56 protein-coding genes and 1 riboswitch (2 of these 57 cut by a window edge) are annotated in these 56587 nt (G+C 71.1%); of the genes, 31 read left to right on the top strand and 25 right to left on the bottom strand.

Going from position 1 to position 56587, the window contains the following annotated elements; translation table 11 throughout:
• On the bottom strand, positions 1–1212 hold the 5' portion of the coding sequence (gene aroA, locus HC031_RS14590; RefSeq protein WP_167925823.1) for a 3-phosphoshikimate 1-carboxyvinyltransferase. The gene continues 114 nt to the left of window position 1, outside the view; 1212 of the gene's 1326 nt are visible here — the first part of the coding sequence; the start codon lies at positions 1210–1212; the stop codon falls past the left edge of the window.
• A gap of 135 nt (positions 1213–1347) precedes the next feature.
• Between aroA and HC031_RS14585 the strand changes: the two genes are divergently transcribed.
• The 8 genes from HC031_RS14585 to HC031_RS14550 all read left to right on the top strand — a co-directional run bounded on the left by HC031_RS14585 (position 1348) and on the right by HC031_RS14550 (position 6567).
• Positions 1348–2070 carry an SOS response-associated peptidase gene (locus HC031_RS14585; RefSeq protein ID WP_167925822.1) on the top strand — a complete coding sequence of 241 codons (723 nt, stop codon included), beginning with the start codon at positions 1348–1350 and terminating at the stop codon, positions 2068–2070.
• Between the two features lie 155 nt (positions 2071–2225).
• Positions 2226–2627, top strand: a complete 402-nt coding sequence (locus HC031_RS14580) for a WhiB family transcriptional regulator (protein ID WP_338090658.1) — start codon at positions 2226–2228, stop codon at positions 2625–2627.
• A 25-nt stretch (positions 2628–2652) separates the two neighbouring features.
• On the top strand, positions 2653–3261 hold the full coding sequence (locus HC031_RS14575; RefSeq protein ID WP_167925821.1) for an alpha/beta hydrolase family protein: 609 nt from the start codon (positions 2653–2655) through the stop codon (positions 3259–3261).
• A gap of 119 nt (positions 3262–3380) precedes the next feature.
• Positions 3381–4220: a sigma-70 family RNA polymerase sigma factor gene (locus HC031_RS14570; protein WP_167925820.1), complete on the top strand. Its 840-nt coding sequence runs from the start codon at positions 3381–3383 to the stop codon at positions 4218–4220.
• Positions 4217–4501 carry a mycothiol system anti-sigma-R factor gene (rsrA, locus tag HC031_RS14565; protein ID WP_167925819.1) on the top strand — a complete coding sequence of 95 codons (285 nt, stop codon included), beginning with the start codon at positions 4217–4219 and terminating at the stop codon, positions 4499–4501. The genes HC031_RS14570 and rsrA overlap by 4 nt, the downstream gene beginning before the upstream one ends.
• Before the next feature lie 102 nt (positions 4502–4603).
• Positions 4604–4819: a biotin/lipoyl-binding carrier protein gene (locus tag HC031_RS14560; protein ID WP_167925818.1), complete on the top strand. Its 216-nt coding sequence runs from the start codon at positions 4604–4606 to the stop codon at positions 4817–4819.
• Positions 4816–5319, top strand: a complete 504-nt coding sequence (locus HC031_RS14555; RefSeq protein ID WP_167925817.1) for a GNAT family N-acetyltransferase — start codon at positions 4816–4818, stop codon at positions 5317–5319. The genes HC031_RS14560 and HC031_RS14555 overlap by 4 nt, the downstream gene beginning before the upstream one ends.
• A 216-nt stretch (positions 5320–5535) precedes the next feature.
• Positions 5536–6567, top strand: a complete 1032-nt coding sequence (locus tag HC031_RS14550) for an SIS domain-containing protein (protein WP_167925858.1) — start codon at positions 5536–5538, stop codon at positions 6565–6567.
• 51 nt (positions 6568–6618) lie between these two features.
• Here HC031_RS14550 and HC031_RS14545 read toward each other — a convergent pair whose 3' ends face one another.
• Entirely contained in the window at positions 6619–7050 is a 432-nt protein-coding gene (locus HC031_RS14545) for a hypothetical protein (RefSeq protein ID WP_167925816.1), read from the bottom strand.
• Between the two features lie 42 nt (positions 7051–7092).
• Here HC031_RS14545 and HC031_RS14540 point away from each other — a divergent pair, with 42 nt between their 5' ends.
• From HC031_RS14540 to HC031_RS14525, 4 genes are all read left to right on the top strand, one after another.
• Positions 7093–8571 (top strand): histidine kinase N-terminal domain-containing protein, encoded by a 1479-nt coding sequence (locus HC031_RS14540; protein WP_167925815.1) that lies wholly within the window; start codon positions 7093–7095, stop codon positions 8569–8571.
• Between the two features lie 389 nt (positions 8572–8960).
• On the top strand, positions 8961–10658 hold the full coding sequence (locus HC031_RS14535; RefSeq protein ID WP_167925814.1) for a nitrite/sulfite reductase: 1698 nt from the start codon (positions 8961–8963) through the stop codon (positions 10656–10658).
• Between the two features lie 166 nt (positions 10659–10824).
• Positions 10825–11526, top strand: a complete 702-nt coding sequence (locus HC031_RS14530) for a phosphoadenylyl-sulfate reductase (RefSeq protein WP_167925813.1) — start codon at positions 10825–10827, stop codon at positions 11524–11526.
• Positions 11527–11594: 68 nt separating this feature from the next.
• Entirely contained in the window at positions 11595–12383 is a 789-nt protein-coding gene (locus HC031_RS14525) for a sirohydrochlorin chelatase (protein WP_420813636.1), read from the top strand.
• 596 nt (positions 12384–12979) lie between these two features.
• Here HC031_RS14525 and HC031_RS14520 read toward each other — a convergent pair.
• Together HC031_RS14520 and HC031_RS14515 are read right to left on the bottom strand one after the other, a co-directional pair.
• On the bottom strand, positions 12980–13237 hold the full coding sequence (locus HC031_RS14520) for a WhiB family transcriptional regulator (RefSeq protein ID WP_167925811.1): 258 nt from the start codon (positions 13235–13237) through the stop codon (positions 12980–12982).
• A 362-nt stretch (positions 13238–13599) separates the two neighbouring features.
• A complete protein-coding gene (locus HC031_RS14515; RefSeq protein ID WP_167925810.1) occupies positions 13600–14526 on the bottom strand; it encodes a diacylglycerol/lipid kinase family protein in 927 nt (308 codons plus the stop codon).
• A 62-nt stretch (positions 14527–14588) separates the two neighbouring features.
• Here HC031_RS14515 and HC031_RS14510 point away from each other — a divergent pair, with 62 nt between their 5' ends.
• The gene (locus tag HC031_RS14510) at positions 14589–15026 is read left to right on the top strand and encodes a hypothetical protein (protein ID WP_338090657.1); all 438 of its coding nucleotides are present in this window, start codon (positions 14589–14591) and stop codon (positions 15024–15026) included.
• A 54-nt stretch (positions 15027–15080) separates the two neighbouring features.
• Here HC031_RS14510 and HC031_RS14505 read toward each other — a convergent pair whose 3' ends face one another.
• The 3 genes from HC031_RS14505 to sodN form a co-directional block, all read right to left on the bottom strand.
• On the bottom strand, positions 15081–15506 hold the full coding sequence (locus tag HC031_RS14505) for an anti-sigma regulatory factor (protein WP_338090656.1): 426 nt from the start codon (positions 15504–15506) through the stop codon (positions 15081–15083).
• Entirely contained in the window at positions 15503–16033 is a 531-nt protein-coding gene (locus HC031_RS14500) for a GNAT family N-acetyltransferase (protein ID WP_167925809.1), read from the bottom strand. The genes HC031_RS14505 and HC031_RS14500 overlap by 4 nt, the downstream gene beginning before the upstream one ends.
• A gap of 180 nt (positions 16034–16213) precedes the next feature.
• Positions 16214–16618 carry a superoxide dismutase, Ni gene (gene sodN / locus HC031_RS14495; RefSeq protein WP_167925808.1) on the bottom strand — a complete coding sequence of 135 codons (405 nt, stop codon included), beginning with the start codon at positions 16616–16618 and terminating at the stop codon, positions 16214–16216.
• Between the two features lie 90 nt (positions 16619–16708).
• Here sodN and HC031_RS14490 point away from each other — a divergent pair, with 90 nt between their 5' ends.
• The 4 genes from HC031_RS14490 (at position 16709) to HC031_RS14475 (ending at position 19710) form a co-directional block, all read left to right on the top strand.
• Complete coding sequence (locus HC031_RS14490; protein ID WP_167925807.1) at positions 16709–17011, top strand: S26 family signal peptidase; 303 nt, start codon at positions 16709–16711, stop codon at positions 17009–17011.
• Between the two features lie 232 nt (positions 17012–17243).
• Positions 17244–18410, top strand: a complete 1167-nt coding sequence (locus HC031_RS14485) for a malic enzyme-like NAD(P)-binding protein (RefSeq protein WP_167925806.1) — start codon at positions 17244–17246, stop codon at positions 18408–18410.
• A gap of 78 nt (positions 18411–18488) precedes the next feature.
• Positions 18489–19430 (top strand): zinc-binding dehydrogenase, encoded by a 942-nt coding sequence (locus HC031_RS14480; protein WP_167925805.1) that lies wholly within the window; start codon positions 18489–18491, stop codon positions 19428–19430.
• A 118-nt stretch (positions 19431–19548) separates the two neighbouring features.
• Complete coding sequence (locus HC031_RS14475) at positions 19549–19710, top strand: hypothetical protein (RefSeq protein WP_167925804.1); 162 nt, start codon at positions 19549–19551, stop codon at positions 19708–19710.
• A 12-nt stretch (positions 19711–19722) separates the two neighbouring features.
• On the opposite strand, the gene HC031_RS14470 is transcribed toward HC031_RS14475, so the two are convergent.
• From HC031_RS14470 to HC031_RS14445, 6 genes are all read right to left on the bottom strand, one after another.
• Positions 19723–20706 (bottom strand): poly(ethylene terephthalate) hydrolase family protein, encoded by a 984-nt coding sequence (locus HC031_RS14470; protein ID WP_167925803.1) that lies wholly within the window; start codon positions 20704–20706, stop codon positions 19723–19725.
• A gap of 46 nt (positions 20707–20752) precedes the next feature.
• Complete coding sequence (locus HC031_RS14465) at positions 20753–20899, bottom strand: hypothetical protein (RefSeq protein ID WP_167925802.1); 147 nt, start codon at positions 20897–20899, stop codon at positions 20753–20755.
• Positions 20900–20950: 51 nt separating this feature from the next.
• Complete coding sequence (locus HC031_RS14460) at positions 20951–21130, bottom strand: DUF6104 family protein (RefSeq protein ID WP_167925801.1); 180 nt, start codon at positions 21128–21130, stop codon at positions 20951–20953.
• Positions 21131–21202: 72 nt separating this feature from the next.
• Entirely contained in the window at positions 21203–24928 is a 3726-nt protein-coding gene (locus HC031_RS14455; RefSeq protein ID WP_167925800.1) for a multifunctional oxoglutarate decarboxylase/oxoglutarate dehydrogenase thiamine pyrophosphate-binding subunit/dihydrolipoyllysine-residue succinyltransferase subunit, read from the bottom strand.
• A gap of 136 nt (positions 24929–25064) precedes the next feature.
• The gene (locus tag HC031_RS14450; RefSeq protein ID WP_167925799.1) at positions 25065–25919 is read right to left on the bottom strand and encodes an ABC transporter permease subunit; all 855 of its coding nucleotides are present in this window, start codon (positions 25917–25919) and stop codon (positions 25065–25067) included.
• Positions 25916–26827, bottom strand: coding sequence for an ABC transporter ATP-binding protein (locus tag HC031_RS14445; protein WP_167925798.1), 912 nt, complete (start codon positions 26825–26827; stop codon positions 25916–25918). The genes HC031_RS14450 and HC031_RS14445 overlap by 4 nt, the downstream gene beginning before the upstream one ends.
• A gap of 117 nt (positions 26828–26944) precedes the next feature.
• Here HC031_RS14445 and HC031_RS14440 point away from each other — a divergent pair, with 117 nt between their 5' ends.
• A complete protein-coding gene (locus HC031_RS14440; RefSeq protein WP_167925797.1) occupies positions 26945–27772 on the top strand; it encodes an LLM class flavin-dependent oxidoreductase in 828 nt (275 codons plus the stop codon).
• On the opposite strand, the gene HC031_RS14435 is transcribed toward HC031_RS14440, so the two are convergent.
• Positions 27769–28461, bottom strand: coding sequence for a hypothetical protein (locus HC031_RS14435; protein WP_167925796.1), 693 nt, complete (start codon positions 28459–28461; stop codon positions 27769–27771). The genes HC031_RS14440 and HC031_RS14435 overlap by 4 nt on opposite strands.
• Positions 28458–28877, bottom strand: coding sequence for a DUF3052 domain-containing protein (locus tag HC031_RS14430; RefSeq protein ID WP_167925795.1), 420 nt, complete (start codon positions 28875–28877; stop codon positions 28458–28460). The genes HC031_RS14435 and HC031_RS14430 overlap by 4 nt, the downstream gene beginning before the upstream one ends.
• 105 nt (positions 28878–28982) lie before the next feature.
• Between HC031_RS14430 and HC031_RS14425 the strand changes: the two genes are divergently transcribed.
• The 5 genes from HC031_RS14425 to HC031_RS14405 all read left to right on the top strand — a co-directional run bounded on the left by HC031_RS14425 (position 28983) and on the right by HC031_RS14405 (position 34570).
• On the top strand, positions 28983–29708 hold the full coding sequence (locus HC031_RS14425; RefSeq protein ID WP_167925794.1) for a GNAT family N-acetyltransferase: 726 nt from the start codon (positions 28983–28985) through the stop codon (positions 29706–29708).
• Positions 29709–30575, top strand: coding sequence for a lysophospholipid acyltransferase family protein (locus HC031_RS14420; RefSeq protein ID WP_167925793.1), 867 nt, complete (start codon positions 29709–29711; stop codon positions 30573–30575).
• A gap of 97 nt (positions 30576–30672) precedes the next feature.
• On the top strand, positions 30673–31413 hold the full coding sequence (locus HC031_RS14415) for a response regulator transcription factor (protein ID WP_167925792.1): 741 nt from the start codon (positions 30673–30675) through the stop codon (positions 31411–31413).
• Positions 31413–33062 carry a sensor histidine kinase gene (locus tag HC031_RS14410; protein WP_167925791.1) on the top strand — a complete coding sequence of 550 codons (1650 nt, stop codon included), beginning with the start codon at positions 31413–31415 and terminating at the stop codon, positions 33060–33062. The genes HC031_RS14415 and HC031_RS14410 overlap by 1 nt, the downstream gene beginning before the upstream one ends.
• Entirely contained in the window at positions 33059–34570 is a 1512-nt protein-coding gene (locus HC031_RS14405) for a trypsin-like peptidase domain-containing protein (RefSeq protein ID WP_240942489.1), read from the top strand. Before HC031_RS14410 ends, HC031_RS14405 begins: the two co-directional genes overlap by 4 nt.
• A 146-nt stretch (positions 34571–34716) precedes the next feature.
• Here the strand turns inward: HC031_RS14405 and glpK are convergent, their stop codons facing one another.
• The gene (gene glpK, locus HC031_RS14400) at positions 34717–36198 is read right to left on the bottom strand and encodes a glycerol kinase GlpK (RefSeq protein ID WP_167925790.1); all 1482 of its coding nucleotides are present in this window, start codon (positions 36196–36198) and stop codon (positions 34717–34719) included.
• Positions 36199–36340: 142 nt separating this feature from the next.
• Between glpK and HC031_RS14395 the strand changes: the two genes are divergently transcribed.
• Positions 36341–37243 carry an ABC transporter ATP-binding protein gene (locus HC031_RS14395; RefSeq protein ID WP_167925789.1) on the top strand — a complete coding sequence of 301 codons (903 nt, stop codon included), beginning with the start codon at positions 36341–36343 and terminating at the stop codon, positions 37241–37243.
• Positions 37240–38307 (top strand): ABC transporter permease, encoded by a 1068-nt coding sequence (locus HC031_RS14390; protein WP_338090655.1) that lies wholly within the window; start codon positions 37240–37242, stop codon positions 38305–38307. The genes HC031_RS14395 and HC031_RS14390 overlap by 4 nt, the downstream gene beginning before the upstream one ends.
• Before the next feature lie 58 nt (positions 38308–38365).
• Here HC031_RS14390 and HC031_RS14385 read toward each other — a convergent pair whose 3' ends face one another.
• The 3 genes from HC031_RS14385 to HC031_RS14375 all read right to left on the bottom strand — a co-directional run bounded on the left by HC031_RS14385 (position 38366) and on the right by HC031_RS14375 (position 43657).
• Positions 38366–40498 carry a putative bifunctional diguanylate cyclase/phosphodiesterase gene (locus HC031_RS14385; protein WP_338090661.1) on the bottom strand — a complete coding sequence of 711 codons (2133 nt, stop codon included), beginning with the start codon at positions 40496–40498 and terminating at the stop codon, positions 38366–38368.
• A 373-nt stretch (positions 40499–40871) separates the two neighbouring features.
• Positions 40872–41672 (bottom strand): SAM-dependent methyltransferase, encoded by an 801-nt coding sequence (locus HC031_RS14380; RefSeq protein WP_167925787.1) that lies wholly within the window; start codon positions 41670–41672, stop codon positions 40872–40874.
• 131 nt (positions 41673–41803) lie between these two features.
• A complete protein-coding gene (locus HC031_RS14375) occupies positions 41804–43657 on the bottom strand; it encodes a bifunctional metallophosphatase/5'-nucleotidase (protein WP_167925786.1) in 1854 nt (617 codons plus the stop codon).
• 208 nt (positions 43658–43865) lie between these two features.
• Here HC031_RS14375 and HC031_RS14370 point away from each other — a divergent pair, with 208 nt between their 5' ends.
• From HC031_RS14370 to HC031_RS14360, 3 genes are all read left to right on the top strand, one after another.
• Positions 43866–44195: a YrdB family protein gene (locus HC031_RS14370; protein ID WP_167925785.1), complete on the top strand. Its 330-nt coding sequence runs from the start codon at positions 43866–43868 to the stop codon at positions 44193–44195.
• Positions 44196–44255: 60 nt separating this feature from the next.
• Positions 44256–45260, top strand: a complete 1005-nt coding sequence (locus tag HC031_RS14365) for an NAD-dependent epimerase/dehydratase family protein (RefSeq protein WP_167925784.1) — start codon at positions 44256–44258, stop codon at positions 45258–45260.
• A gap of 343 nt (positions 45261–45603) precedes the next feature.
• Positions 45604–46536: a sigma-70 family RNA polymerase sigma factor gene (locus HC031_RS14360; protein WP_167925854.1), complete on the top strand. Its 933-nt coding sequence runs from the start codon at positions 45604–45606 to the stop codon at positions 46534–46536.
• Between the two features lie 207 nt (positions 46537–46743).
• On the opposite strand, the gene HC031_RS14355 is transcribed toward HC031_RS14360, so the two are convergent.
• From HC031_RS14355 to HC031_RS14345, 3 genes are all read right to left on the bottom strand, one after another.
• The gene (locus HC031_RS14355) at positions 46744–47544 is read right to left on the bottom strand and encodes a methyltransferase domain-containing protein (protein ID WP_167925783.1); all 801 of its coding nucleotides are present in this window, start codon (positions 47542–47544) and stop codon (positions 46744–46746) included.
• Between the two features lie 58 nt (positions 47545–47602).
• Entirely contained in the window at positions 47603–48562 is a 960-nt protein-coding gene (locus HC031_RS14350; RefSeq protein WP_167925782.1) for an NlpC/P60 family protein, read from the bottom strand.
• Positions 48563–48567: 5 nt separating this feature from the next.
• A riboswitch (cyclic di-AMP (ydaO/yuaA leader) is annotated at positions 48568–48751 on the bottom strand.
• 334 nt (positions 48752–49085) lie between these two features.
• Positions 49086–50381 carry a sensor domain-containing phosphodiesterase gene (locus tag HC031_RS14345; RefSeq protein ID WP_240942488.1) on the bottom strand — a complete coding sequence of 432 codons (1296 nt, stop codon included), beginning with the start codon at positions 50379–50381 and terminating at the stop codon, positions 49086–49088.
• A gap of 63 nt (positions 50382–50444) precedes the next feature.
• Here HC031_RS14345 and HC031_RS14340 point away from each other — a divergent pair, with 63 nt between their 5' ends.
• Entirely contained in the window at positions 50445–52049 is a 1605-nt protein-coding gene (locus HC031_RS14340) for a PAS domain-containing sensor histidine kinase (RefSeq protein WP_167925781.1), read from the top strand.
• A 57-nt stretch (positions 52050–52106) separates the two neighbouring features.
• Here the strand turns inward: HC031_RS14340 and HC031_RS14335 are convergent, their stop codons facing one another.
• Together HC031_RS14335 and HC031_RS14330 are read right to left on the bottom strand one after the other, a co-directional pair.
• Positions 52107–52586, bottom strand: a complete 480-nt coding sequence (locus HC031_RS14335; protein WP_167925780.1) for a response regulator — start codon at positions 52584–52586, stop codon at positions 52107–52109.
• A gap of 149 nt (positions 52587–52735) precedes the next feature.
• Positions 52736–54139 (bottom strand): diguanylate cyclase domain-containing protein, encoded by a 1404-nt coding sequence (locus HC031_RS14330; protein ID WP_167925779.1) that lies wholly within the window; start codon positions 54137–54139, stop codon positions 52736–52738.
• Positions 54140–54331: 192 nt separating this feature from the next.
• On the opposite strand from HC031_RS14330, the gene HC031_RS14325 reads away from it, so the two are divergent.
• Positions 54332–54796 carry a TraR/DksA family transcriptional regulator gene (locus tag HC031_RS14325; protein WP_240942487.1) on the top strand — a complete coding sequence of 155 codons (465 nt, stop codon included), beginning with the start codon at positions 54332–54334 and terminating at the stop codon, positions 54794–54796.
• 321 nt (positions 54797–55117) lie between these two features.
• Positions 55118–56167, top strand: coding sequence for an alpha-lytic protease prodomain-containing protein (locus tag HC031_RS14320; protein ID WP_167925778.1), 1050 nt, complete (start codon positions 55118–55120; stop codon positions 56165–56167).
• Positions 56168–56254: 87 nt separating this feature from the next.
• On the opposite strand, the gene HC031_RS14315 is transcribed toward HC031_RS14320, so the two are convergent.
• On the bottom strand, positions 56255–56587 hold the end of the coding sequence (locus HC031_RS14315) for an alpha-amylase family protein (RefSeq protein WP_167925777.1). Its footprint extends 1314 nt past the window's final position; the window shows 333 of its 1647 coding nt (coding positions 1315–1647); its start codon lies off the right edge, out of view; it ends in the stop codon at positions 56255–56257.

Genomic DNA, 56587 nt, shown 5'->3' with positions numbered 1-56587 from the left:
GATGACCGCGCCGGCGTGCGCCATGCGGTGGTCGTCGTAGGTCTCGAACGCCCCGCCGGTCAGCGGCCGGGGGCGGATCTCCAACGCGTCCGGGTGCTCCACCACGTCGGCGCCGAGCCTGGTCAGTTCGCGGGCGAGCGCCGCGATCCGGTCGGTCTCGTGGCCGCGGATGTGCCCGATGCCGCGCAGCCGCGACGGGGAGTCGGCCAGGGCGGCGAGGCCGGCGAGGACGGGCGTCAGCTCGCTCACGTCCGACAGGTCCGCGTCGAGGCCGTGCACGGCGCCGGTGCCCCGCATCGTGAGGCCCTCGGTCGACAGGGTCGGTTCGCCGCCCATCTCCGACAGCAGTTCGCGCAGCCGGTCGCCGGCCTGGGTGGTGGTGCGCGGCCAGCCGGGCACGGTCACGGCGCCCCCGGTGACCAGCGCGGCGGCCAGGAACGGCGCGGCTCCGGACAGGTCGGGCTCGATGTCCCAGGCGCGCCCGGCCAGGCGACCCGGCTGGACGGCCCAGACGTCCGGGGTGCTGTTGTCGACGCCGGCGCCGACGGCCCGCAGCATCTGGACGGTCATCTCCAGGTGCGGGGCGCTGGGCACCGGCGGGCCGACGTGCCGGACGACCACGCCCCGGTCGAAGGTGGCGGCGGCGAGCAGCAGGCCGCTGACGAGCTGGCTGGAGCTGGATGCGTCGATGGTCACCTCGCCGCCGGTGACCCGGCCGGCGCCCCGTACGGTCATCGGCAGCCGGCCGCCCGGTGCGGCGTCGATGTCCACCCCGAGCCGGCCGAGCGCGTCGATCAGCGGCGCCATCGGCCGCAGGCGGGCGCGCGGATCGCCGTCGAACGTCACCGGTCCGTCGGCGAGCGCGGCCACCGGCGGCAGGAAGCGCATCACGGTGCCGGCCAGCCCGACGTCGACGGACGCGGGGCCGCGCAGCGGCTGGGGGCGTATCACCCACAGGTCGTCGTCGCCGGTGCTCACGGTCGCGCCCATGGCCTGCAGTCCGGCGGCCATGAGCATCGTGTCGCGGGCGCGCAGCGGGGCGCGCAGCGTGCTCGAACCGGCCGACACGGCGGCGAGGACGAGCGCCCGCGCGGTCATCGACTTGGAGCCGGGCAGCCGGACCGTCGCCGTGACGGGGCCGGCGGCGGTCGGCGCCGTCCACGGCTGGGCCTGTCTGCTCGACCGGGTTGCGGTGGAATTGCTGTCTGCCACCCGTACAGTCTGCCGAACGCCGATGTGCCGGGCCACGGCGCGTACCGGTTGCTCCTGTTGGGTGGGACATCCGTTGTCGGCCGAGATGGCGCGAAGGGACCACGCGGCGTCGCGGCCGCGGGTACCGTGTTCGCCATGTGCGGCCGGTACGCCACGACCCGTAGTGCCACCGATCTCAGCGCGCTGTTCGACGCGAGCGATGAGACCGGTGACGGTCTGGCCGCCGACTACAACGTGGCGCCGACCGACGCCGTGCCGATCGTGCGGCGATCGCGGAGCGCGGAGGCGACCGTGCTGTCCACGGCCCGGTGGGGTCTCGTGCCGTCGTGGGCCAAGGACACGAGCGGCGCCGCTCGCATGATCAATGCGCGGGCGGAGACGGTGGCGACCACCCGGGCGTACGCGCCGTCGTTCGCGACCCGTCGCTGCCTGGTCCCCGCCGACGGGTGGTACGAGTGGGTCCGCCACTCGCCCAGGCAGCGCCAGCCCTACTTCATGACCCGCTCCGACGGCGGCGTGCTCGCCTTCGCCGGCCTGTGGTCGGTGTGGGGCGACAAGCTTCTCACCTGCACGATCGTGACCACGGCGGCCGTAGGGGAGTTGTCGCTGGTGCACGAGCGGATGCCGCTCGCGCTGCCGCCGGACCGCTGGCGGCGGTGGCTCGAGGGGGACGCCGCGGCCGCCGTCGCCCTGCTGGAGCCGGCACCCGCGGACTACCTGGAGTCGATCGAGATCCGTCCGGTCGGCGCGGCGGTCGGTGACGTCCGTAACGACGGTCCGGGGTTGGTGGAGCGGGTTCCGGCGGCGCCTCTCGGGGTGGTTGCCGAGCAGCCACAGGACCTGACGCTTTTCGACTGATACGGCGGGATTGGGGGGAGGGCTTTTCTGCAATTTTCCTTAAGAGCCTTGTCGCGAGATATCGACGTGCGATAGAACAACGCGCCGGTGGGCGTGCTGTTCTGTCGTCTGTTCGCGCCTGCCGAAATGTCGTAACCCACGGGGGAGGTGGGTGCATGACCCGGGCGCGAATGCCACGTCCGCACGAGGTTGCTGCAGCCAGGAAAGATCCACGACTGCTACGCGCGCTGAGTGAACGCGACCTCGATCCGGCCTGGCGTACCAGGGGACTGTGCCAGAGTGTTGATCCGGAAACCTTCTTTCCGGCGCCCAGCGAGCCCGCGGATGCCGCGGTCGCGCTCTGCCGTACCTGCGATGTCCAGGGCTCCTGCCTGGCCTGGGCGCTCGACGTCGGCGACTGCCACGGTGTCTGGGGCGCCACGACGCCCCGCGAGCGGCGGGCGATGCTCGTCGCGTGGCGCGCCGAGGCGCCGGCTGTCGAGGCGCCGGCTACCGAGACGCTCGCCGGTGTGAACGTCTTCCGGGTGCTCGAACAGGTGGGTGCCGGCAGCCGGTAGCCAGGTCGGCTGCGATCATTCAACAATGATCGAGGTCGCCACCGCGTACGGGCCGGCCCGGCTCGACATCGACCACCCCGCCAGCGGCCCCTCGGCCCTGCTCGTGCTCGGGCACGGCGCCGGTGGCGGGGTGGACGCCGTCGATCTTGTCGCCGTCCGTGCCGCCGCGGTCGCGGCCGGCCTGACGGTGGCCCGTCTCACGCAGCCCTACCGGGTGGCGGGGCGACGGGCGCCGGCGCCGGCCAGTCAGCTCGACCGTGCGTACGTCACGGCCGTGAGCGCACTGCGCGATCTGGTGCCGCCGGGGCTGCCGCTGATCGTCGGCGGCCGGTCGAGCGGGGCACGCGTGGCCTGCCGCACCGCGGATGAGCTCGGCGCCGTCGCGGTGCTCGCGCTGGCGTTCCCGCTGCACCCACCCGGCAAGCCGGACCGCAGCCGGGCCGGCGAACTGCCCACCGGGCTGCCGACCCTCGTCCTCAACGGCGACCGGGACCCGTTCGGCGTGCCGCCGGCCACCGGCGCGGTCGAGGTACGTGTCCTTCCGGGTGAGACGCACGACCTGCGCCGTGATCCGGCGGCCGTGGCGGCCCTGGCCGTGGCCTGGCTGGCCGACCATGGCTGGACGGCCGGCTGATCCGACCCGGACGCGGCTGTGTCCGCCAGACTCGGAATGATCCGCGGGTGGACGGGGTTTCATCTCGCTGGAGGGCCGGCGCCTCGGGCGCCTGGGCACTGGCGAAGGGGGAGTTCCGGATGGGCGTCACCACCCGAAAGCCCGACAGGCATGAGACGAGACGATGGCAGCGCGTGCTGACCGGCCCGACCTGGCCGGCGTCGGCGGAGGCGGCGCGGGTCGCGTCCGATCCGGCATGGCCCGCGATCGCGGTCGAGCAGGCGGAGACCGACCTCTCCCACGAGCGTGGTCAGCGCCTCGGCGTAAGCTCGTCGTCTGGACGGTCGAAGGAAGAGGGGCGCGTGTCAATCGACGAGAAGCCCGATCAGCGGCGTGACCGTTTCGTCCGGGACGCGATGCCGTTCCTGGACCAGCTCTACGCGGCCGCACTGCGGATGACGCGTAACCCGGCCGACGCCGAGGACCTGCTCCAGGAGACCTTCCTCAAGGCTTACGCGGCGTTCCACCAGTTCGAAGAGGGCACCAACCTCAAGGCCTGGCTGTACCGCATCCTCACGAACACCTACATCAACTCCTATCGGAAGCGGCAGCGCCAGCCGGTGCAGGCACCGACCGAGGAGATCCACGACTGGCAGCTCGCGGAGGTGGAGTCGCACTCCTCGACCGGGCTGAGGTCGGCGGAGACGGAGGCGCTCGACCGCCTGCCCGACTCCGACATCAAGGAGGCGCTGCAGTCGCTGCCGGAGGATTTCCGGTTGGCGGTCTACCTCGCCGACGTCGAGGGCTTCTCTTACAAGGAGATCGCCGACATCATGGGTACGCCGATCGGCACGGTGATGTCGCGCCTGCACCGGGGGCGGCGCAATCTGCGTCGACTCCTCGAGCACTACGCCGCTGAACGGGGCATCGCCGGGGTCGCGAGCCAGAACGAGCGCGCTGGGCAGGAGGTGTCACGGTGAGCTGCGGCGAACCACATGAGACCGACTGCCGTGAGGTGCTGGCCGAGGTCTACCTGTACCTCGATCTGGAGTGCTCCGAGGACCGGCGGCTGCTCATCCGCGAGCACCTCGACGAATGCTCGCCGTGCCTGCGGGAGTACGGCATCGAGCAGGAGGTGAAGGTGCTGGTGGCGCGCTGCTGCGGCGCCGAGACCGCGCCGGCCGAGCTCAAGGAGCGCCTGCGTAGCAAGCTGACGGAGCTGGTCCTCGAAGCCGACACCCGCGAGTTCCTCGCCGAGTGACCTGAGCTCCGGCGTCGACGCGCGCGACCTCGGAGACTCCACTGCCCGTTCGTGTCCGCATCGTGGTTGGATACCGATGCGACAACACGAGAGGACGGGCAGATGGCCGACGAGATCCGCGCCGAGATGGTGGCGAACGTCTGGAAGGTGGTCAAGGCCACCGGGGAGACGGTCGAGGAGGGCGACACCCTCGTGATCCTTGAGTCGATGAAGATGGAGATCCCGGTCGTGGCCGAGTCCGACGGGGTGCTCAAGGAGCTGGTCGTCTCCGAGGGTGACGTCGTCCAGGAGGGTGACCTCATCGCGGTGATCGAGTGACGGTGGTCGTGCGGGTCGCCCGTCCGGATGAATATGACGAGATCGGGCGCCTCACCGTCCTCGCGTACGACAAGGCGGGGCAGCTCGGCGGGGAGATCGGGTACGAGCGGACGCTCGCCGACGTGGCGGGCCGCGCGGACGAGGGCGACGTGCTGGTGGCGGTCGACGAGTCGACCGGGCGCCTGCTCGGGTCGGTGACGTTCGTGCTCCCCGGCAGCCGGTACTCCGAACTGGCGCGGGCGGACGAGGCGGAGTTCCGGATGCTCGCGGTCGATCCGGAGGAGCAGGGCCGCGGGGTGGGTCGGCTGCTGGTCGGCGAGTGCCTGCGGCGCGCCGCCGGGGCGGGCTGCGCCGCGGTCGTCATCTGCTACCGCGACTTCGTGGCGGCGGCCGAGGGGCTGTATAGCGGTCTGGGCTTCCAGCGGCTCCCCGAGCGGGACTGGTCGCCGATGCCCGGCGTGAACCTCCTCGCGCTGCGGAGGACGTTGCCCGCGCGCTAGCACCGTGAAAACCAGGCAGGAGGGCCCTGCCCGCGTCGAACGCGCGGGCAGGGCCCTCCTGCTTTTCGCGTATGTGAAGCAGATCATTCTTGCGCGAAGCTGCTCGTTCATTGCGCGCTACTGATCGGTTGTGCGACGATTTTGGCGTCAAACGCGCACATCATGTCAGTGCGCATGATCGGAGGAGGTGCCGTGACAAGCCAGCCGGGCAGTGGGATGGCCGCCGACATCGCCGAGCAGCCGGAGGTGTACGCGCGGCTGCTCGACGAGCAGGCGCCGGCGATCGCCGAGGTCGCCGCGCAGATCGCGCGGTGGGCGCCGCGCCACGTCGTCTTCACCGCCCGCGGCACCTCCGACCACGCCGCCCTCTACGCGGCGTACCTGACCGAGATCCGGCTCGGCGTCTCCGCCGGGCTCGCCTCGCCGTCGGCCATCACCGTCTTCGGCGCGCGCCCGGACCTGCGCGACGCACTGGTCGTCGGCGTCTCCCAGAGCGGTGGCTCACCCGACCTGTGCGAGGTCGTCCGGGTCGCGCGTGAGCAGGGCGCACACACCCTCGCGGTGACCAACAATCCCGGGTCGCCGCTCGCCGCCGCAGCCGAGCTGTCCGTCGACATCGCGGCCGGGCACGAGCGGGCCGTCGCCGCGACCAAGACCTACTCGGCCGAGCTGCTGGCCCTGCTGATGCTGATCGAGGGGGTGCGTGCGGGGGACGGCGCGCTGCCCGCGGAGCAGCGCGCCGAGCTGGGCGAGCTGCCCGGGTACGCGCAGCGCCTGCTCGACGATCCGACCGCAGGCCAGCTCGCCCCGCGCTACCGCTTCGCCGCGCGCGTGGTCACCACCGGCCGGGGGTACGCGTACCCCACGGCCCGGGAGACCGCCCTCAAACTGATGGAGACGTCCTACCTGCCGGCGCTGGCGTTCTCCGGTGCCGACCTGCTGCACGGCCCGCTCGCGATGGCCGACCCGGACGTGCCGGTGCTCGCCGTGGTCGGATCGGGCCCGGGCGGGGCGGCGATGCGTGAGGTGCTGGCCCGGCTGGACGAGCGCCGCGCCGACGTGGTGGCGGTCGGGCCGGCCGACGTGGCGGGGGCGGCGCTGCGGATCCCGACCCCCGACGTCGACGAGCGGTACGCGCCGCTGCTGGACATCCTGCCGCTGCAGCGGCTCGCGCTCGAACTGGCCCGGCACCGGGGCGAGGACCCGGACGCGCCCCGCGGCCTGAAGAAGGTCACCACGACCCTCTAACTCATGATCGCGGAAGGTTTTCCGGGGCGGGGCACGGAGAAAATTCCGTGATCATGGGATGGGGATGACCGCGGGCTTGTCCTGGCGCAGTTCCTCGGCGGGGAAGCTCACCGGCGGCCGGTCGTTCACCGAGATCTCGTACGTGGTGTGGCCGCCCGGCACGCCGTAGATCTCGAAGGCGAAGTTGCAGCGGTACCCGGTGCCGTCCGTCGCCAGCACGCCGTCCCGCAGGGTGCCGGTCGCGAGGGCATGGCCGGGCGGGTCGGCGACGTGTACCGGGGCGTTCGGGCCGATTCCGCTGGCCGGCACCTCGCACGCCGCGCCCGGCTGGCCGGCCGGCGCGCCCGCCACGCTGGCGTACCCGCGCAGCACGAAGGCGGTCGGCTTGTTGGGGCTTCTGTTGCCGGCGCGTACCCACCCGCAGCCGGACAGTGCCGCGCACAGTGTCACGACAGCGATGACGGTGGAGAGGAAGCGCCGCACGCCTGAAGAGGCTACAGGGTGGGACGTGGCAGGCTGTGAGGCGTGTCCACGCTGCGTGACCTCGTCGAGGAGCACACCAACCTCGAATCCGCCGACATCGAGCATCTGCACCGGCTGGCCGGTGACTGGCAGCTCGTGTCCGACCTGTCCTTCGCCGACCTGCTCATGTGGGTGGCGCTGCCCGACGGCCAGTTCCTCTGCGTGGCCCAGGTGCGCCCCACCACCGGCCCGACGGCCTACCAGGACGACCAGGTGGGGCGCATCTTCAGCGGCCCGGAGGTGGCGCACCTGGCGGTCGCCGTGGAGCAGGGCCGGATCTGGCGCGAGGGCGACCCGGTCTGGTACGGCGACACCCCGGCCCGCCATGAGGCGATCCCGGTCCGGCGCGCCGGCCGGGACGAGGTGATCGCGGTGATCGGCCGCGACACCAACCTGTCGACCGCGCGGACCCCCAGCCACCTGGAGCTCAACTACCTCACCACCGCCGACGACCTCGCCCAGATGATCGCCGACGGGGTCTTCCCGCAGCCCCGGCACCCCGGCGAGACGACGAGCGCGCCCCGGGTCGGTGACGGGCTGATCCGCATCGACGGCGGGGGCAAGGTCACGTACGCGAGCCCGAACGCGCAGTCGGCGTACCGGCGGCTCGGCCTGTCGACCCACCTCGTGGGGGAGGACCTGGCGGCGATCACCGGACGGCTCGCCGACGACCCGCTCGAAGGCGGCGAGACCTCGGAGGTCGTGCTGGCCGCGCTGCGCGGCGAGGCGCCGCCGCGCCGGGAGATCGAGGCGCGCGGCGCGACGGTCCTGATGCGCGCGCTGCCGCTGATGCCGGCCGGTACCCCGATCGGCGCGCTGGTGCTCGTGCGGGACGTCACCGAGGTGCGCCGCCGGGACCGCCAGCTGATCACGAAGGACGCCACGATCCGCGAGATCCACCACCGGGTGAAGAACAACCTGCAGACGGTCGCGGCGCTGCTGCGGCTGCAGGCCCGGCGGGTCGGGGTACCCGAGGCCCGGGCCGCGCTGGAGGAGTCGGTGCGCCGGGTCGCGTCGATCGCGATCGTGCACGAGACCCTGTCGATGTCGTCGGACGAGGCGGTGGAGTTCGACGGCATCGTCGACCGGGTGGCGTCGGCCGCGAAGGAGGTCGCGGCGGCCGAGACGCGCGTGACGATCCGGCGCTCCGGCACGTTCGGCGTGCTCCCGGCAGAGGTCGCCACCCCGCTGGTCATGGTGCTCAACGAGCTGCTGCAGAACGCGGTCGAGCACGCGTACGGGCCGGGCGCCGAAGGTGAGGTGGTCATCAGCGCGCACCGGTTCCGCCGGCAGTTGCACGTCACGGTCGCCGACTCCGGCCAGGGCCTGCCGCCCGACTTCGATCTCGACGCCAGCGAGCGGCTCGGGTTGCAGATCGTGCGAACCCTCGCCACCGGTGAGCTGCGCGGGTCGCTCGAGCTGCGCCGACGGGCGGAAGGCGGTACGGAAGCGGTGCTGGTGGTGCCGCTGTCCAAGAGGTGACCTCATCGTCCCGGATGGCGGGACGAGGGTGCGCTCGTCCGTCCCCGGCCCCGGTCAGCGCCTGGTAAATTCCCTACCGAGTCGGTGTGTTAATGGGAGTATTGGCTGGTCGGACGGCATATGCGGGTGAGACGGGTCTCACGCACCCATGGCGCGGCGGTCGCGATCGTGGCACGATCGACGCTATGACCGCTGCTTCCCTGCGGCTTACCAGCCGCCGACACGTCGACTTCGGTCGCGTTCGCAGCGCCATCTGTCCGGCTGCCTGACGCGGCCCGTTTTTCGTTTTCGGGCGCGCGATCGCGCCGGATTTCTTTTGACATCGACGTCAACCGCTGTACCCGCGGTCCACCGGCGCGCGCTCCCACCATCAGCAGGAGGACGCTCGCATGACGGCTACCGCCGTCCCCACCGGTTCCCAATCCAGTGCCCCCGCCAAGCGTCGCCGCGGCGAGGGCCAGTGGGCGCTGGGGCACCGTGAACCGCTCAACGCCAACGAGCGCTTCAAGAAAGACGACGACGGGCTCAACGTCCGGCAGCGGATCGAGACGATCTACGCCAAGGGCGGTTTCTCCAGCATCGACCCGACCGACCTGCGCGGCCGGATGCGCTGGTGGGGCCTGTACACCCAGCGCGCACCGGGCATCGACGGCGGCCGCACGGCCGTCCTCGAGCCGCACGAGCTCGAAGACGAGTACTTCATGCTGCGGGTCCGCATCGACGGCGGCCAGCTCGACCTGGCGCAGCTGCGGGCGATCGCCAACGTGTCGACCCGGTACGCGCGCGACAGCGCGGACATCACCGACCGGCAGAACATCCAGCTGCACTGGGTGCGGATCGAGGACGTGCCGGCCATCTGGCGTGAGCTCGAGGGCGTGGGGCTGGACACGACCGAGGCCTGCGGTGACACGCCCCGTGTCATCCTGGGCAGCCCGGTCGCCGGGGTGGCCGAGGCCGAGGTGCTCGACGCCACCGAGGCGATCCGTGAGATCCACGCGGAGTTCATCGGCAACCCCGAGGTGTCCAACCTGCCGCGCAAGTTCAAGACCACGATCTCGTGGTTGGCGGACACCCCGTACGAGGCCAACGACGTCGCGTTCCTCGGTGTGATCCACCCCGAGCACGGCCCCGGCTTCGACCTGTGGGTCGGCGGCGGGCTGTCGACCAACCCGATGCTCGCCAAGCGGCTCGGCGTGTGGGTGCCGCTGCACGAGATCGCCGAAGTCTGGCTCGGCGTCGTGAAGATCTTCCGGGATTACGGGTACCGGCGGCTGCGCAACCGCGCCCGGCTGAAGTTCCTGATGGCCGACTGGGGCCCGGAGAAGTTCCGCGAGGTGCTGGAGACCGAGTACCTCGGCCGCAAGCTCATCGACGGCCCAGCCCCCGAGCTGCCCGAGCGTCCGATCGACCACGTCGGTATCCACAAGCAGTGGGACGGCAAGTACTACGTCGGCGTCGCGCCGGTCGCCGGCCGGGTCTCGGGCGAGCTTCTCGCCAAGGTCGCCGACATCGCCGAGCGGCACGGCAGCGGGCGGGTGCGGCTCACGCCGTACCAGAAGCTGCTGGTTCTCGATCTTGACCACGACCGGGTCAACTCGCTCGTGGCGGCGCTGCGGGAGATCGGCCTGGAGGCGACCCCGTCGGCGTGGCGGCGCGGCACGATGGCCTGCACCGGCATCGAGTTCTGCAAGCTGGCCATCGTCGAGACCAAGGCGCGCGCCGCGTCGTTGGTAGCGGAGCTGGAGAAGCGGCTGGCCGAGTTCGACGCCGACATCTCCATCCACCTCAACGGTTGCCCCAACGCCTGTGCGCGCACCCAGGTGGCCGACATCGGGCTCAAGGGCATGATCGTGACCGCGGCCGACGGCCGCCAGGTCGAGGGCTTCCAGGTGCACCTCGGTGGCGGGCTGGGCATGGCCGCGGGGCAGACCGCCGGCTTCGGCCGAAAGCTGCGCGGCCTCAAGACCACCGCGGACGAGCTTCCCGACTACGTCGAACGGCTGGCCCGCCGCTACCTCGCCGCGCGCGCCGACGGCGAGACGTTCGCGCAGTGGGTCATGCGCGCTCCCGAAGAGGAGCTCAAATGAGCGAGGCGGGTGAGAGGCAGGCGCCGCTGTACTGCCCGTACTGCGGCGAGGAAGATCTGCGGCCCTCGGCAGAGGGCGGCCACGGTGCCTGGGAGTGCCACTCCTGCGCCCGCGTGTTCTCGGTGAAGTTTGTGGGTCTGGTCGGACGAGCGCTGGAGGTAGACCGGTGACGGATACCCGTACCAAGGAAGAGCTGCGCGAGCTGGCGGCCCGTGCCGGCCGTGAGCTGGAGGGCAAGCCGGCCGAGGAGATCGTGGCCTGGGCCCTGGAGACGTTCGGCGAGCGGTTCTGCGTGACCAGCTCCTTCGCCGACGCGGTGCTCGTGCACGTCGTCTCCCGCGTGGCGCCCGGCGTCGACGTGGTCTTCCTCGACACCGGCCTGCACTTCGCCGAGACCCTGCGGGTACGCGACATCGTGCAGCGCACCCTGCCCGTGACGGTCCGGTCGATCCGGCCGAAGCTCACGGTCAAGGAGCAGGACGAGAAGTTCGGCCCGCGGTTGTACGCCCGCAGCCCCGACGAGTGCTGCGACCTGCGCAAGGTCGAGCCGCTGGAGCGGGCGCTGGCCAGCTACGACGCGTGGGCGGCGGGGCTTCGCCGCGACGAGTCGCCGACGCGGGCCAACACGCCGGTCGTGGGCTACGACACCAACCGGGGCAAGGTGAAGGTCTCGCCGCTGGCGGCGTGGACGCAGGCCGACGTGGACCGGTACATCTCCCGCCACAACGTGCCGGTCAACACGCTGCTGCGCCAGGGGTACGGCTCGGTGGGCTGCTGGCCGTGCACCCGCCGTACGGCTCCCGGTGAGGACCCCCGTGCCGGGCGCTGGCCGATGTTCGACAAGACCGAATGCGGGCTGCACGTTTGAGGTACGACGAGATCCCGGATGTTCGCGACTGCGGTGCTCCGCTCCGCTGCGCTCCTCGCGCTCACGAGATCCCGGTTGTTCGCGACTGCGGTGCTCCGCTCCGCTGCGCTCCTCGCGCTCACGACCCCATCCTCCTCGTCGCGCACGGCTCGAGCTATCCGCGGGCCGGCGCGACGACCCGGGCGCTGGCCACGGCGGTCGCGGCCGTCCGGCCGGGCTCGGTCGTCGAGGCGTCGTTCCTCGATCACGCGGGGCCCCGGCCCGGCGAGGTCCTCGCCTCGCTGCGGGACCGCGGCTTCCCGTCGGCAACGGTCGTACCGCTGCTGCTGACCTCGGCCTACCACGGCCGGGTCGACATCCCGGCCGTCCTGGCGAAGGCCCGGGCCGACGGTGTGGACCTCGACGTCCGGCTCACCGACGTCCTGGGACCGGTCGATGGCAGGGTGCCCGCGCCGTTGCTGGCCGGCCTGCGCCGGCGGCTGGCGGAGACCGGCGTGCCCGTCGACAGCGTCGTCCTCGCGGCGGCGGGTACCCGTGACCGCGCGGCCCTTACCACCATCGAACTGGCCGCGCGGGCCCTGGGCAGCCGCCTGGGCGTACCGTGCCTGCCCGCCTACGCGTCGGCCAGCACGCCCACCGCCGGCGAGGCGGTCTACGCGCTCCGCCAGCGCGGGGCGCGGTCGGTCGCGCTCGCGGCCTACTTCCTGGCGCCCGGGCGCCTGTACGACGCCGCGGTCGAGTCGGCCCGTACGGCCGGAGCGGTGGCCGCGGCGCCGCCGCTGGGTGCCTTGCCGGAGCTGGTCCGGCTGGTCCTGGACCGCGTCGCCGGCGTGCGCGGCGAGCCGGTCGCGGCGTAGCTGAACGGCCCCGCCCGCGCGGCGAGCCGGTCACGGCCCAACCCCCGCGCCGTCCCGGCTGCGAGGCCCTTCAGCCGGCTTCTGACGGTCTCTCAGCGCTCCGTACGTACCTTCTGCTGCCCCCGCTGTGTTCGGCTGTCCTGCCCCCTGTCGGCGCGCCGCCGCTCCCTCGGATCCCGCGGCCCCGGACCCTGTCCCGACTGCCGGCGTACCCGTTGCGAAGCGTGCCGGCCTTTCACCCGTGACGGGTGATGCCAACCCACAGCCTCGCCAGCGAGGCTGAGTCGTCGGCTGGCTCACCGGAGATCCGATCCGGGCAGATTTGCTCCGCGTACCTTGGCCGGCGAGTGAGCAGGAGAGCGCGATCGGTGAGGGGCCGCTGCGGCATGACAACTGCGACCGGGGACTTCCCCGGGATGTCGGGTCGGCGGCGGCGTGAGCCTGGGCTCGGGAGGATGAGTGTGACGCTGGGAACGGTGAGCGCGACCGTGCGGTCGGCTGACCGGCTCGGCGGGCGGACCGGCAGGGGAGTGGAGTCGCCGGTAAACGGCGATGCCCCGGAGGCCGCTGACCTCCGGGGCATCGTACGGTCCAGATCAGGCCGAGTGAGCGCGAACCCGCAGGCCGCCGCGCCGCTTGAGAGCGCGCCGCTCCTCTTCGCTCATTCCGCCCCAGACGCCGGCGTCCTGACCCGAGTCGAGCGCCCACTGCAGGCACTCGTCGGTCACAGAGCAGCGCCGGCAGACCGCCTTCGCCTGCTCGATTTGCAGCAGGGCCGGACCAGACGTCCCGATAGGGAAGAACAGCTCCGGGTCCTCATCGCGGCAGGCGGCACGGTGGCGCCAGTCCGACATGGCGGCAACACTCCTTGTTCGCAGATCGGTTGCAGTGAGTGCGTTAATCGTTCTTATATGCGTCTCGCGGTGCCGGCCGCACCGGGTGAACCAGGCCGACGGCAGCGCGTGAGCAGGCAACTCGCTTCGCTTGTGAATACTTTCACGAACTAACGCGATGTCAAGGGGAACGTTCGGAAAAACTTGGAACGCGTGAGTGACGTCACGCTGGGTATGTCCGGTTTTTCAAACCTTCCCGAGGGCCCGGTGCTTACGACTGTCTGTTACTAAAGTAGTGCCGAAGGTGACTGGCTGCCACCGTCATGCAATTGTCGTGGTCGCGCGCTCGCCAATCGAGTGATGCTTCTAATAAGTGCAACGGGTCAGCACACGATCCGTAACGCGTCCGGGATCGAGCGGAATTCGACTTTGTCTCGTTCGCCGAGGTACTCCCCGTCAAGCTGAAACGCCAATGGGCACTCGGACCGGAGCGTGAAGGTTTCAAGATCATGCAGGTTGAGAACGCGCTTCCCGCGCGGGTTCGGCTGCTGGGCCAGGATCTGCCGGGCCGTACGCGTCGTGCTCGTCAGGTGTAGTTCCCGCATGGCCATCACGTCGAGGCCGGTGTCGAAGGAGGCGTCCGGGCAGGGGTTGACCGGTCGGTCGCCGAGGTACGTCCACGGCGCGACGTTCTGGACGATGACCGTCGCGAGCCCGGTCTCGGGCTGCTCGCCGGGCCGCTCGAGGGTCACCGGGGGCGGCCGGCGCCTGGTCTCCAGGAAGTACTGCGCCACGGTGGAGCGCAGGTAGAGCGCGGGCGTCGAGGTGCGGCCCCGGTGCCGGGCCTGTTCGACCCGGCGGATCACCTCGGCGTCGAGCCCCAGCCCGGCGCTGAACGTGAAATGCCGGTCATCGGCCAGCCCCAGACTGATCCGCCGGTACCGCTCCTCCCGTAGCGCCTCGAGGATCACGCTCACGCCGTCGGCCCAGTCCCTCGGCATGCCGACGGCCCGGGCGAGCACGTTGGTCGAGCCGCCGGGGACGACGGCGAGGCCCGGCCGGTTGTCGGCCTTGTCGCCGGCCGCCATCAACCCGTTGACCGCCTCATTGACGGTGCCGTCACCACCGAGGGTCACCACGAGATCGATACCCTCGGCCGCGGCCTCCTTCGCCAACTGGACCGCGTGGCCCCGCCGGCGGGTGTACGCGACCGTGAGGTCCACCTCGCTGCGCAGTGCGCGGACCAGGACGTCGCGACTGCGCTCGCTCGTGGTGGTCGCCTTCGGGTTGACCACGAGAAGCGCACGCATGGCCGGCACTGTACCCGCAGGGTGCCATCGCAAGCCTCCTGACCAGCGGTACAGTGATCGTCGTGACGGACCAGGGCGCCGGAGCGCGACGCGAACCTCACGTACCGGAGTCCCCGCAGCCCGGTGCGCGGATGCCGGGCACTCTCCGGGTGGCGGTGGGGCTGCTGCTCGCCGAGACCGTCGTGGTCGCCGTGATCGTGGCCTACCTCGTGTACGCGGACCTCACGGTGCGTGACGTGGTCCTGCAAGACGCGCTGATCGTGACCGGCTTCGCGGCGTTGATCGCCGTCCTGCTCGGCGTACTCGCCCGCGCGCTCATCCGGCGGCGCGCCTGGGCCCGCGGGCCGGCGGTCGTGCTGGAGTTGATGCTGCTGCCGATCGGCTGGTTCATGATCTCGGCAGGAGTCGTCTGGCTCGGCGTGCCCGTGTTCGCGCTGGGGCTGCTCGGAGCGGGACTGCTGGTGACGCCCGCCACCCGCGAGGCGCTCGGCGTCCGCTGAGCTGTCCCGCGCCGGCCCCAACGGTGCCGCGACGGTGCCGTCGCACGTCTCAGCTCAGGCCGGTTGGGCGGGGCGACGCTTCGTCAGGCGGATGCACACCAGGTCGTTTTCGACCTTGGCGGACACGTCGTCGGCCAGGGCGCTGAGAACCTGCCACGCGAACGACTCGCCGGAGGGCAGCCGTACCGACGACGGGTTGTCGGTCGGCACCGTCGCGTCGACGGTCAGCCCATCGCCGGTGACCGTGAACCGGCAGGACAGGACCGCGTCGAGGGACGCCAGTGCCAACAGGATCGCGCAGGCCTCGTCGACGGCGATGCGCAGATCCTCGATCTCGTCGAGCGTGAACGACAGCCGGGAGGCGAGGCTCGCCGTGGCGGTGCGCAGAACCCCCAGCCAGGCGCCCGACGCCGGCACGGCGAGCAGTACGACGTCGGCGGCCTGGTCGGCCGGTGTTCGCTCCGGTACGAGTTGGGTCACCCTGCATCCCCCCGTAACGACGGCTCCAGGTCTCCGGCGCCCGTCACGGGTGCCGTCGCGGCGAGCGCGTGCAGCGCCGGGCCGGCCAGCCGGTAGGGCACCCATTCGTCCATCGCCACCGCGTCGATGGAGTGGTAGAACTCGCGGGCCGGGTTCCAGTGCAGCACCCACCACTCGAGGCGCTCGTACCCGCGATCGGTGCACACGGCCGCGAGGGTGGCGAGCAGCGCCCGTCCGACTCCCTTGCCGCGCGCCGACGGCCGCACGTACAGATCCTCGAGGTACACCCCGTGCACCCCACGCCAGGTGGAGAAGTTGAGGAACCAGAGGGCCATGCCGACCGCTTCGCCGTCCAGCAGAGCGATGTGGCCGAACAGGGCGGGGCTCTCGGCGAAGAGGGCGGCTTCCAGTTGCGCGTCGGTGAGATGGCATTCCCGCGGGGCGCGCTCGTAGTCGGCCAGTTCGTGCACCATCGCTACGACCGCGGGCACGTCCGTCCGGCGAATCGGCCGGATCTCGACGCTCATCACACCTCCAGCGGATGCCACCGCCGTGCCCGCGCCACCCCTGCTGGCCGGTCCGGAACCGGGGCTGGCCTGGTCAGCCTAGCCGGTGGGCCTGTCGATCGGGCCCAGCCGAGCCAGATTAGCCGGTAGCCCCCGTCACCCGTACCCGGGCTAGGGGGCTACCAATCATCCACCTGACTTTCAGGCCTGCTTCGTCTCCCAGAAGATCTTGGAGATCTCCTCGATCTTCGCGAGGAGCTTGTCCGCGACGGCCGGGTCGGCCGATCCCTTGGCGCCGCTGGCTCCCGCGAGCTTGGTCGCCTCGTTGAAGAGCTGGTGCAGCTGCGGGTACTTCTCGAAGTGCTGCGGCTTGAAGTAGTCGGTCCACAGCACCCACAAGTGGTGCTTGACCAGGTCGGCCCGCTGTTCCTTAATCATCAGGGCCCGGGTACGGAACTCCGGGTCGTTGTTGGCCTGGTACTTCTCGCAGATCGCCTTGACAGATTCCGCCTCGATGCGGGCCTGTGCGGGGTCGTAGACACCACAGGGCAGGTCGCAGTGGGCGGAAACGACAGTGCGGGGAGTCAGTAGACGCGGCAAACGCATCGAACCCTCCTGGTGGTTTGCGATGATCGATCCTCAAGAGCGACATTACCCTTGCCCGGTTGTGGCAGCGACAGGAGATACCCGTTGCGGATGCCGTGGTACCCCGCCCTCGTCCGAGGGCCCTCGATGACGCCTACGCTGCGCGACGGGGACGCGGTGCTCGTGCGCCGCACCGCCCGGATACGCCCCGGTGACGTCGTCGTCGCACGGTTCCGGTCCCGCCCGTCGTTGCTCGTCGTCAAGCGGGTGGCCCGGCCGGAGGGCACGGGCTGGTGGCTGGTCGGAGACAACGAGTTCGTGACCGACGATTCGCGGGCGTACGGGGTCGCCGACGTCGTCGGCAAGGTCGTCCTGCGCTGGTGGCCCCGCCCGGCCGTGATGCGTCGCCGGTGAGCGCCGCCGCAGGCGCGCCGGTGCCGATCACCGGTAGCCGCGCTCCGGGCGCGTCTGCGCACCGCGGGTGACAATTGTGGCTGCGAGCGTGAAATGAATAACGCGGGAGCCGGACCGTCAGCCATTATGCTGTCCCCTTAGACAAGGGTGACCCCCACGCAGCAGTGCGCCGACGCCGAGCGGACCCGCAGCCGGCACAGGCCGACGTCTCACTACGTGGCTAGGAGGCCCCGTGTCTTTCGATCCGTACGACCCTGTCTTCACCTTGCATCGCGGCGGGAAGCTCGTCGTCAACTCGGCCGTCCCGCTGTCCACCCGCGAGGACCTCTCTCTCGCGTACACCCCGGGCGTCGCACAGGTGTGTGAAGCGATCGCGGCCGACGCGACGCTGGTGCACGAGTACACCTGGGTCCGGCACACCGTGGCGGTGGTGACCGACGGCTCGGCGGTGCTCGGGCTCGGCAACATCGGTCCGCGCGCGGCGCTGCCCGTCATGGAAGGCAAGGGTGCGCTGTTCAAACAGTTCGCCAACGTCGACGCGGTCCCGATCTGCCTCGCCACCCAGGACACCGAGGAGATCATCGCGACGGTGACCGCGCTCGCGCCGTCCTTCGGCGGGATCAACCTGGAAGACATCGCGGCGCCGCGCTGCTTCGAGATCGAGCGCCGTCTGGACGAGGCGCTGGACATCCCCGTCTTCCACGACGACCAGCACGGCACGGCGATCGTCGTGCTCGCCGCGCTGCGCAACGCGGCCGCCCTGCTCGACCGCAAGCTGGACCGGCTGCGGGTGGTCGTCAGCGGCGCCGGCGCGGCCGGCGTCGCGGTGACCAAGATGCTCGTCGCCGGCGGGGTGGAGCCGGGGTCGGTCATCGTGGTCGACTCGCGCGGGCCCATCCACAGCGGACGGGACGACCTCACGTCCACCAAGCGCGAGCTGGCCGAGCTCACCAACGCCGACGGCGTGCGCGGCGGCATCTCCGACGCGCTGCGCGACGCGGACGTCCTGATCGGTGTCTCCGGCGGCACGATCGAGGAGGAGGCGCTGACCGGCATGGCGCCGGGCGGCGCGATCTTCGCGTTGGCCAACCCGACCCCGGAGGTCCACCCCGTCATCGCGTCCCGGTACGCGGCGGTCGTCGCGACCGGGCGCAGCGACTTCCCGAACCAGATCAACAACGTTCTCGCGTTCCCCGGTGTGTTCCGGGGCGCGCTCGACGCCGGCGCGACCCGCATCACCGACGGCATGAAGATCGCCGCGGCGGACGCGATCGCCTCGGTCGTCGCCAACGAGCTGCGCCGGGACGCGATCGTTCCGAGCCCTCTCGACCCGCGCGTCGCTCCCGCGGTCTCCGTAGCCGTCGCCGAGGCCGCGGTCCGCGACGGCGTCACCCGCTGACGGACCCGCTGACGGTGGACCCATGATCGGCACAACATCACACGTTGCGCCGATCATGGGTCTGCTAGCGTCGCGAACATGCGAGCCGCTTACGCTTCCTCGTTCAACCCAGAAGACCCGCTTGCGGCGCTGACGGTCGGGGAACGGCCCGAGCCGGCGCACGAAGGCTGGGTGACCGTCGACGTGCGCGCCAGCGCGCTCAACCACCATGACCTGTGGTCGCTGCGCGGCGTGGGCCTGCGGGAAGACCAGCTGCCGATGATCCTCGGCTGCGACGCCGCCGGCGTCGACCCGGAGGGCAACGAGGTGGTCATCTACCCGGTGGTCCGCGAGCCGGACGGCAAGCAGACCATCCTCTCGGAGCTCTACCCGGGCACCCTCGCCGAACGGGTGGCCGTGCCGGCCGGCAACCTCGTAGCCAAGCCGGCCGAGCTGTCCTTCGCCGAGGCGGCGTGCCTTCCGACGGCGTGGCTCACCGCGTACCGGATGCTGACCACCAAGGGCCGGTTGCCGGAGGGCGGCAGCGTGCTGGTCCAGGGCGCGGGCGGTGGGGTGGCGACCGCCGCCGTCGTCCTCGGCGTGGCGCTCGGCGCCCGGGTGTACGCGACGAGCCGCGACGCCGAGAAGCGGGAACGGATCGCGGCGCTGGGCGCGACGGCGCTGGAGAGCGGTGCCCGCCTGCCTGAGCGGGTCGACGTGGTGATCGAGACCGTCGGCAGGGCCACGTTCGACCACTCCGTCAAGTGCGCCAAGCGGGGCGGCCGCATCGTCGTCTCCGGCGCCACCTCCGGCCACCTCCCGGAGGTCAACCTGCGCCGCGTCTTCGCCGGCGAGCTGGAGATCCTCGGCTCGATGATGGGTACCCCCGAGGAGCTGGGCCAGCTGCTGCGGCTGTGTGTCGAGCGCGGGATCCGGCCGATCATCGACTCGGTCCACGGCTTCAGCGACGTACGCGGGGCGTTCCAGCGGCTCGAGTCGGGTGACGTCTTCGGCAAGGTGGTCTGCGACCACACCAAGTGACGGACGGTCGGCGGGCCCCGGTCACCCGGCGGCCCGCCGCTGTCCGGCATCCGACGGGATTCCGCAGGCGGCATCCGACGGGACACCGCGGCGCCGGTCCGTTCGCTAGGGTGCGGGCATGCCAAGCGATCGGGTCGACCCAAGCGGCAACACCGAGCAGTTCAAGGCGTTCGCTCAGGCACCGCCGGAGGGCGGGCGGTCATCGCGCCGGCTCCTCGTCACCGGCGTGGCGGTCGTGGTCGCGCTCGTCGTGCTGACCGCCTACCTGGCGCTCAGCTGAGTACGGCCGGCGTCAGAGCTTCGACTCCCACCGCGTCGTGCCCGCCGCCGTGCCGTCGGCGGCCAGCCTGGCCAGCGCCGCCACGTCGCCGTAGAGCGTCCAGCGCAGGAAATCGGTCGTGGCATTGATCATCTGCTCGAAGCCGGGCCCGTCGGCCGTCAGGTAGCTGCCGTGGTCGCCGCCGATCACCGTCAGAAACGCCTTCGGCCAGGGGTCCGCGTCGTACGCCGACCGCCCGCCCTCGTAGGTGACGGTCTGGTCGGCGTCGCCATGGACGAACAGCGCCGGCGTCACCGGTCCGGTGTAGGACCCACCGAGCAACGCCCCGGCCATCACGATCGCCGCCCGCAGCCGGGGATCGCGCTGCGCGGACAGCATCCCCGTCGTGGTGATGCCGCCGGCGGAGTGTCCCGTCGCGGCGACGGCGGCCGTGTCGATGTGGCCGGCGAGCAGGTCGCCGTCGTGACCGTCGAGCGCCAGCACCTGGCTGATCACGTACGACGCGTCGGCCGGCTGGTTCACCACATCCAGGATGTCGAAGTGGGCGGCGTCGTGGTTGGTATGCGGGTACGTCGGCGCGGCCACGATGAACCCGGCGGCCGCCCACCGGATGCCGATCGGGGCGAGCGCCTCCGGCCGGCCCATGAGGCCGTGGCTGAGGAGGACGAGCGGGTACCGGCCGGTCGCCGGGGTGGCTCCCGGATGCGTGGCGCCGTCCGCGTCGCCCCGGGCCGGGTACCAGATCGTGGTTGGCAGGGGTCGGTCGGGCCCGCGCGTGAGATCCAGTTGCCGGACACCGACCGCGAGGGGCCGGGTGGGCGACGGCCGGGCAGGCAGCGGTGGCAGGTGTACCAGCGGGGGCGCCCCCGGGCTGGCGGCAGCCGACCCGCGTGGCGTGGGGTGGCTCGGTGGGGCGGCCGGTGACGCCGTGCAACCGGCGAGGGGGCCGGCGAGCGCCAGCGCGAGCAGGCCGCTCAGTAACCGTCGACGCCGCACGGGTCGACTGTAGGCAGGTATCTCCACAGTCGGCACGAGAGCCGGGTCACGCGGGACGGGCGGTGAACCAGGCGTGGTCCTCGGTGAGCCAGCGGTCGAACCACAGCCCGGCGGCGGCGAGGTCCGTGGTCAGCTCCTCGTCGCCGATCCGGTGGGCGCTGAACGTAACCCACCCGGACGCCGCGTGTTCCACGCGCAGTGTGGAGGGAATCTCCGTCCTTTAGCTTTAGGGGCGGAGAGGATGTCAATCCTCGTCGTCGTCATCGAGTCGGGCGAGCCAGGTGGCCAGCCGCTCGACGGGAACCTCGAACTCCGGGTTCAGGTCGACGAAGTCACGCAGTCGTTCGGCGAGCCAGTCCATGGTGATGGTCTCCTCGCCCCGGCGCTCGGACAGCTCCTCGATGCCCCGGTCGGTGAAGTACATGATTCCTCCCTGTCGCAGATCTTGGACACCTGACGGGGTCATAGCCCCGTCAGGTGTCCAAGATCGCGGAGATCAGGGCCGGGGCAGTGCGGCCTCGATCAGGGCCGCCTGCTCGGCTTCGTGCATCTTGGCCGAGCCCACGGCGGGCGCCGCGGCGGCCGGGCGGGAGATCCGCCGCAGCCGCACCCCCTCCAGGTGCTCCAGCAGGTTGAGCGCGATGAACGTCCAGGCGCCCTGGTTGGCCGGCTCCTCCTGCACCCAGGCGAAGTCCTCGGCGTTCGGGTACTGCGCGAGGGCGGCCCGCACCTCGTCGACCGGCAGCGGGTAGAGCTGCTCGATGCGCACCAGTGCGGTGTCGGTGATGCCACGGTCCGCGCGCGCCTGCACGAGGTCGTAGTAGACCTTGCCGGAGCAGAACAGCACCCGCTTCACCGCGCCCTCGTCGGCGATCCCGGCGTCCTGGACCACCGGCTGGAAGGTGCCGGTGGTGAAGTCCTCCACCGACGACACGCACAGCCGGTGCCGCAGCAGCGACTTCGGGGTGTACACGACCAGCGGCTTCTTCTTCGGCGACAGCGCCTGGCGGCGCAGCAGGTGGAAGTGGTTGGCCGGGGTCGTCGGGACCACCACGCGCATGTTGTCCTCGGCGCACAGCTGCAGGTAGCGCTCCAGCCGGCCGGAGGTGTGGTCGGGGCCCTGGCCTTCGTGCGAGTGCGGCAGCAGCAGCGTCACCGCGCTGCGCTGACCCCACTTGACCTCACCGGACGAGATGAACTCGTCGACGATCGACTGCGCGCCGTTGGCGAAGTCGCCGAACTGCGCCTCCCACATCACGAGCGCGTCGAGGTTCTCCACGGAGTACCCGTACTCGAAGCCCATCGCCGCGAACTCGCTCAGCAGCGAGTCGTAGACGAACAGGCGTGCGGAGTCGGCGGCCAGCTGCTGGATCGGGAAGTAGTCGCGCCCGGTCACCGAGTCGACCACCGCCGAGTGCCGTTGCACGAACGTGCCCCGCTTGGAGTCCTGGCCGGACAGCCGGACCGTGACGCCCTGGGCGAGCAGCGAACCGAACGCGATGATCTCGCCGAAGCCCCAGTCGATGTTGCCCTCGACCGACATCTTGTGCCGGCGCTCCAGCAGCTGCGCCACCCGCTTGTGCGGGGTGACGCCGTCGGGCAGGTCGACGTGCGCCTCGCCGATGCGCCGCAGCAGGCCCGCGTCGATCGCGGTCTCCACCGCCGGCTCCGGCTCCGGCGTACGCAGCCGGGTGACGCGCGTCGACGGACCCGACGAGGCGTCCCGGGTCGCCTTGAACACGGTCTCCAGCTGCTGCTGGTAGTCGCGCAGCAGCACCTCGGCCTCTTCGAGGGTGATGTCGCCGCGCCCGATCAGCTCCTCGGTGTAGATCTTGCGGACCGAGCGCTTGGTGTCGATGATCTGGTACATCAGCGGGTTGGTCATCGACGGGTCGTCGCCCTCGTTGTGACCGCGCCGGCGGTAGCAGACCATGTCGATCACGACGTCCTTGTTGAACGCCTGCCGGTACTCGAACGCGAGCCGCGCCACCCGGACGACCGCCTCCGGGTCGTCGCCGTTGACGTGGAAGATCGGGGCCTGGATCATCCGCGCGACGTCCGTGGAGTACATCGAGGAGCGGGAGTACTCCGGCGCGGTGGTGAAGCCCACCTGGTTGTTGACGACCACATGGACCGTGCCGCCGGTGCGGTAGCCCCGCAGCTGCGACAGGTTGAGCGTCTCGGCCACCACGCCCTGGCCGGCGAACGCGGCGTCGCCGTGCACGAGCACCGGCAGCACCGTGTACCCCTCGAGCTTGAGGTCGATCTTGTCCTGCTTGGCCCGCACGATGCCCTCGAGGACCGGGTTGACCGCCTCCAGGTGGGACGGGTTCGCGACCACGCTGACCGTCGTCGCGTGCTCGCCGTCCGGGGTGGCGAACTTGCCGACCTGGCCGAGGTGGTACTTGACGTCACCGGAGCCGTGCGAGGACTTCGGGTCGATGTGCCCCTCGAACTCGGAGAAGATCTTCTCGTACGGCTTGCCGACGATGTTGGCCAGCACGTTGAGCCGGCCCCGGTGGGCCATGCCGATCACGACCTCGTCGAGGTTGGCCCGGGCCGAGTCCTGCAGGATCTCGTCGAGCAGCGGGATCAGCGACTCGCCGCCCTCCAGCGAGAACCGCTTCTGGCCGACGTACTTGGTCTGCAGGAAGGTCTCGAACGCCTCCGCCGCGTTGAGCCGGCCGAGGATGTGCTTCTGCTGCTCGGTGCTCGGCTTCTCGTGCCGGCGCTCGACGCGCTGCTGGATCCAGAGGCGCTCCTCCGGGTCCTGGATGTGCATGTACTCGACGCCGACGCGTCGGCAGTAGGAGTCGCGCAGCACGCCGAGGACGTCGCGCAGCTTCATCTTCTGCTTGCCGGCGAACCCGCCGACGTTGAACGTGCGGTCGAGGTCCCACAGGGTGAGGCTGTGCTGGAGCACGTCGAGGTCGGGGTGCTTGCGGATGTGGAACTCGAGCGGGTCGGTGTCGGCCATCAGGTGCCCGCGCACCCGGTAGGCGTGGATCAGCTCGATCACCCGCGCGGTCTTGTCGATCTGCCCGTCGGCCGTGGTGTCGACGTCGCGCACCCAGCGCACCGGCTCGTACGGCAGGCGCAGCGAGGTGAAGATCTCGTCGAAGAAGCCGTGCTCGCCGAGCAGCAGCTCGTGGATGCGCTTGAGGAACTCGCCGGACTGCGCGCCCTGGATGATGCGGTGGTCGTAGGTCGACGTGAGCGTGATGATCTTGCTGACGCCCAGCTCGGCGAGGCGCTCGTTGGACATGCCGGCGTACGGGGCCGGGTACTCCATCGCGCCGACGCCGAGAATCGTGCCCTGCCCGGACATCAGGCGGGGGATCGAGTGCACGGTGCCGATGCCGCCCGGGTTGGTCAGCGAGATCGTGGTGCCGGCGTAGTCGTCCATGGTCAGCTCGCCCCGGCGGGCACGCCGGACCACGTCCTCGTAGGCCTGCCAGAACTGCCGGAAATCCATCGTCTCGACGGCCTTGATGCTGGGCACCACCAGCGACCGGGAGCCGTCGGCCTTCGCCAGGTCGATCGCGATCCCGAGGTTGACGTGCTCGGGTCGCACGAGGTTCGGCTTGCCGTCCATCTCGGCGAAGGAGTTGTTCATCTCCGGGAAGTCCGCGAGGGCCTTCACCATCGCGTACCCGATCAGATGGGTGAAGCTGACCTTGCCGCCGCGACCACGGGTGAGGTGGTTGTTGATGACGATGCGGTTGTCGGCGAGGAGCTTGGCCGGCACCGCCCGCACGCTGGTGGCGGTCGGGATCTCCAGCGACGCGTCCATGTTTTGCACGATCTTGGCTGCGACACCGCGCAGCGGGACGGTCGCGGCACCGGCGGGCGCGCTCGGCGCCACCTTCGGCTTGGCGGCCTGTGTAGCGGCGGACTGCTGGGCGGGGGCCTGCTGAGCTTCGGGCTTGGCCGGCGCGGCCGGCTGCTGGGTCGGCGTCGCGGGGGTGGCCGGCGGTGCGGGCGCGGCAGGGGCGGCCGTGGGAGCCTGCGTTGCCGCGCTGGCCTGCGGGTTCGCGCCGGTCCCCGCGGACGTCGCTACGCCGTCACTGCCCGGCCGGTAATCTACGAAGAAGTCGTGCCATGCGGGATCGACACTCGCGGGGTCGGACAGGTACCTCTGGTACATGTCCTCGACGATCCACTCGTTGGGGCCGAAGCCCGCTAGCGGGTTCTCCTGCGAGTTGGTCGCTTGGGTTGACACGTCCGTAATCGCCTCTTCCACGTGCGCGCATTGCCGAAGTCAGCAGACGGGTTCAAGGCTACGCTGCGCGACACGGGTCGACGGCATCGACGTCCACCCGTGTCGCGACTCACAGCGACGGGCAGGGAACCCGCCTTTACGACACATCCCGCTTGCGCAGGATCAATGTGCCGATAAGCCCGGCGAGTATGCCGTACCCGATCAGGACGATCGCGCCCACCCACTGTGGCGGGCTCTGCGGGAACAGCTTGACCGGTGACAGCATGATCTGTGATGCGGTCGACGGCACGACCACCTGGAGCGTCAGTACCCAGTCCTTCTTGATGAACTGGTGCAGGACCGCGAACACGATCTGGGCGGCCAGCATGCCGACGACGTAGAGCACGGTGACCGTGATCGTCGCGCCGATCTGACTGCGGATGAGCGCACCGAACCCGACGCCGAAGACCGCCCAGATCGCAAAGGCCATCAGGTTGAGCAGGACGGCCCGGCTCACGTCCCAGTCCCCGAGGTGGTTGGCGAACCCCTCCACCCGGAAGAAGATCACCCCGGTCACCAGGTCGATGACGGTGGTCAGCAGCCAGAACACCGCGGCGTACGCGATGCCGGTGATCAGCTTCGCGGTGACGATCCGGCTGCGGTGGGGCGTGGCCAGGAATGTCGCGGTCGCGGTCTGGTGGTAGTACTCATTGGTGATCAGCAGGATGCCCAGCAGCGCCACGAACAGGCAGCCGAAGAACTGACCCGAGGTGAACACGTTGACGGACTGTGTCACCACCTGGTGCTGCGCGGCGAACTGCTGGCGCGCCTGTTCGGCCTGGTCGGCGGGCAGGTCCGACGGCAGGTTGAGCTTCTCGTTCAGGTAGTAGTGGGCCTGCGCGCAGTTGACGGCGAGGGTGAGCCCGGTGGTGAGCACGGACGCCAGCGCGAAGATCCACCAGGTGTTCGTCGTGCGGATCTTGAGGATCTCGCTACGGATGAGCCGGATCATCGGATGGTGGCCTTCCCCTGGGTCAGTTCGAGGAACACGTGCTCGAGGTCGGGTCGCTCCGTGACCAGCTCGTGCAGTTCGGCGCTGACGCGCAGCGCGGCCGCGCCGATCGCGGGTGCCTCCACCCCGGTCACCAGGAGCGCCCCGTCGGTGCCCGTGGCCACGGTCGCGCCGGCCTGCGTGAGCTCCTTGGTCAGGAGCTCTGCCTGCGGCGTGCGGACCCGCACCCGCGCGTTGGTCGACATCGACCCGACGACCTCGGCGACCGGGCCCTGGCGCACCAGCCGGCCGGCCGCGATGATCACCACGTCGTCGGCGAGCAGTTCCATCTCTGACAGCAGGTGGCTGGAGACCAGCACCGTCCGGCCCTCGCTCGCCAGGTTGCGCAGGAAGCCACGCATCCACCGGATGCCCTCGGGGTCGAGGCCGTTGGCGGGCTCATCGAGGATCAGCACCTTCGGGTCGCCCAGCATCGCCGCGGCGATGCCGAGGCGCTGGCGCATGCCCAGCGAGAACCCCTTGAACTTGCGCTTGGCGGCCGGGGTGAGGCCCACCAGTTCGAGTACCTCGTCGGCGCGCTGGTCGGGCAGGCCGGCCGCCGCGCAGATCACGCGCAGGTGGTTGCGGCCCGTGCGGCCCTTGTGCGCCGCGGACGCCTCGAGGATCGCCCCGACCGTACGCAGCGGGTCGGGCAGGTCGGCGTACCGCTGCCCACCGATCGTCGCGGTGCCGGCGGTCGGTGTGACCAGGTTGAGCACCATGCGCAGCGTCGTCGTCTTACCCGCGCCGTTGGGGCCCAGGAAGCCGGTGACCCGGCCGGGCTCGACGGTGAACGACAGGTCGTCCACGGCTCTGACGTTCTTGTACTGCTTCGTCAGGCCGGAGACAACGATCCGTCCATCGGACATTGATTTCCCTCCGTGAACGCGGCCTGCGCCGCGGGCCGCCGCTGCGGCGCTCACCGCAGGCCAGGGTCGCAACGGTAGCGGCGTCGATCAATCGGGGAGGTCCACTAGGTTGCGACCATGACACGATACGCGGTGGGCCTGCCGAATGTGGGTCAATTCGCTGACCCGCACGCGCTCGTCGAGCTGGCCGTCACGGCCGAGGAGCACGGCTGGAACGGCGTCTTCATCTGGGACCACGTGCTCTACCACGATCCGGAGTGGGGCGTCGCCAACCCGGTTGTCGTGGCGTCGGCGATCGCGGCCCGCACGTCGCGTATCCGGCTCGGCGTCCTGATGACCGCGCTGCCCCGGCGCCGCGCGCACGTGGTGGCGCGGGAGACCGCCACCCTCGACGTGCTCTCCGGCGGCCGGCTGGTCTTCGGGGCGGGGATCGGGTCGATGGACGCCGAGTACGCCGCCTTCGGCGAGGACCCCGACCTCCGGGTACGGGGACGACGGCTGGACGAGTCACTCGGCCGGCTCGCCGCGTACTGGTCGGGTGAGCCGGTGCCGGCGGCCGGCGGGCAGACCGTGCGGATGCTGCCCACCCCGGTGCAGCGGCCCCGCGTTCCGGTCTGGTGCGCCGGCCGGTGGCCCAACCGGCCGGGGTTCCGGCGTGCGGCGCGCTGGGACGGGGTCGTCGCGACGTTCGCCGGCGCCGGCCGGACGGTGCCCGTACCCGTGCCGGACTTCGCCGAGGCGGTGCGGTTCGTCGCCGCAGAGCGCGGCTCGCTCGACGGGTTCGACGTGGCGCTGGAGGGCTGGAGCGAACCAGCGACCGCGGCCGCCACCGTCGGGCCGTACGTCGACGCCGGGCTGACCTGGTGGATCGAGGCCATGGGCTGGTGGCGCGGGGGAGTGCCGGCCGCCCGCGACCGGATCCAGGCCGGCCCGCCCCGAGGCTAGGCGATCGCGATCCAGGTGGCCCGGGCGACGGCGAGGACGGCCCCGTCCGGCCCGTACACCGTCGAGATCACCTGCGCCTTGCGCCCCTCCTGGCCTTCGAACGCGCCCATCACCACACAGCCGTCACCGGCGGCGGGCAACGCGTCGACCCGGGCCGCGAGCCGGCCGAGCACGTACGGCCGGTGCACGCCGGACGACTGCGCCACACCCATCTCGGGGACCGCCCAGCCGCCCGGGCAGTCCAGCGCCGCCCACATCAGCGTCGGCTCGATGTCGTCGGGCACCACCCACGGCGCGGCGGTACGCCCGTCGGGCAGGAGGCCCGGGAACAGGCGCAGCCCGTCGCCGGGTGGGCGCTGCGGACCGCAGACGAAGCAGGTGGGGAACGGGTGACCGGAATGCCCCAGGTAGGTATCCGCGACGGCCATCGCCTCCGCCCACGACACCGCGGGGACCGTCTCGGTGATCGGCTCCGCCACCGGGGACGCCGAGGCGACCAGCACGTCGCCGTCGTACAGGTCGATCGTGGCGCCGTCCGCCTTCACGTCCAGCGGGGTCGCCAGCGGCGGGGGCCGGCGCAGCGTGACGACCGCGCCCGCCGGCGAGGCGACGTACCGGGCCAACGCGCCGCAGGTGTAGCCACCGTTGGCCGAGTCCGGTGGCCCGTTGAACGTGGCCGGGATGATCATTGGTCCGCCTTCCGGATTCGGTCCGCCTTCCGGATCACGTGCTTGAGCCCGGACCATACGCCGTCGATCGCGCACACCTTCACGTCGACGCGTCCGTGCGCCAGCGCGTACGCGCGCACGGCGTTCTCGTCGAGATCGGTGGCGAGCCCCGACGCGCGCTTCGGCCAGGCGATCCACAGCGAGCCGGCAGGGGTGGTCAGCGGGTGCAGGACCGGCCAGCGCCGCCGCAGCCGGGCGGCGTCGGGGCAGAAGCACACGACGACGTCGTACGGGCCGGGCCCGGCGTCGGTGTCCACCCGCACGCCCTCGGGCAGCCCTTCGATGGTCAGCCCCGCCGGCGCCCCGTCCAGCAGCAGCGCCTGACCGGCTGACACGCCCAGCTTGCGCGCCAACGGCGTACCCGAGTATCCAGCCACCCTGCCACGATCTCACGAACCCCGATGCGGACTCTTCACGCAACCGCCAACTCCGCCACGTGTGCCCGACACGAGCGCGCAGGCCAGGGGGTCTTCCCTTCGTTCATGACGATTCTCGCGGTCACCGGGGCGGCAGCGACGGCACGCTACAGCGTGCAGCTGGCGACCGAGGGGGACCAGGTGAAGGCGGCGCAACGGCTGCGCCACCGGGTGTTCGCGGAGGAGCTCGGCGCCACACTGCGCTCGACGACGCCCGGTCTCGACGTCGACGAGTTCGACGTCCACTGCGACCATCTGATCATCACCGAGGACGGCTCCGGCGACGTGGTGGGCACCTACCGCATGCTCCCGCCGGGCCGCACCGACCGGCTGTACGCCGACGGCGAGTTCCATCTCAGCCCGCTCGCGCCGCTGCGGGACGTGGTGGTGGAGACCGGCCGCTCGTGCGTGCACCCTGACCACCGGACCGGCGCCGTCATCAACCTGATGTGGGCCGGGATCGCCCGGTACATGTACCTGTCCGGCCGGCGCTGGCTGGCCGGCTGCGCCTCGGTGCCGGTCGCCGACGCCACCGCGGTGTGGCACCAGGTGAGCGCCCGCCATCTCGCCCCGCCGGCGCTGCGGGTCGCGCCCCGCCGCCCCTGGCCACTCGGCCGTTGCCCCGACGGACGGGTCACCGTGCCGCCGCTGCTCAAGGGGTACCTGCGGCTGGGCGCGTGGGTGTGCGGCCCGCCCGCCTACGACCCGGACTTCCAGGTCGCGGACCTGCTCGTCCTGCTGTCCCTGGACCGGGTAGATCCCCGGTACCTGCGGCACTTCCTGGGTGCGTAGATGAACTGGGACTCCCTGTGGCAGCCCCGCTCGTCCTGTGACGCGCAGTGCCTGCCGGAGCCGGGCTCGGTTCCGCGGGCGGGCGCGGTCCGGGTGGCCGCCCGCCTGGTAGCCGCCACTGCCGTGATCGCGTGCGCCGTCGTCACCGTGCCGCTGGTCCTCCCGCTCTCCCGGACGGCGCGCGGCAACGTGCTCCGGCTCCTCGCCGGCGCGGTGCTCGCCGCGCTCGGCGTGCGGCACACCCTCCGTGGCCGGGTCCCCCGACGAGGTGCGCTCATCGTCGCCAACCACGTCTCGTGGCTGGACGTACTGGTGCTGCTCGCGCACACGCCGGCCCGGCTGCTCGCCAAGCGCGAGGTCCGGTCGTGGCCGGTGATCGGACCGCTGGCCGCGGCGACGGGCACCGTGTTCGTCGACCGGCGGCGCCCGCGTGCCCTGCCCGGGACCGTCGCGGCCGTGGCCGACGCGCTGCGGGCCGGCGACGTGGTCGCGGTGTTCCCGGAGGGTACGACCTGGTGCGGCCGTACCGGCGGCCACTTCCGCCCGGCCGTGTTCCAGGCGGCCGTCGACGCCGGTGCGCCGGTGGTCCCCGTCGCGCTCCGGTTCACGCTGGCCGCCGGCTCGGACACCACCGTCGCGGCGTTTCTGGGCGAGGACACGCTGCTCGCGTCGCTGCGCCGGGTCGTGGCCGTGCGCGGGCTGCACGTCGTGGTGCAGGCGCACCCGGCGCTGCACCCGATCCCTGGTGCCTCGCGGCGCGCCCTGGCGCGCGTCGCGCAGTCGGTCGTTCACGGCCCCATCCGTGGATCTTGGACACGTGGCGGGCCCATGGCACCGCCAACCGTCCAAGATCTGCGAGCCGCCTGACCTGCGGCCGGGCTGGCACAATTGCGCAGGGGGCTTCTCAGGAAACTCCCAGGCAAAGTTCAGCCCTGCCTCAGTGAGGGGACCCACGATTATGCCCATGGGGGTACGCGGCGGCGCTGCACAATCCGGGGGTGCATCGCTGTCGGGCGGAGCGCAGGCTGAGGCGAGACTGCTCGTGGTCGAGGATGATCCAAACATCCTTGAGCTGCTCTCGGCCAGCCTGCGCTTCGCCGGTTTCGCCGTCGCCAGCGCCAGCAGCGGCGAGGAGGCCGTCACCGCGGCCGGCGAGCAGCGACCCGACCTGATCGTTCTCGACGTGATGCTGCCCGACCTCGACGGCTTCGACGTGGTGCGCAAGCTGCGGGCCGGCGGCAGCCGTACCCCGGTGGTCTTCCTGACCGCGCGGGACGCGACCGAGGACAAGATCCGCGGCCTGACGCTCGGCGGCGACGACTACGTGACCAAGCCGTTCAGCCTCGAGGAGTTGACCGCCCGGATCCGGGCGGTGCTGCGACGCACCGCCGGCGACCGGGACTCCAGCAAGATGGTCTTCGCCGACCTCGAACTGGACGAGGAGACCCACGAGGTGCGGCGGGCCGGCGCCACCGTTTCGCTGTCGCCGACGGAGTTCAAGCTCCTGCGGTACCTCATGCTCAACGCCAACCGCGTGCTGTCCAAGGCGCAGATCCTCGACCACGTGTGGAACTACGACTTCCGCGGCGATGACAGCATCGTCGAGTCGTACATCTCGTACCTGCGGCGCAAGGTCGACGTCGTCGAGCCCCGGCTGATCCACACCCTGCGCGGCGTCGGGTACGTGCTGCGCCTGCCCACCTGATGGCGCCCGTCGGCGAACCCGTCACCGCCGATCGCGGGCACCGGTGGGGCCTGCTCGCCCGTACACCGCTGCGGGTCAAGCTCGTCACCGCCGTGCTCGTCCTGGTGACGGCCGCGCTCGTGATCACCGGTGCGATGAGCGCGCTGGCGCTGCGCAAGTACCTCGTCGACCGCATCGACAGCCAGCTCAGGGACGCCTCGCAGCACATCGACGTCGGCCAGCTGTTGTTCACGCAGCGCGAGCCGATCCTGCCCACCAACTACTTCGTCCTCGCCGCCGTCCCGGGCGTCGAGCCGAAGGGCGTCAAGTACGACTCCTCGCTCAAGGGGGAGGACATCCCGGACCTGCGGATGACCGCGGCCGAGATCCAGCGCCGTACCGGCAAGGCGTACACGGCCACCGCCGCCTCCGGGAAGCGCTGGCGGATCCTGGTCTCGCTGCGGCCGAACGGGCAGGTGCTCATCGTCGGCCAGCTGATGACCGACGTCGACGAGGCGCTCGCCCGGCTCATCGTGATCGACGTGGTGGTCGGCAGCGTGGTGCTCGTGGTGCTCGCCGCCGCGGGGGTCGCGCTCGTCCGGGCCAGCCTGCGGCCGCTGGTCGAGATCGAGCAGACCGCCGGCGCGATCGCGGCCGGCCAGCTCGGCCGGCGCGTACCGGAGTCACACCCGGCAACCGAGGTCGGGCGGCTGTCCCGGGCGCTCAACGCGATGCTCGCGCAGATCGAAGGGGCGTTCACCGCGCGGGCCGCCTCCGAGCGGGCCGCGCGCGCCGCCGAGTTCGCCGCCCGCGACGCCGCCGCGGCGGCCCAGCTCTCGGAGGCCCGGGCGCGCCGCTCCGAGGAGCGGATGCGGCAGTTCATCGCGGACGCCTCCCACGAGCTGCGGACGCCGCTGACGACGATCCGCGGCTTCGCCGAGCTGTACCGGCAGGGTGCGGTCGGGCCGGACCAGACCCACGACGTGCTGCGCCGCATCGAGGACGAGGCGTCCCGGATGGGGCTGCTGGTCGAAGACCTGCTGCTGCTGGCCCGCCTGGACCAGGAGCGGCCGCTCGTGCTCGCGCCGGTCGAGCTGCGGGTACTGGCGAGCGACGCCGTCGAGGCCGCCCGCGCCGTGGCGCCGGACCGCTCGATAGGGCTCGACGCGCCGCCCGACGGACGGCCGATCCTGGTCCTCGGCGACGAGCCGCGGCTGCGGCAGGTGCTGGGCAACCTCGTGACCAACGCGCTCACCCACACCCCGCCCGGCAGCCCGGTCACGGTGCGGCTGTCCGTGGACGGCTCGGCCGCGGTGCTGGAGGTCGTCGACAGCGGCCCAGGTATCGCCCCGGAACAGGCCGACCGGGTATTTCAACGCTTCTACCGGGTCGACAAGGCCCGTACCCGACAGGCGTCGACCGGCGACCGCCGCGTGCAGGGCGGCCGGCACAGTGGCGCCGGGCTGGGTCTGGCGATCGTTGCCGCCCTCGTGGCCGCGCACGACGGCAGCGTCGAGGTCGACAGCCTGCTGGGCGAGGGCGCCACGTTCCGGGTACGGTTGCCACTCCTGCGGGAGGTCGATGACCGTGACGCCGACGCGTCACTCCCAGAAACCTCTCAGCCGGGTCACAGTTCCAGTGAAGCATCCACAGGCATTGTTGAGGCATGAGCGAGCACGACAGCACATGGGCATCGGGGGCTTCGGACGACCGGGTGGCCGGGCAGTCGCCGTCGCAGCAGGAGCAGCACCAGGAATCGACGCCGACCGTAGCGTCGGAGCCGGGCGGCTCCGCGGGCGACCACGCGGTGGAGGCGCCGACGACATCGTTCGCCGCCGAACCGCGGCAGGGCGACCACCCGGCAGCGGCTCCGACGGCGTCGTTCGCCGCCGGACCCCACCAGGGCGGCGCCTCCGAGGCTCCGACGGCGACGTATCCGACCTACGCCGGGTCGCCTTTCCAGGCTCCGGGCGCGCCGTACCAGTCGTACCAGCCGTACGGCGCGGCCTATCCGGGCCCGGGTGCGCCGTACCACGCACCGGGTGACCCGTCCGCCCCGCAGCCGGGTGCGCCGTATCCCGGCGCGCCGTACTGGCAGCCCGCCGCTGCGGCTCCGCGTAACAGCCGGCTCGCGAAGGGCGTCGTGATCGGCGCCGCCGCGGTCGCGCTGTCGCTGTTCTCCGGCGTGGCCGGCGGTCTCGTGGCGCACCGGGCCGACGGCGGACGGACGGTGACCGTGACCCGCAACGCCGCACCCGTGCTGGAGCGGACGTCGATCGCCAGCGTCGCGGCCCGCGTTCAGCCCAGCGTCGTGGACATCACGACTCCGGTGGGGGAGGGGTCGGGCGTCGTCCTCTCCGACGACGGCGCGATCCTGACCAACAACCACGTGCTCGAGGGCGCCCGCGGCAACACCGTCGACGTGACGCTCAACAACGGCAAGTCCTACAAGGCCACGATCGTGGGTACCGACCCGGCCGGCGACCTCGCGGTGATCAAAGCCCAGGGTGCGTCCGGGCTCACCGCGGCGAAGTTCGGCAACAGTGACGACGTCCAGGTCGGCGACACCGTCCTGGCCCTCGGCAGCCCGCTCGGTCTCCAGGGATCGGTCACCGAGGGCATCGTCAGCGCACTGCACCGGACCATCGACGAGGGTGGTCAGCAGCAGGACCCCTTCGGTAACACCACCGGCAGCACTCAGCAGCGCTCGATCGGCGACGCGATCCAGACCGACGCGGCCATCAACCCCGGCAACTCCGGCGGCGCGCTGGTCAACCTCGCGGGCGAGGTCATCGGCATCAACACCGCGATCGCGACGTCCGGCCAGGGCGCGGGCAACATCGGCGTCGGCTTCGCGATCTCGAGCAACCAGGCCAAGGCGACGGCGGACCAGTTGCTGAAGGGCGGCAAGGTCACGCATCCGTACATCGGTGTCCAGGTCAGCAACGGCGATGGAGGCGCCCTGATCGCGGACGTGATCGCCGGTGGCCCGGCGGAAAAGGCCGGGCTGCGCAAGGGCGACCTGGTCACGAAGATCGGGGACCGGAACATTCCCGACGCCAACGCGCTGTCGGGTGCCGTCAAGTCCGGCAAGGTCGGCGACCAGCTTCAGTTCACCGTCGTCCGTAACGGCAGCGAGCAGCAGGTCACCGTGACGCTCGGCGGTACGACGAACTAGCGGCAGCGAACAGCTTTCCCTCCCTCCCTCCGGGTGGGTTCGGCGGTCGACCGCTGCCGAACCCACCACCGCCGACCGGCGCAGCCCGTGCAAGGGCTGCGCCGGTCGCGGGTTCGTGTCCTACACCGTGGCCGGTCGGTGCGGAGTCAGTCGATCCAGCCCATCGTGCGGTCGATCGCCTTGCGCCAGAACCGGAAACCGGTCTCGCGGTCGGTCGCCGACATGGCGGGTTCCCAGCGGCGGTCGACGCGCCAGTTGGCGCGCAGCGCCTCCACGCCGGGCCAGAAGCCGACGGCGAGGCCGGCCGCGTACGCCGCGCCGAGACACGTGGTCTCCGCGACGGTGGGCCGCACGACGGGCACGTTGAGCACGTCGGCCTGGAACTGCATGAGCAGATCGCTCGCGGTCATTCCGCCGTCGACCTTGAGCGCGGTGAGGGCGACGCCGGACTCCGCGGCCATCGCGTCGACGACCTCCTTCACCTGCCAGGCTGTCGCCTCGAGCGCCGCCCGCGCCAGGTGGCCCTTGGTGACGTACCCGGTCAGGCCGGCGATGACCCCGCGCGCGTCGGAGCGCCAGTGCGGCGCGAACAGGCCGGAGAACGCGGGCACGATGTAGCAGCCGCCGTTGTCGCTGACGGTGGCGGCGAGATCGTTGATCTCCGCCGCGGTCGAGATCAGGCCGAGGTTGTCGCGCAGCCACTGCACCAGCGCGCCGGTCACCGCGATCGACCCTTCCAGGGCGTACGCGGGCGCGTCGTCGCCGATCTGGTAGGCGATGGTGGTGACCAGCCCGCGCCGGCTGTGCACCGGGCGGTCGCCGGTGTGCAGCAACAGGAACGATCCCGTGCCGTAGGTGCACTTGGCCTCGCCGGTGGCGAAGCAGGTCTGCCCGAATAGCGCCGCCTGCTGATCGCCGAGCGCGCCCGCCACCGGCACGCCGTTGAGGAAGCCGCCCGCCTCACCGTACACATAGGAGGAAGGAAGGATCTCGGGCAGCATGGCGCGCGGGATTCCGAATGCGTCGAGCAGCTCGTCATCCCAGTCCAACGTGGACAGATTCATCAGCATGGTCCGGCTGGCGTTGGTGACATCGGTGGCGTGCCGACCGGTGAGCTTGGTTATCAGCCAGGTGTCCATCGTGCCGAACCGCACCTGACCGTCGCGGGCGCGCTCGCGCAGGCCCGGCACGGTGTCGAGCAACCAACGGATCTTGGGCGCCGAGAAGTAGGTGGCCAGCGGCAGGCCGGACGTGTCCCGGAACCGGTCGACGTCGCCCTGGCCCAGCTCCGCGATCACCCGGTCGGTGCGGGTGTCCTGCCACACGATCGCGTTGTGCAGTGGCTCGCCGGTCTCGGCGTCCCACAGCAGCGTCGTCTCACGCTGGTTGGTGATACCGACGGCCGCGAGGTCGGCCCGGCTCAGCCCGGCGCGGTCGAGCGCGCCGCGGACCACCGCCTCGGTGTTGTGCCAGATCTCCGCCGCGTCGTGCTCGACCCAGCCCGGCCTCGGATAGATCTGGCGGTGCTCCCGCTGGTCGACGGAGACGACCGCGGCATCACTGTCGAAGACGATGCAGCGCGTCGAGGTCGTGCCCTGGTCGATCGCCGCGATGTAGCGAGAATTCACCCCGACAGTGTGGCGCAGGCCCGGTGGTCCGTGCAGCACCCCTATTACGACGCCAGGATTCGGCCGAACGGCCGGAAACCCGACACCAACGGCCAATTCGCCGGACAGCGCCGACCTGCGCGCACTCGCTACCCTGCCAGCCATGGGTTCGACGATCACGGTCCGAGGACTGCACAAGTCGTACGAGTCGCTCAAGGCCGTCGACGGTGTCTCCTTCGATGTGGAGGCCGGGGAGTTCTTCGGCATCCTCGGGCCGAACGGGGCAGGCAAGACGACGACGTTGGAGATAGTCGAAGGGCTGCGCAAGCCCGACGCCGGCGCGGTGGAGCTGTTCGGCGAGTCGCCGTGGCCGCGCAACCCGGCGCTGCTGCCCCGCATCGGGGTGCAGCTGCAGGCGTCGTCGTTCTTCGAGCGGCTGACCGCCCGGGAACAGATCCACACGTTCGCCTCGCTGTACGGGGTCGGGGCGAAGAAGGCCGACGAGATGCTCGAACTGGTCGGCCTCACGGACAAGGCCGACGTCCGGGCGGAGAAGCTCTCGGGTGGCCAGATGCAGCGCCTGTCGATAGCCTGCGCGCTCGTACACGACCCGGAGCTGGTCTTCCTCGACGAGCCCACCGCGGCGCTCGACCCGCAGGCCCGGCGCAACCTCTGGGACCTGCTGCGGGCGATCAACACCCAGGGCCGCACGATCGTCCTCACCACCCACTACATGGACGAGGCGGAGATCCTCTGCGACCGGGTGGCGATCATGGACCACGGCAGGATCCTGCAGTCCGGATCGCCGGCCGAGCTCGTACGCGGGCTCGACACACCCACCCGCATCTCCATCGAGACCGGCGCGATCGCGGTCGACGAGGCACGCCGGCTGTTCCAGGGCGCCGAGGTCGACGACGACGGCGTCTCGCTGACCCTCGTCACCCGCACCCCGGCGCCGGTGCTGGCCGCGCTGGCCGAGCGCAACGCGCTGCGCGGGCTGTCGGTCCGCGGCGCCACCCTCGAAGACGTCTTCCTCAACCTCACCGGACGGGAGTACCGCGCGTGAGTAGCGGCTTTCGCAGTCTGTCCCGCGCGATGCTTCTCGGTTTCGTCCGGGACCGCACCGCGCTGTTCTTCACGATCCTCTTCCCGCTGATGTTCCTCGTCCTGTTCGGCGGGCTGCTCAAGAACCAGGGCGTGTCCCGGTCGAAGGTGATCGAGGTCGGTCCGGTCGCGGTCATCGACCAGGTACCGGCCGACGCCAAGCGCGAGCTGGGCAAGCTCCTCGACGTCACGAAGATGACCGACCGGGCCAAGGCGCTCGACGCCGTCCGCAAGGGTGACTACGAGGCCGCCGTCGAGCAGCAGGGCGACCGGGTCATGGTGCACTACTCGGCTGCGGACCAGGTCCGCGCCGGCACCGTGCGGAGCGTGTTCGACCAGTTGGTGCAGCAGACCAACCTGGCCGCCGCCGGCACGCCACCCAGGCTGAGCCTCGACGCGCAGCAGGTGGAGGACAAGTCCCTCAAGACCATCCAGTTCGTGACCCCGGGCCTGCTCGGCTGGGCGATCGCGACCGGCGCCACCTTTGGCGCCGCGATGACGCTGGTGACCTGGCGGGAGAAGAAGATCCTGCGCCGGCTACGGCTGTCTCCCGTGAGGATCAGCTCGGTGGTCAGCGCCCGGGTGGGCGTCAGCGTCGGCGTCGCCCTGCTGCAGACCGCGATCTTCCTCGGGGTGGCGTCGCTGCCGTCCTTCGGGCTCAAGCTGTCGAACTACTGGTGGATGTCGCTCCCGGTGATCCTGGTCGGCACCTTCGCGTTCCTGTCGATCGGTCTGGTTGCCGGAGCGTGGGCGAAGACCCAGGAGTCGGCCAACGTGATCGCCCAGCTGGTCGTGCTGCCGATGGCGTTCCTGTCCGGCTCGTTCTTCCCGCTCGACAGCGCGCCGAAGTGGCTACAGGCCGTCGCCGAGATCTTCCCGCTGCGCCACCTCAACCAGGCGATGCTCGACGTGATGGTCCGCGGCAAGGGGCCGGCGTCGGTCCTGCCCGAAATGGGGATCCTCGCCGGCTTCGCGATCGTGCTCACCCTGCTCGCGACGCGGCTGTTCCGCTGGGACGACGTCTGACGCGGCGGAGCGGTGGGCGACGTCTGACGCGGCGGAGCGGTGGGCGACGTCTGACGCGCTATCCGGCCGCGGGGGATGGCTCCCGCGCGGCCGCCTTCAGCAGCGCGACGACCTGGTCGGGCGAGCCCGGCATGGCGTAGTGCCAGCCCTGCGCGGTGTCGCAGCCGAGAGCGCGCAGCCGCGCCGCCTGTTCGGAGGTCTCCACGCCCTCCGCCGTGACGGTCAGGTGGAGCGTGTGCGCCAGCTTGATGAGGGTCGCCACGATCTCCTTGTCGACCGGGTCGGGGGAGTCCGGCGGGCGCAGCCCCGCGACGAAGGAGCCGGCCAGCTTCAGGCTGTGCACCGGCAGGCTGCGTAGGTAGGCCAGGTTGGAGTACCCGGTGCCGAAGTCGTCGATGGCGATGCGTACTCCGAGATCGGCCAGGGCGTGCAGGGTCTGGAGCGGCTGGCCGGGGCTGCCCATGACGGCGCTCTCGGTCAGCTCCAGCTGGAGGCTGCTGGGATCGAGGCCGGTCTCCTCCAGGATGGCGTTCACCGCGGCGACGATGTTGGGATCCTGCACCTGTCGCACCGCCAGGTTGACGCTGGTGACCAGGTCGACCTGCGGGTACTGCCGCTGCCAGGCCGCCGCCTGGCGGCACGCCTCGCCCAGCACCCACTGCCCGAGCGGGACGATGAGGCCCGTCTCCTCGCTCAGCTCGATGAACCGGTCCGGGCCGAGCAGCCCCAGCGTCGGGTGTCGCCACCGCACCAGCGCTTCGACGCCCATCACCGTCTCGTCCTCGAGGCGCACCAGGGGCTGGTACTCGACCAGGAACTCGCGGCGCTCCAGCGCGGCCGGCAGGCTGGCCGAAAGCTCGAACTTGGTCACCTCGCGGGCGTGCCGGTCGGCGTCGAAGAGCGCCCAGCGGTTCTTGCCGTCCCGCTTGGCCCAGTGCAGCGTGGTGTCGGCGGCCTTCATCAGCTCGGTGGCGCTGGTCGTGTGGGCGGCCCGCTCCACGACCCCGACGCTGGCGGAGACGGTGATCTCGTGGCCGCCGAGCTGGACCGGCGCGCGGACGGCCGCGAGCGCGGCCTCGGCGATGTCGACCAGCTGCTCGGGGCCGGCGGACCGCTCGACGAGCACCACGAACTCGTCGCCGCCGGTCCGCGCGACGAGCTGTCCCGGCCCGCAGACCGAGGAGTGGAGCTTGCGGGCGACCGCGAGCAGCAGGTAGTCGCCCATGTCGTGGCCGAGCGTGTCATTGATCATCTTGAAGCCGTCGACATCGAGGTAGCAGATGCCGACGCGGGCGTCTTCGCCCGCGTCCTCGAGGATCTGGCCGAGGCGTTCGAAGAAGAGCGTCCGGTTGGGCAGCTGGGTCAGTGGGTCGTGCAGGGCCTGGTGGCGCAGCCGGGTCTGGAGGTGGTGCCGCTCGGTGATGTCCTCGACCATGGTCACCACGTACTGCGGCTGCCCGTCCTGGTCCCGAATCAGGGAGACGGCCAGGTCGGTCCAGACGGCGGTGCCGTCCTTGCGGTAGTAGGGCTTCTCGAGCCTGATGTGCTCCCGCTCGCCGCGGGTCAGCTCGCGGTAGGCGTCCCAGATCCCGGGTGCGTCCTCGGGGTGGATGAACTCGTTCACGGTGAGTTCGCGGAACTCCTCCTGGGTGTACCCGAGCATGTCGCAGGTCGTCTGGTTGACGTCGATGACCTGACCCTCGATATCGGCGATCACGATGCCGATGACAGCGCCGGCGAAGACCGCCTGGAAGCGGGCCTCGCTCGCCCATCGGGCGGCCTCCGCCTCGGAGTGGGCCAGCATGGCGGCGGCCCGGATCTCCTCCTGCTCGACCAGGGTCCGGTCGCGCAACGCCTGCGCGAAGCCGGCCGCCAGGGCGCCCTGGAGGGCCTGGCCGCGGGCGCTCCCGACGGTGCCGCCGAGGTGCTCGTTGAGGGTGCGCAGGGTGTGGTCGAGCGAGGCGGGCTGGGTGAAGTGCGCGTCGACGAGGGCCGCTCCCACCTTGTATCCGACCTCGGGGTCGAAGGTCTCGACCGCGGCGGTGGCGACCAACTGCTCAGCCAGGTCGGTCAGGAACGACTCCAGCTCGCGCCGGCCCATCGACACGAAGCTCGTCCCGGCGATGGCCTGGGCCCACGCCTTCGCGAGCTGCCGCGCGCCGGGCCGCCGCGCCGCCGGTCCGGGCGGGATCCGGCCAGCCTGATCCGGCCGAGGGGCGCTCACCGTGGCGCCCTCGGCCGCCGGTTTCGCGTCGCCGAGGCCGCGTGGCGGCCGCGCGCGCTTCTTGGTCACGCCGGGCATGGCGTCGCGTCTCCGGGCCGAGAACGGCCGGCCGTCGCGTATGTGCCGCGAGCCGCCGGAAGAGTGGACGTGAGCGACCCTGTCCGGTCCACTTCGACGTGTTTCGGATCCCGGTTCAGCCGCTCCACGAAAACTCCCTCCCCGTTTCCGTACAAGCAAGCGTTGCGAGCATACGGGTTGGCCCACCAGGAGGGAACCAGTAAGAGGTACCGTTGATTGAAGGGTTTCCCTGCGTTAAAGAAATGCGACGGAGGGTGTCGGTTCAATCCCGGCGCGCCACGGCAGCCAGCCCGGGGGTCTCCGCGGGGCCGGCCTCATCCGACGTGTCCGGCCGCCACCGCGACAGCGACACCACTCCCGGCTCGACCAGGGTGAGCGGGCCGAACAGGGCGGCCACCTCCTCGGCGGTCCGGAGGACGACCGACGTGGATGAGCGGCGGTACAGGTTCAGCGCCCGGTCCTTGCCCTCGTCGAGCTCGTCGGTGGCGGCGTGCGAGACCACGACGTGGCTGCCGGGCGCGAGCGCGGCGGCGTACCCAGCGACGATGTCGGCCGGGTGCTCCTCATCCGGGACGAAGTGGAGCACGGCGACCATGAGCAGGCCCACCGGGCGGTCGAAGTCGATATGGGACCGCAGCAGCGGGTCGCCGAGCACCTCCGCCGGCCGGCGCAGGTCGGCGCGTACCACCGTCGCATGTGGATTACGTACGAGAATCGCGCGGCTGTGCGCGTACGCGACCGGGTCGAGGTCCACGTAGACGACTTTCGCGGTCGGGTCGACCGCCTGCGCCACCTCGTGCACGTTGCCGACGGTCGGAATGCCCGACCCGAGGTCGATGAACTGACGGATGCCGAGGTCGCACAGGTAACGCACCGCTCGCCGCAGGAACGCCCGGTTCTGCTGGGCCGCCATGCGCGCGTCGGGCGCCGCCCGCATGACCTCCTCGGCGAACTCCCGGTCCACCGCGAAGTTGTGCGAACCACCGAGGTAGTAGTCGTACACCCGAGCCACGCTCGGCCGCTGGGCGTTCACGTCGTCCGGAGCCCAGGTCGGACGCTCCACGCCGGTCCCCTCTCGTCACCCAACGCACCGCCGTTTCGACGCGCTGTGGCGAGCATAGCGGTCCGGATCGATGAAGTCGCCCGTCGAGCGCCGGGGTGGCCGCCGGAGCGGCCACCCCCTTTCGGGCTCGGTCAGGCCAGCCGGGTGATGCGGTCCTGCGGGCCGGGGGCGATCGGTCCGGTCCCGAGGTAGGCGACCAGCGCGTCCACGTCGAATCCGGGCGCGGTGGCCCGGTCCGTGCCCGCCGTCAGCCCGGCGAAGCCGTCACCGCCGCCCGCGAGGAAGTCGTTCATCGCCACCCGGTACGAGGCGGCCGGGTCGATCGCGACGCCGTCCAGCGCCAGGTTGCTCACCCGCTGCCCCAGCGGTCTGGTCGTGTCGTACGCGTACGTGAGGCCGGCCGAGACCTGCAGGAGCTTCGTGACCGTCTGACCGGCGTACCCGGCGAACTGCTCCTCCAGCACCTCCTTGAGCTGCGCGCCGGTGTACGTCTGGGTCACCACCAGGTTGTTGAACGGCTGCACGGCGAAGCATTCGCCGTACGTGACCTGGCCGGGCGCCTCGCCGCCGGGCGAGTTGGCGTAGCTGAGCGAGGTGCGGATGCCTCCGGGGTTCATCAGCGCGAGCTGCGCGCCCGCCGGCCGCGTGTACCTGAGCATCCCGTCGGCGATCACGTCGCCGAGGGGGCTCTCGCCGGCGCCGTTGGCGGCGGCGGTGATGTCGGCGGTGATGCCGCCGACGACCTTGTTGGCCAGCGGCGCGACCGCTGTCCGGTACTTGTCGGCGATCGTCTTCGCCGCGGGGTCGACGAGCGTGGGGTCGTGGATGAAGTTGCCCGCGGCGTCCCTGGCCCAGCTGCCGTCGGGGTTGCGCACGCCGTTGAGGACGATCTCGTTGTGCGCGCTCGCCGACGCGAACCGCCGGGTCCTGCGGTCGAGGGTGAACGAGAGGTCGGTGACGAGGACCCCCGTGGAGCCGGCGCTGGTGACCACGGACGTCGCGCCCGAGGAGTTGGGCAGCGCGCAACTGTAGAACCGGTGCGTATGCCCGGACACCACGATGCCGTACTCGGGGCGCAGGCCCTTGACGATGCCGGTGATGTCCCCGGCGAAGTGGTCGCAGCCCGACACGTCGGGGATCGCCGGTGGCGTGGTCTGCTGGCTGCCGCCCTGGTGGATGAGCAGCACCAGAGCGTGGACGCCGAAGTAGCGGCCGAGCAGGTCGGCGTACCGGTTGGCCGTCTCGACCTCATTGCGGAAGGTGACCGACTGGACGCCGGCCGGGTTGACGATGGTCGGGGTCGCCTCCAGCGTCATGCCGACGAAGCCGACGGGGACCCCGTCGACCATCCTGACGTCGAACGGCAGGAACAGCGGCCGCCCGGTCTTCTTCTCGATGACGTTCGCGGCGAGGTACGTGAAGCGCGCGCCGGCGAAGCCGTCGCCGTCGGCGCACCCGTCGACCGGGTGGCAGCCGCCGTTCTGCATCCGCTTGAGCTCGTCGGTGCCCTCGTCGAACTCGTGGTTTCCGACCGAGGTGAGGTCGAGGCCGAGAGCGTTCATCTCCTCGATCGCCGGCTCGTCGTGGAACGCCGCGCTCACCAGCGGTGACGCGCCGATCAGGTCGCCGGCCGCGACCGTGTACACGTTGCGGGTCTCCCGCCGGTCCTGCGCGCGTAGCTTCTTGACGTACGTGGCCAGGTACTCGACCCCGCCGGCCGGGTTGCCGTTGACCAGCCCGGTGCTGCCGGTGGGCGGGTCGATGTTGCCGTGGAAGTCGTTGAACGCGATGAGGTGGCCGTTGGCGGCCGCGTGGTGATCGACGCGGCTGAACGTGACGCTCACGGGTGACAGCGGCGTCCAGGGTGACGCCTGCGCCGGTCTTGTGGACCCGACGGGCAGCAGCGCGACCACCGTGGCGGCGAGGGCCGGGACGGCCGACAGCCGCAGGGCCCGCGCCAGCCGCCGGGGACGGGACTCGACCATGCTCTCTCCTTGTCGGCGACGAGGAATTCGTCGATCGACATCTTTGTCTCCCGCCGGGCGGGGCGCGAGGGCGCCGCGGGAGCCGGGGGACAGACGGCGGGGCAGGTAAAGGGGGCTGCGGATCGGATGCGGTCGGGTGGCGGAGCGGCGGCTTGACCCCGGAAGTTGTTGATCTTATTTTGCCGGGCATGACCGTGGGCATCGCCTGATGCGGCCCGCCAACCTCGCCCTGCGGTTCGCGCTCGAGCTCGCCGGCCTCGTGGCGTTCGGGTACTGGGGCTTCGTGACGCCGACGGGGCGGCCGCTGGCGGTGCTGCTCGGCCTCGGCGCCCCGCTCGTCGCCGCTGCGCTGTGGGGCGTGCTCGCCGCGCCCAAGGCGCCCGTCCGGCTGCCCGGTGCGGCGCGGCTCGGCTTCGAGATCGTGTGGTTCGGCGCGGCGGCCGCGGCGCTGATCCACGCCGGCCGCCCGTTCCTCGCCGTCGTGCTCGCGGCGCTGTACGCGGTCAACCGGGTGCTGATGTATGTATGGCGGCAGTAGCGTCCGCCCCTGGCGAACACTCCTGTCCGAGCCGGTCGCTGTCGGGCAGGCTCGGCAGGCATGCGACTACTCGTACTCGGCGGCACCGCCTTCCTCGGCCGTGCCGTCGTCCGCGCCGCCCTGGCGGCCGGCCACGACGTGACGTGTGCCGCGCGGGGCGTGTCCGGCCCCCCGGCGCCCGGCGCGACGTTCTTCCGTGTCGACCGCGACGACCCCGACGGCCTGGCCGTCCTGCGGGGGCTGGAGTTCGACGCGCTCGTCGACGTGTCACGGCGCCCCAGCCAGGCGCGCCGCGCGGTGGCGGCGCTGGCCGACCGCGTCGGCCACGCGGTCTACGTCTCCACCGTCTCGGTCTACGCCGACAACGGCACGCCGGGTCAGCGGGCCACCGACGCGCCGGTGCTCGACCCGGCGCCGCCGGAGGGCGACGTCCCGACCGACGCCGAGACCTACGGCGCCTGCAAGGTCGCATGTGAGCGGGCCTTCGTGGACGGCTTCGGCGCCGACCGTGTCTTCGTCTGCCGGGCCGGGCTGATCATCGGGCCGGAGGACGAGACCAACCGCTTCGGATACTGGGTGGCCCGCGTGGACGCCGGTGGCGAGATCCTGGCCCCGGGCGCGCCGGACGACCTCGTGCAGTACGTCGATGTCCGCGACCTGGCCGACTGGCTGGTGCGGGCGGCGCAGGTCCGTAGGGCGGGCGTGTACGACGGGACCGGCGTGCCGACCACCCGCGAGCACTTCCTGAACCGGGTCGCGGCCGGGGTCGCCGCCCGCCCCCGGTTCACCTGGGTCGACCAGGAGTTTCTGCTGTCGGCTGAGGTGCAGCCGTGGATGGGTGAGCGATCACTTCCGCTGTGGTTGCCGCTACCGGAGTACGCCGGCTTTCTCAGCCGGGACGTGTCCGCCTCGTTCGATGCCGGCCTGCGCACGCGGGAGGTTGCCGAAACGGCCCGCGACACGCTCGGCTGGCTGCGCGGCTCGGCATCCCCGCCGACCGGCGCCGGGATCACTCCTGAGGAGGAAGTAGCCCTGCTGGAAAAGTGGCATAACCGTACTTCTTGATCTCCGAGCGTCGGTTTTGGCCATCTCTCCGGGGAATTGTTGAACTGTCTTGAGCGTTTGTCCTCAGAGCGCCGCTGGTGCGGACGAAATGACGCCTGTACCAGGACAACCGGCCTCCCGGTCACGACCCGATCTTGCGATCCAACTGAACCCGTGCAGCTCCCCATGCGTTTGGGTAAGTGGTGCAGATCTCATCGGTCGGTACGCGGATCGACGGGTGAATTGGAATCAGACGGAGACCTTTCCTGTTGTGAAGGGTACAGGACCCGGGGGGTGTCCGGTTTGAGAACGGGCAGTGCGGGAACGCGATAAAGACGACGGGGGAGGGCCCGAAGTGGAGAACATGACGGCGATGCGGACCGGCGAGGTCGCTGAGGAGCGCGACCTGGTCGGTGTCTATCTGCACGAGATCTCCAAGACGCCGCTCCTCGACGCTGCCCAGGAGGTCGTACTCGCCAAGGCTGTCGAGGCCGGCCTGTACGCGGAGCAGCTGCTTGAGACGGGGGAGTCGTTCCAGGACGCCACCCGCGAGGAGCTGGAGCGTCTGGTCGCCGACGGGGAGCGCGCCAAGGACCGGTTCATCCGGGCCAACCTGCGGCTGGTCGTGTCGATCGCCCGCCGGTACGTCCGGTCCGGGATGCCGATGCTGGACCTGATCCAGGAGGGCAACACCGGTCTGGTCCGGGCGGTGGAGAAGTTCGACTACGTGCGCGGGTACAAGTTCTCGACGTACGCCACCTGGTGGATCCGCCAGGCGATCAGCCGGGCGATCGCGCAGCAGGAGCGGACCGTGCGGCTGCCGGTGCACCTGGTGGAGGACGTGAACCGGATGCGCAGCGTGGCGCGTCAGCTCACCCGCGAGCACGGCAACGAGCCGGAGCCGGAGCAGCTCGCCGCCGCGCTGGGCGTGCCGGTGGAGCGCGTCAACGAGCTGAAGCGCTGGTCGCAGGACACGGTGTCGCTGGACACCCCGGTCGGCGACGACGGCGACACCAACCTCGGTGACCTGGTCGCCGACTCGGACGCGCCGTCGCCGGAGGACCTGGTGCTGGCGGCGCTGGAGCGCCAGCGCATCGAGAGCCTGCTCAACCACCTCGACGACCGGTCCGCCGGCATCATGCGGGCGCGGTACGGGCTCGAGGACGGCCGGGAGCACTCGCTGACCGAGGTGGCGTCGCGGTTCTCGCTCTCCCGGGAGCGGATCCGTCAGCTGGAGATCCAGGCGCTGGGGCGCCTGCGCGAGCTGGCTCGCGCGGAGGGCATGCAGGCCGCCTGACCCGACGAGACACCCGAAGGAGCCGGACCCGGCAGGGGTCCGGCTCCTTCGTGTCTGTGGGTTGCGGGTGTCTACGGGTTGCGGGTGTCTACGGATTGCGGGTGTCTACGGATTGCGGGTGTCTACGGATTGCGGGTGTCTACGGATTGCGGGTGTCTACGGATTGCGGCTGTCTACGGATTGCGGCTGTCTACGGACTGCGGCCGTCTACGGGTTGCGGCTGGCCACGACGAACAGGCGCGGGAACGGCAGGACGGTCCCGTAGCCGCGCTGCGGGTACTCCTCCCGCAGCCGCTGCGCCACCTCGGCGCGGAAGCGTTCGAGCGCCGGTGGGTCGTCGGCCAGCGCGTCCAGGTACGGCCGCAGGCCGGTGCCGGCGAACCATTCGTAGACCGGATCCGGGCCGGGCAGTACGTGCAGGTAGGTCGTCTCCCAGGCGTCGACGGCCAGCCTGTGTCCGGCGAGCACGTCGAGGTACGCCGTGGCCGGCTGCACCGGGCTGACGCCGCGCGGCCCCGTGCCGCTCGCCACCGGGCCCAGCCGGGCGGCCCAGCGCGACGAGGTCGCGACCGAGCGGAACACGTCGGTGGCGGCGACCCCGCGCGGCAGCGGCACCTGCAGGGCCAGGGTGCCGCCCGGGCGCAGCGCCGCCGCCCAGCCCGGCAGCGCGTCCAGATGTCCGGGGACCCACTGCAGGGCCGCGTTGGAGACGATCACGTCCACGGAGTCGGGGGCGGGCCGCCACCCGGCGATGTCGCCGAGGCCGAACTCGAGCCGTCCGGGCCGGGCCAGCCGGGCCGCGGCGGCGATCATGTCCGGCGAGGAGTCGAGGCCGTACACGCGGGCGTCGGGCCACCGGTCGGCGAGGGAGACCGTGACCGTGCCGGGGCCGCAGCCGAGGTCGACGACGGTTTCCGGCGCGGTCGTCGGGATCTGGGCGATGAGATCGTGGAACGGGCGGGCCCGCTCTGCGGCGAAGCGGGCGTACTGCTCCGGGTCCCAGCTCACCGGAAAAGCATGATCGCGGGGGACCGGTTCGTCCAGTCCCCCGCGATCATGATCTGGTTCAGCGGACGCGGCCGTACCCGTACGGCGACATCATGTCGACGCTGGAGAGCTTCACGTACTCACCGGGCTGCGGAGCGTGGATCACCTGGTTGTTGCCGACGTAGATCGCCACATGGCCGAGGTTCGAGTAGAAAACGAGGTCTCCGGCCTGCAGCTGACTGCGGGAGATGTGCGCCACCTGGTTCCACTGCATCGCGGCGTTGTGCGGCAGCGACTTGCCGGCGGCGGCCCACGCGGCCATGGTCAACCCCGAGCAGTCGTACGAGCTGGGGCCGGCGGCGGCGTAGACGTACGGCTTGCCGATGGCGTTGTAGGCGTAGCGCACGGCGACCCCGGCGCTGCCGGCGATGTTGGGCGCCGCGACGGGCGCCGGCTTGGCTGCGGTCGCCGACCCGTACGCCTGCTTGCGCATCGCCATCAGGTTGGCGAGGTCACCTTCGATCTTGGTCTTCTGGTCGGCCAGGTTCTTCTGGTCGGCCTGCTGCTGGCTGAGCAGCGTGTTGAGCCGGGTCTTCTCCGTGTCGTACTGCGACTTCATCTGGGAGTAGCCCTGGATCTGCTGCTGCTGCGCGCTGGCGATGTGGTTGAGCGTGGTGAGGTTGCTCAGCAGGTCGCCGGAGGTGCCGTCCGACAGCAGCAGCGCCATCGATGACGGGTTGCCGCCCTTGTACGCCTGGGCGGCGATCTCACTGACGTTGGCGTACGCCGAGTCGACCTGCGACTGCAGCGGCGCCATCTTCGCGTCGAGCGCGGCGATCGACGTCTGGGTGGCTTTCAGCTGCTCGCCGATTCCGTTGTACTGCTCGACGATCTTCTCGAGGGCAGCGGAGGACTGGTTGATCTGCTGCTGCAGGTCGCTCGGGGAAGGCGTCGCGTTAGCCGACGTCGCGGGCGCGATGACGGCTACCGCCGCGGCGCCCAGGAGGACGATGCGCAGCAGTCGTGGCACTACAGGCACGAAGCACCCTTCTTCCTGACCGCCTACCGAGTTAGCTGACGGGTTCGGGCCGGAAGAAGGTGGCCCTACCGCGCCGCGGCGCGGATTCACCCCGTGACGGTCTGTTGTCGACCGTCGGCTGGGTCCCCGGTTCACTCCCGCAAGCCGATCGACGTCTTGCGAGCTGTTGTGATTCGGCGATGCCGGCTCGTCGCCACCCGGGTTGGGTGGCGGCCTACCGAGCAGGCTAGACCAACCTAACGTGATCTTGGCGATACCGGAAGTCCACCGTGCCTTGTTTGTACCTTAAGTCACTCGAAGTCACCAACATCCTGATTACGTCTGGTGTTCGAGGAGTGGCCGTCGGTCATATTCGCATCGGCTCCGGACCCTCCAATGGGGACGCCGGCTACGCTTTTCCGCTGGTCAAAGCGGCGTGGTGCGGGTGACGTGGGTGGCGACGGTGGGTCGAGGTGCGCGAATTTAGATGAAAGAGACAATCAACACAAGGAGCTGTATCGAATTGATATCCGGCGGGGGCGGGTCAGCCGACCCGCACCACCCGGTGCAGCAGCGACCGCGCGGCCGCCAGTACCAGGCCCCGGTCGTAGGTGAGCGCGTACGCGAACCGCCGGTCCATCTCGGGGCCGGCGTCACCGAGGTCGCGGGCCACGAGCGCGCCGGCGAAGTGCGGGCCGACCACGATGACGTTCCACTCTCCACAGAGCGGATCGTCGGCCCTCAGCGCGGCGCCCCGTACGCCGGGAATCGGCTCCTCGCCCAGCCCCGCGGCCAGCACGGCGACGAGCGCGGCCGTGTCGGCGATGTCGGCGTACCGGCGTACCGTGGCCGGGGTGAGGTGGCGGGGCTGTTGACAGCAGGTCAGCAGCACCGGTGGCTCGGTGCGGTCGGTGGCCTTCGCCTCCAGGTACTGGCTGAGCGGCAGCAGCATCCGCTTGGTCGACAGGCTCGTCGGGCGCTGCGCGGAGACGATGTCGAACGGCGTGGGGGCCTCGGCCCGGACGGCCGGTGGCGCCGTCTCCGGCGCGGGGACGAACGCCAGGGGCTCGCCCGGCGCCTGGGGCGGCTGGCGCAGCCGCTGGGCGCGGCCGAAGAACCATCCCTGGCCCAGCTGCGCGCCCATGCTGCGCGCCGTGTCCAGGTGCGCCGACGTCTCGATGCCCTCGGCGAGGATCGTGGCGCCGCTTCGTTCGGCGTATGCCACGATCGCGTTGATCACGCGGGCGACCTCAGGGCGGTGCGGGTGGTGCACCAGGTGCATGTCCAGCTTCACCACGTCCGGATGTACGAACGGCATCAGGGCGAGGGAGGACGGGTTGGCGCCGACGTCGTCGAAGGCCACCCCCCAGCCGCTCGACCGGGCGGTGGCCGCGGCGGTGAGCAGCGCCGACGGGTCGGCGGCCACCGCGCGCTCGGTCATCTCGGTCACCACGCGAAGGTGCCGGCGGGCGGGCTCGAGCCACCGCGCCAGGTCGGGTGGGCACTCGGTGCGCAGGGCGAGCGGTTCGGTGTTGACGAACAGGGCGACCGACTGGTCGAGGCCCCCGCGCAGCGCCTGCTGGTATGCCAGCACCCGGCACATCCAGTCCAGTTCGGCCAGTCGGCCGGCCGCCTGCGCCGCGGGGAAGAGGGCGGACGGGGCGTACCACGGGGAGCCGACCGGGCCGCGGCTGAGCGCCTCGTAGCCGACGACCTCGTAGCTGTCCAGGCGTACGAGCGGCTGGAAGACCGTGGTGACCGCCCGTTCGTCGAGGACCTGACCGATGTCGCGGAACCTGATTCTGGTGTCGAGGTGCCGCAGGTCCGCCGATCTGGTCAATTCACCCCGCTTTAGCCACAAATAGAATGTACGGTGTCGATAGTACGTGTTTGGTGGGGGATGATGGGTCAGCGCTTGAATGGACCGTCGTGTGAACTTCCCGGTACGGACGGCGTCGCGGACGAGGACTCGCGCCTCGCGGCGATCGTCCGTTCGTCGCACGACGCGATCGCCGGCCTGACCCTCGATGGCGTCGTCACCACCTGGAACGCGGCGGCCGAGCACCTGTTCGGCTACCCGGCGGCCGAGATGATCGGCCAGCACGCCGGCCGGCTGTGGGCGCCGGAGCAGCGGGCCGAGGAGGAAGAGGTCATCGCCCGGCTACGCCGTGGCGAGCGCGTCGAGTCCCGCCGCGTCCAGCGACTGCGCCGCGACGGTACGTGCGTCGAGGTGGTCACCACGTCGTCACCGATCACCGACCCGACCGGCGCGGTGGTGGGCGTCGCCATGATCTGCCGGGAGCTGGGCGAACGGGTGCGCCTTGAAGAGCTGGCCCAGCGACAGCAGCTGGAGAACCGCCTGCAGCAGGCGCAGCGGCTGGAGAGCCTCGGGCACCTCGCCGGCGGGGTCGCGCACGACTTCAACAACCTGCTCGCGGTGATCGTCAACTATGCGGCGTTCGTCTCCGAAGAGCTCGAGACCGCCGCCACTGCCGACCCGGACCGCTGGCACTCGGTCGCCCGCGACATGCAGCAGATCCAGCGCGCCACGGAGCGCGGCATCTCGCTCACCCATCAGCTTCTCGCGTTCGCCCGGCGGGAGGTGGTGCGCCCGCGCGTCCTGTCGCTCAACGCCGTCATCGCCGACGTCAAGGAGCTGCTGAACCGGTCGATCGGCGAACACGTCCAGCTCGCCACCGAGCTGACGCGGGGGCTGTGGCCGGTGAAGGCCGACCCGGGACAGCTCGAGCAGGTCCTGGTCAACCTGGCGGTCAACGCCCGCGACGCGATGCCCGGGGGCGGCGCGCTGACGATCCGCACCGACAACATGGTGGTGGGCAAGGAGTCCGGGGTGCCTGCCGGCCGGTACGTGCGGATGCAGGTCGAGGACACCGGCGCCGGCATGCCGCGCGAGGTCATCGCGCGCGCCTTCGAGCCGTTCTTCACGACCAAGGCGAAGGGCGAGGGGACCGGGCTCGGTCTCGCGACGGTGTACGGGATCGTCCGGCAGTCGGGCGGCGACGTGCTCATCGCCTCCGAGCCGGGCGTCGGCACGACGTTCACCGTGCTGCTGCCGGCCACCGACGAGGGGCCGGTCGACGTCGATGCGCCGGTCGTCGGGGACGCGCCGTCGGGCGGCGGCGAGACCGTCCTGGTCGTCGAGGACGAGCCGGCGATCCGCGAGGTGGCGGAGCGCATCCTGCGCCGTCACGGGTACGACGTGCTGATGGCCGGCTCACCCCTGGACGCGCTGGAGCTGGCCGGGCGCCACGAGGGCGAGATCCATCTGCTGATCACCGACGTGGTGATGCCCAGGATGCTCGGCAAGGACGTCGCCGAGCGGCTGCGCGCGCTGCGGCCCGGCGTGCGGGTCCTGTACATCACGGGGTACGCACCGCCGATCCTCGCCAGCAACGGCACGCTGGAGCCCGGTGCGGCGCTGCTGGAGAAGCCGTTCTCGGAGTCGGGGCTGCTCGAGGCGGTGCGCCGGGTGCTCGACGCGGCGTAGGCCGCGCGGCCGTCGCGGTCGCCGGTACGGGTGGGCCGGTCAGTGGGCGTGGGCCGCTCAGTGGGCGGCGTGGGCCGGCCGGTAGTCGGCGCGCGCCGGCCGGTACTCGGGCTCCGGTCGGTGATCGGCGTGGGCCGGCCGGTAGTCGGATCGAGTGGACATCACGCTGTCGACCGCTTCGATCAGGCTCGTCGGGGTGAACGGTTTCGCCACCACCGTGCGCCGCGCGCCCGGCCTGTCGTCCGCCGCGTCGTAGAGCCCGGACATGTACAGCACGGCCAGCTCCGGTCGCAGCTCGACGGCCTGGTCGGCCAGTTCGGCGCCGCTGCCGCCGGGCATCCTGACGTCGGTGAGGAGAAGGTCGATCCGGCCGACGTAGTGGCGGCACACGTCGAGCGCCTCGGCCGGCCCGGTGGCCGTGAGTACGGTGTGCCCGAACCGGCTCAGTACCCGTCGGACCGCCTCGAGCAGGTCGGCTTCGTCGTCGACGGCGAGGATCGTCTGCCCGGCGATCCGGGTGCTCCCTGCATTCGCCATGCCAGTCACTCTACGTATGACCCCGATTACTCATGTCGCCTGTCAGGTCATTTTTCTGCCGTTGGTCACGCGGTCGCTTCGGATGGCCCGGCGCGCCGGTTCGCACAGTAGAACAGTAATTCGCGGGTATTTGACACGGCTCGCCGGTATTAATTGCATTTACCGTTTCTGGTGGTCTCGTCCCGCTCCGGCAGGCCGGCGCAGTACGTGAACCGCATCCCGGACCGGCTGTGCTTGGCCGTGCGCATCGCCTCGTCGGCGACGTCGATGAGGGTCTCCGGCGCGATCTCGCCGCCCGGCTCGGCGGCGTCCACGACGGCGCCGCCGATGCTCACCAGTACCTCGATGCTGTGCCTGCCCGCCGTGACCGGCCGGGACAGCGTCTCCATCACCCGCTCCGTGACGCGCCGGATGTTGTCCAGCGTGCCGGCTTCTTCCAGGACGACCACGAACTGGTCCCCGCCCAGGCGCCACACGGTGTCGCTCTGGCGGACCGCGTCGGCGAGGCGACGCGACGTCTCGACCAGGACCGTGTCGCCGGCCTCCCGGCCGTACGTCTCGTTGAGGGGTCTGAACATATCCAGGTCCACGAAGAGCACGGCGAGCGCTGATCCGGTCCGGTGTCGCCGGGCCAGCGCGTGGAACAGGCGCTTGGTCAGCAGTCGGCGGGTGGGCAGGCCCGTCAAGGGGTCGTGCATCGTGCGCTGCTCGTCGCGCAGGCCGGTGATGTCCCGGTTGACCAGTACGGTACCCGTGTCCGCGCCAGCCGGTCCGCCCCTGGCGGTCAGCGCGCACAGCACGGTCAGCGGCGCGCCGTCCGACCGGCGCTCGTGCAGTTCGCCGTGCCACTGGCCGGTCGCGGCGACGGTGTCGAGGACCTCCTCCATCGGCACGGCCGAACCGTTCATGTCGAAGAAGCGCGTCGCCAGCAGGGTGAAGACGTCACAGCCCAGCACTTCACCGCGCGGGTACCCGTAGACCCGCTCAGCTCCGGCGTTCCAGCTCACGATCCGCCCCTCGGCATCGCAGCCGATCAGCGCGTCGGAGATGCGCTCCATCAGTTCGCACTGCTGGCGCAGGTCCTCCACCACCTCGGCCGAGTCCGCCAGGCTCCGGGCGTACTGGGCGGTCGCGCCCGCCACATCGGCGAGCGCGTGGACGAACTCCAGTTCGTCGTCGGTGAACGGCTCGCCACCCGGGCGGGACACCGCCACCGCGCCGGACACCCGTCCCCGCGCCCGCACGGGTACCAGTGCCGCGCCGTCGAACCGGGCGCTCGTGAGGTCACCCGGCCGGGTGATCCGGTCGCCCAGCCCGGCTTCCAGGCGTACCCGCAGCGCCTCCGGGTGGCTGCTCGCCAGCAGGTCCATCGCGCCGCCACCGGAGAACGTCCACACTGTCGTGTGCGCGTCCAGCGCCCGCCCGAGCGCGTCGACGACCAGCGCGGCCAGCCGAGGCTCGTCCGCGACAGTGTCCAGCGTCGCCGTCGCCACGGCGACGAGGGCGTGCAGTCGCTCGTTGCGGTCCGTCGGTTGGCGGGTTGATGGGGTCACGCGGTGACCATCGGAAGCTTTGCGGCTAATTGGAGGCTTCCTGTCCTGGTTTCGGTTGGGCCCGGCCTGGGTACCGGGGCCGGCATCGACAGGATCGTCGCGGTGCCCGTCTCACCGCGCGGTGACCGTCGAGCAGACCAGGGATTGCTACGCCCGACCGGCGGACCGGCGGGCCGTTGATTGGGAGCGCCGATGTTGATGGAAGCTGACGCCACCGCCCTTGCCCAACCGACGGCTTTGTCGGCCCCACCGAGCCCGGTCGAGGTCGTAAAGCCCGAGCCGGTCGCGCAGACGAGCGTCGAGGTGCAGACCGCGAATGTCCGCGCGGCTCTCGAAGAGCGCCTCGCCGAACTGCGCCTCGAGTACAGCTCGCTCATCGCCGACATGACCACAGAGGAGCGGGGTCTGCTGGTACCTGACGCCGGTGACGACGTCGTGGACATCGGCACCAAGGCGTTCAACCGGGAGCAGGAGATCTCGCTCGCCAACGCGGTGCGGGAACGGATCGACCAGGTGGAGCGGGCGCTGGAGCGGCTGGCGCAGGGCGGCTACGGGTGGTGTGAGGGCTGCGCCGAGCCCATTCCACCGGCCCGGCTGGCGGTCTACCCGTCCGCGACGCTCTGCGTCACCTGCAAGCAGGTCGCCGAGCGTCGCTGAGGCGGCGCGGCGGAGGGTACGTCCGGGGGGTCGGTGTCACCGGCCCCCCGGAAGCATTCGGCCCGCCGGAAGCGATTCGGCCCGCCGGAAGCAGTTCGGCCCGCCGCGGTCCGCTGACGCGCTGCGGGCGGAGTCACCCGGTCACCCGCGCCGACGCGTGCGCCGCGCAGAAACATGAAGCGGGCAAGAATGATTTCCCTCGGACACACCCCCATAATTTAGATTGATCCTTGTATATATCTCGGCGAGGGGCCAGCATCGCCGTACGCGGCAACCGTTCAACCCCGAACGCCCCGCGTGAACTCATCCCCGGAGGTTCGCGTGAGACTCACAAGGTCGTCCTTGCGACGCGCCGCCGTGACCGGCGCGGCGACCGCGCTCGTGGCCGGCACCCTGCTCGCACCGTCCCTCGCCCAGGCCGCCACGGCCCACCCCATGACCGCGGCCGACGCCGACGCCGCCCAGGGCCTCGCGGCCCGGCTGGGCGACCGGTCGGCCGGCACCTACCTCGACTCCGCCGGCCGAATGGTCGTCACCGTCACGGACGCCGCCGCCGAGCGGACCGTCCGCGCCGCCGGCGCCACCCCCAGACGCGTGACCCACAACGCCGCACAGCTTGCGAACGCCGTCACCGAACTCGACCGGACGGCGAAGATCCCCGGTACCGCCTGGGCTACCGACCCGGTCGGCAACCAGGTCGTCGTCACCGTCGACAGCACCGTCACCGGCGCTCGGCTCGACCAGCTCAACGCCGCGGTCGCCCGCCTCGGCGACGCCGTCCGCGTCGTGACCACTCCCGGCCCGATAAGCACCCGGATCTCCGGCGGTGACGCCATCTACGGCGGCCAGTACCGCTGCTCGCTCGGCTTCAACGTCCGAAGTGGCAGCACCTACTACTTCCTGACCGCCGGGCACTGCGGCAACATCGCCTCGACCTGGTACGCCGACGGCAGCCACAGCACCTTGCTCGGCAACACCGCGGGCAGCCGCTTCCCCGGCAACGACTACGCCATCGTGCGGTACACCAACAGCTCCATCACCAAGTCCGGCACCGTCGGCTCGGTGGACATCACGGCGGCCGGCAACGCGTACGTCGGCGAGACGGTGACCCGCCGCGGCAGCACGACCGGGATCCGCAGCGGCCGGGTGACCGCGCTGAACGCCACCGTCAACTATGCCGAGGGCACCGTCTACGGACTGATCCAGACGACGGTCTGCGCCGAGGGCGGCGACAGCGGTGGATCGCTCTACGCCGGCAGCACGGCGCTCGGGCTCACCTCCGGCGGCAGCGGCAACTGCACCTCCGGCGGCACCACGTTCTTCCAGCCCGTGACCGCGGCGCTCAGCGCGTACGGAGTCAGCGTCTACTAGGTCCGAACCGAACGGAGGGTGCCTCGTCGAGGGGCATCCTCCGTCCTTTTGCGACGCTGCTTCTGTGCCGCTCCATTTTTGCGATGCTCACGCGCCGGGATTGCGGCACAGGCGGATCCACCGGTAGCCGTTGCCGGCGAGGTCCAGCGCGTCCAGCCGGCCCACCGGACCGTAGTCGCGGTCGCCGAAGACCTGGTTGGGGTCGTCGGCCTCGGCGTACAGGTCGCCGAGGTCGACCCGGGCGTCCTCGGTGCCGAGGTTGTGCAGGAACAGCATGGTGCCGGTGCTCCCGTCGGCCCGGTGCGCCAGCACCCCCGGCGGCAGCTTGCGGTCGATGTGGGTGCACGATCCGGCGCTGACCTCGGGACTTTCCCGGAGTGTGCGGATCATGCGCTCGAACCAGGCGAGCAGCGAGTCCGG

The sequence above is a fragment of the Planosporangium thailandense genome, assembly GCF_011947195.1.
In the GTDB taxonomy this organism is placed as follows: domain Bacteria; phylum Actinomycetota; class Actinomycetes; order Mycobacteriales; family Micromonosporaceae; genus Planosporangium; species Planosporangium thailandense.
Note: the sequence above shows the minus strand (reverse complement) of the source record. Positions and strands in the feature narration are given on the sequence as shown.

Coding starts and splice junctions, on each gene's coding strand:
- HC031_RS14575 (WP_167925821.1), top strand. CDS start 2,653: ATGATCGAGGTCGCCACCGCGTACGGGCCGGCCCGGCTCGACATCGAC.
- HC031_RS14395 (WP_167925789.1), top strand. CDS start 36,341: ATGGGTTCGACGATCACGGTCCGAGGACTGCACAAGTCGTACGAGTCG.
- HC031_RS14335 (WP_167925780.1), bottom strand. CDS start 52,586: ATGGCGAATGCAGGGAGCACCCGGATCGCCGGGCAGACGATCCTCGCC.
- HC031_RS14570 (WP_167925820.1), top strand. CDS start 3,381: ATGGGCGTCACCACCCGAAAGCCCGACAGGCATGAGACGAGACGATGG.
- sodN (WP_167925808.1), bottom strand. CDS start 16,618: ATGCGTTTGCCGCGTCTACTGACTCCCCGCACTGTCGTTTCCGCCCAC.
- HC031_RS14445 (WP_167925798.1), bottom strand. CDS start 26,827: ATGTCCGATGGACGGATCGTTGTCTCCGGCCTGACGAAGCAGTACAAG.
- HC031_RS14415 (WP_167925792.1), top strand. CDS start 30,673: ATGGGGGTACGCGGCGGCGCTGCACAATCCGGGGGTGCATCGCTGTCG.
- HC031_RS14550 (WP_167925858.1), top strand. CDS start 5,536: ATGGCCGCCGACATCGCCGAGCAGCCGGAGGTGTACGCGCGGCTGCTC.
- HC031_RS14480 (WP_167925805.1), top strand. CDS start 18,489: ATGCGAGCCGCTTACGCTTCCTCGTTCAACCCAGAAGACCCGCTTGCG.
- HC031_RS14490 (WP_167925807.1), top strand. CDS start 16,709: ATGCCGTGGTACCCCGCCCTCGTCCGAGGGCCCTCGATGACGCCTACG.
- HC031_RS14585 (WP_167925822.1), top strand. CDS start 1,348: ATGTGCGGCCGGTACGCCACGACCCGTAGTGCCACCGATCTCAGCGCG.
- HC031_RS14340 (WP_167925781.1), top strand. CDS start 50,445: ATGGGTCAGCGCTTGAATGGACCGTCGTGTGAACTTCCCGGTACGGAC.
- HC031_RS14365 (WP_167925784.1), top strand. CDS start 44,256: ATGCGACTACTCGTACTCGGCGGCACCGCCTTCCTCGGCCGTGCCGTC.
- HC031_RS14440 (WP_167925797.1), top strand. CDS start 26,945: ATGACACGATACGCGGTGGGCCTGCCGAATGTGGGTCAATTCGCTGAC.
- HC031_RS14405 (WP_240942489.1), top strand. CDS start 33,059: ATGAGCGAGCACGACAGCACATGGGCATCGGGGGCTTCGGACGACCGG.
- HC031_RS14410 (WP_167925791.1), top strand. CDS start 31,413: ATGGCGCCCGTCGGCGAACCCGTCACCGCCGATCGCGGGCACCGGTGG.
- HC031_RS14425 (WP_167925794.1), top strand. CDS start 28,983: ATGACGATTCTCGCGGTCACCGGGGCGGCAGCGACGGCACGCTACAGC.
- HC031_RS14535 (WP_167925814.1), top strand. CDS start 8,961: ATGACGGCTACCGCCGTCCCCACCGGTTCCCAATCCAGTGCCCCCGCC.
- HC031_RS14435 (WP_167925796.1), bottom strand. CDS start 28,461: ATGATCATCCCGGCCACGTTCAACGGGCCACCGGACTCGGCCAACGGT.
- HC031_RS14370 (WP_167925785.1), top strand. CDS start 43,866: ATGCGGCCCGCCAACCTCGCCCTGCGGTTCGCGCTCGAGCTCGCCGGC.
- HC031_RS14515 (WP_167925810.1), bottom strand. CDS start 14,526: ATGCGTGCGCTTCTCGTGGTCAACCCGAAGGCGACCACCACGAGCGAG.
- HC031_RS14360 (WP_167925854.1), top strand. CDS start 45,604: ATGACGGCGATGCGGACCGGCGAGGTCGCTGAGGAGCGCGACCTGGTC.
- HC031_RS14420 (WP_167925793.1), top strand. CDS start 29,709: ATGAACTGGGACTCCCTGTGGCAGCCCCGCTCGTCCTGTGACGCGCAG.
- HC031_RS14580 (WP_338090658.1), top strand. CDS start 2,226: ATGACCCGGGCGCGAATGCCACGTCCGCACGAGGTTGCTGCAGCCAGG.
- HC031_RS14520 (WP_167925811.1), bottom strand. CDS start 13,237: ATGTCGGACTGGCGCCACCGTGCCGCCTGCCGCGATGAGGACCCGGAG.
- HC031_RS14450 (WP_167925799.1), bottom strand. CDS start 25,919: ATGATCCGGCTCATCCGTAGCGAGATCCTCAAGATCCGCACGACGAAC.
- HC031_RS14460 (WP_167925801.1), bottom strand. CDS start 21,130: ATGTACTTCACCGACCGGGGCATCGAGGAGCTGTCCGAGCGCCGGGGC.
- HC031_RS14560 (WP_167925818.1), top strand. CDS start 4,604: ATGGCCGACGAGATCCGCGCCGAGATGGTGGCGAACGTCTGGAAGGTG.
- HC031_RS14375 (WP_167925786.1), bottom strand. CDS start 43,657: ATGGTCGAGTCCCGTCCCCGGCGGCTGGCGCGGGCCCTGCGGCTGTCG.
- HC031_RS14475 (WP_167925804.1), top strand. CDS start 19,549: ATGCCAAGCGATCGGGTCGACCCAAGCGGCAACACCGAGCAGTTCAAG.
- HC031_RS14500 (WP_167925809.1), bottom strand. CDS start 16,033: ATGAGCGTCGAGATCCGGCCGATTCGCCGGACGGACGTGCCCGCGGTC.
- HC031_RS14325 (WP_240942487.1), top strand. CDS start 54,332: ATGTTGATGGAAGCTGACGCCACCGCCCTTGCCCAACCGACGGCTTTG.